The organism is Streptomyces sp. NPDC006368, assembly GCF_040612535.1.
GTDB lineage: Bacteria > Actinomycetota > Actinomycetes > Streptomycetales > Streptomycetaceae > Streptomyces.
In genome coordinates this window covers 55018-111200 of the sequence record NZ_JBEXQK010000001.1, presented here as the reverse complement: position 1 = coordinate 111200, position 56183 = coordinate 55018, and the positions used below count along the sequence as shown (strand labels likewise).

Below are 56183 nucleotides of genomic sequence, written 5' to 3'. Positions count from 1 at the left end.
TCGTGCCGGGCCATCGACGCGGCGATGAACTCGATCGCGCAGCAGGCGAGGCCGAAGTTGAAGACCCACAGGCTGTAACGGCGGCCCCAGTTCAGGACCACCTTCATCGGCTCGGGCGCGAGCCGGGACAGCACGCCGAGCCTCTTCGGGTCGGGAAGATCCACGGGAGCCGCCGAAGACGCGGGAATCGCGGGGGACGCGGGGATCACGGAGGAACCGGGCGTCACGGGAGAACCGGGGGTCACAGGGGTCACGTCCATGTCAGGACGCCCTTCTTGTACGCGTAGAGCAGTCCTACGGCGAGGAAGCCGAGGAAGATGAACATCTCGACCAGCGTCGTGGCGCCGTACCCCGGCGCTGCGAAAACCGTCGCCCACGGGAACAGGAAGATGGAGTCGACGGCGAAGATGACGTACAGAAAAGAGTAGACGTAATAGCGGACCTGCGTGTGGGCCCAGCCCTCGCCCACGGGGTCGACGCCGCACTCGTAGGTGAGGAGCTTCTCCGGCGTCGGCACGACGGGCCGCAGCAGCCGTCCCGCGCCGAAGGCGATCGCGACGAACAGCACGCCGAGCAGCGCGAGCAGGCCGACGACCGAGTAGCTCTGGAAATAGTCGACGGCGAGTACGGTCGGTACGGTCGCTTCCGGCACGTCCGTGTCCCTCGCTCCCTGCTCTCGTGGAGATCCTTATGCGATCTGTACGCACGGGAGTCTAGGCCCTGGCCATGGGCGGGTAATCAGCCGTGCCGCTCTTGAGGTGGGGTTAGCCCTACTTCGCCCCACCCACGTGCCCCATGGCGGGCGCGGGCGCGGGCCCGGCAGGCTGTGTGGCATGACCCCACCCAGCCCCGCACCCCACCCCGTCGGCAGCTCCGAAGGCGGCATCCAAGGCGGCACCGAAGGCACGGCCGGCACGGTCGGCGCCCCGGGCAGCGGGGAACGACCCGCACGGATCGCGGTCGGGCGGCAGGCCTGGAAGGAGATCGCGTACCTCCTCTCCAATTTCCCGGTCGCGCTGATCGGCTTCCTCTACGCGGTGGTCACGGTGGCCGTCGGCGTGGGCCTGTCGGTGACCGTCGTCGGCCTGCCCCTGCTCGCGGTCGGGCTGGCCGGGGCTCGGCTGCTCGGCCGGTCGGAGCGGGCCCGGGCGAGAGCGCTGCTCGGGGTGCGGATCGACGAACCGAGCCCGCTGCCGCGCCGGCCCGGCGCCGGCTTCTTCCCCTGGCTGTGGACGGGCCTCAAGGACCCGGTCGCCTGGCGGACGATGCTGTACGGCTTCATCCGGCTGCCGTGGGGTGTGCTGACGTTCGTCGTGACCCTGGTGGGGCTGATCGTCCTGTGGCCGGTGCTCGCCTACCTCACCCGGGGCCTGACCAACGTGGACCGGGCGCTGGCACGTGGCCTGCTCTCGCCGTCCGACGAGCTGGAGCGGCGGATCGCCGAACTGGAGTCGGACCGGGGCGTGGTCATCGACACGGCCGCCGCCGACCTGCGCCGTATCGAACGGGACCTGCACGACGGCGCGCAGGCCCGGCTCGTCGCCCTCGCCATGGGCCTGGGTCTGGCCAAGGAGAAGCTCCTGGAGGACCCCGAGGCGGCCGCCGCCATGGTGGAGGAGGCGCACGGCGAGGTGAAGCTGGCCTTGCGGGAGCTGCGCGACCTGGCCCGGGGCATCCACCCCGCCGTGCTCACCGACCGGGGCCTGGACGCCGCCCTGTCCGCCATCGCCTCCCGCTGCACCGTGCCGGTCACCGTGACCGTCGACCTGCCGGAGCGGCCCGCCGAGGCGATCGAGGGCATCGCCTACTTCACCGTCTCCGAGCTGCTCCAGAACGTCTCCAAGCACGCCCGCGCCCGGAGCGCCACCGTCGACGTGTGGCGCGTCAAGGACCGGCTGCTGATCCAGGTGGCGGACGACGGCCACGGCGGGGCCCGGATGGACGGCGGCACCGGCATGGCGGGCCTGGCGGAACGGCTCGGCGCGGTCGACGGGCTGTTCGTCCTGGAGTCCCCCGTCGGCGGGCCGACGACGGTCACCGCCGAGCTGCCCTGGCGCGGCCGGGACGCCGCCCGCCCGGCCTCCGGGACCCCCGCCGGCCGCTCCCGGTAGGGAAAACCCCCGGTCGAGACGGATACGGCCCTCATGGTGCGCCGCCGTCCGCACCGGGAGCCTTGGAAGCACCACGCGACGAGCGCCACGAGCAGAAACGGACGGACCCCACCGATGGCCACGGCTTACGAACCGGACACCCGGCCCTCCCGGCCCGACCGGCCCCACCAACCCGACCACCAACCCGACGGGCCCACCCCGCGTCACCGTCTGCCCGCGGCGCTGCGCGCGCCGATCGAGGCCCGCACCTGGCGCGAGTTCGGCTACCTCCTGCTGAGCCTGCCGCTCAGCGTGTTCTTCTTCGTCGTCGCCATCACCGTGGCGTCGCTCGGCGCCGGGCTGCTCGTGACCTTCCTCGGCATCCCGGTCCTGGCCGCCGGGCTCGCCGTCTGCCGCGGTTTCGGCGCGGTGGAACGGGCACGCGCGCGTGCCCTGCTGCGCGCGGAGGTCGCCGACCCCGACCCCGTACGCGTGCGGCGCGGCGGGCTCATGGGGTGGGTGGGCGGTGTGCTCAAGAGCGGGGTGTCGTGGCGGCACTTCCTCTACGCGGTCGTGCACATGCCGTGGGCGGTCTTCGCCTTCTCCGTCGCGGTCACCTTCTGGGCGTACGGCTGGGCGCTGCTGACCTATCCGCTGTGGCAGTGGGTCTTCCCGGTGTACGGGGGTGTGGACGGGCTCCAGCTGTACGGCGACGGGACGCACAGCTTCTACCTGGACTCGCCGTTCGAGGTCACGGTGACGAGCCTGGCCGGCCTGGTCCTCGTACTGATCACGCCGTGGCTGATCCGTGCGCTGGCCACCGTCGACCGGCTGCTGGTGACCGGGCTGCTGGGACCGTCGCGGCTGGTCACCCGGGTCGTCGAACTGGAGTCGGACCGGGGCGTGGTCATCGACACGGCCGCCGCCGACCTGCGCCGTATCGAACGGGACCTCCACGACGGCGCGCAGGCCCGGCTCGTCGCCCTGGCGATGGATCTCGGCCTGGCCAGGGAGAAGCTGGCCGAGGACCCCCAGGCCGCGGCGCGGATGGTGGAGGAGGCGCACGGCGAGGTGAAGACCGCGCTGCAGGAGCTGCGCGACCTGGCCCGGGGCATCCACCCCGCCGTGCTCACCGACCGGGGCCTGGACGCCGCCCTGTCCGCCATCGCCACCCGCTGCACCGTGCCGGTCACCGTGACCGTCGACCTGCCGGAGCGGCCCGCCCCGGCGATCGAGGGCATCGCCTACTTCACCGTCTCCGAGCTGCTCCAGAACGTCTCCAAGCACTCCGGCGCTACCCGGGCCACCGTCGATGTGTGGCGGGTGGAGGACCGGCTGATGCTCCAGGTGGTCGACAACGGCCACGGCGGGGCCCGGCTGGAGGGCGGCGGCGGTCTGGCGGGGCTGGCCGACCGGCTCGACGCGGTGGACGGGGTCCTCGCCGTGCGCTCACCGGCCGGCGGGCCGACGACGGTCACCGCCGAGCTGCCCTGGCGCGGCTGACCGGCCCCGGGCCGGACGACCTCACCCGGAAGGCCCATCGGAAGACCCCGCCCCGAGACCCCCGGCCGGAAGGCTCTCCCCCAGTTGTCCACTGGTTGTCCACAGGCCCGCCCACGGCGCTCCGGTTGCTGGAATGCTGGTCCCGGACGCGTGACGAACGCGGGCAGGACGTGCAGGACATCGATGCGTGGGGGCTTCAGGTCGTGGAAGACAGAGTGCGTGTGGTCATCGCCGAGGACTCGGTGCTGCTCCGGGAGGGCCTGACCCGGCTGCTGACCGACCGGGGCCATGAGGTCGTCGCCGGCGTCGGGGACGGCGAGGCGCTGATCAGGACCATCGGCGACCTGGCGGCCCAGGACACTCTCCCGGACGTGGTGGTCGCGGACGTACGGATGCCGCCGACGCACACGGACGAGGGGGTGCGGGCGGCGGTGCGGCTGCGCAAGGAGCACCCCGGCATCGGGGTGCTCGTCCTGTCGCAGTACGTCGAGGAGCGGTACGCCACCGAGCTGCTGGCCGGCAACACCCGGGGCGTGGGGTACCTGCTGAAGGACCGGGTCGCCGAGGTCCGCGAGTTCGTGGACGCGGTGGTGCGGGTCGCGCGCGGCGGCACCGCCCTGGACCCGGAGGTGGTGGCGCAGCTGCTGGGGCGGAGCCGTAAGCAGGACGTCCTGGCGGGGCTGACGCCCCGCGAGCGGGAGGTCCTCGGCCTGATGGCGGAAGGGCGGACGAACTCGGCGATCGCGCGGCAGCTCGTGGTGAGCGACGGCGCGGTGGAGAAGCATGTGAGCAACATCTTCCCGAAGCTCGGGCTGTCGCCGAGCGACGGGGATCACCGACGGGTACTGGCGGTCCTGACGTACCTGAACACCTGACGGGTGGTGGGGGCGTGATCCGGAGGCACGTCGGGAGCGTCATTCACACGGCACCAGGGGGGAGACGAGCATGATCAGTCCGGATGGAGGGACGTTCCACAAACGCGTCCGAATTCCGAGCGGTCCGAGGAGGGCGACCCTTACGGACGTAGGGTGGGCGTTGGGAGCAATGGCCGGCAGGCCGACTCCCGAGCGTTCCCCCGCTGACGGCGGGGAGGCCCCTTGTCTTGAGGGAGGTCCAGTTCAGTGACCAGCCAGGTCAGTAGCCCAGCCGAGCAGTCCGGCGAGGCCGAGACGGACGAGGCCGTCGTCGGGGAGCAGCGCACCGCTCCGGCGCGGCAGGGTGGCGAGAAGGAAGTGCGTCGTCTGGAGCGGGTGATCATCCGTTTCGCGGGTGACTCGGGCGACGGTATGCAGCTGACGGGTGACCGGTTCACCTCGGAGACGGCGACGTTCGGCAACGATCTGTCGACCCTGCCGAACTTCCCGGCCGAGATCCGGGCGCCCGCCGGGACCCTGCCGGGTGTCTCCTCCTTCCAGCTGCACTTCGCCGACCACGACATCCTCACCCCCGGTGACGCGCCGAACGTACTGGTGGCGATGAACCCCGCCGCGCTGAAGGCCAACATCGGTGACGTACCACGCGGCGGCGAGATCATCGTCAACACCGACGAGTTCGCCAAGCGGGCGATGGCGAAGGTCGGCTATGAGACGAGTCCGCTGGAGGACGGCTCCCTGGACGGCTACCGCGTCCACCCGGTGCCGCTGACGACGCTGACGATCGAGGCGCTCAAGGACTTCGGCCTGCCGCGCAAGGAGGCCGAGCGGTCGAAGAACATGTTCGCGCTGGGGCTGTTGTCGTGGATGTACCACCGGCCCACCGAGGGCACGGAGAAGTTCCTGCGGCGCAAGTTCGCCCGTAAGCCCGAGATCGCCGAGGCGAACGTGGCGGCCTTCCGGGCGGGGTGGAACTTCGGGGAGACCACCGAGGACTTCGCGGTCTCCTACGAGGTCGCCCCCGCGACGCAGGCCTTCCCACCCGGTACGTACCGCAACATCTCCGGGAACCTCGCGCTGTCGTACGGGCTGATCGCCGCCTCCCGCCAGGCCGACCTGCCGCTGTATCTGGGCTCGTATCCGATCACCCCGGCCTCGGACATCCTGCACGAGCTGTCGAAGCACAAGAATTTCGGCGTGCGGACCTTCCAGGCGGAGGACGAGATCGCGGGGATCGGCGCGGCGCTGGGGGCGGCGTTCGGTGGTTCGCTGGCGGTGACCACCACCTCCGGTCCCGGTGTGGCGCTGAAGTCGGAGACGATCGGGCTGGCGGTCTCACTGGAGCTGCCGCTGCTGATCGTGGACATCCAGCGCGGCGGGCCGTCGACCGGTCTGCCGACCAAGACCGAGCAGGCCGATCTGCTGCAGGCGATGTTCGGGCGCAACGGTGAGGCGCCGGTGCCGATCGTGGCGCCGCGTACGGCGGCGGACTGTTTCGACGCGGCCCTGGAGGCCGCCCGCATCGCCCTGACCTACCGCACCCCCGTCTTCCTCCTGTCCGACGGGTACCTGGCCAACGGCAGCGAGCCGTGGCGGATCCCCGACCTGGACGAGCTGCCGGACCTGCGCGTGCAGTTCGCCTCGGGGACCAACCACACGCTGGCCGACGGGACCGAGGTGTTCTGGCCCTACAAGCGCGACCCGCACACCCTGGCCCGGCCGTGGGCCGTGCCGGGCACGCCGGGTCTGGAGCACCGCATCGGCGGGATCGAGAAGCAGGACGGCTCGGGCAACATCTCCTACGACCCGGCCAACCACGACTTCATGGTCCGCACCCGCCAGGCCAAGGTCGACGGCATCCAGGTCCCGGACCTCGAGGTCGACGACCAGGACGGGGCCCGCACGCTCGTCCTGGGGTGGGGCTCGACGTACGGGCCGATCACCGCCGCCGTGCGCCGCATCCGCAAGGAGGGCGGCCGGATCGCCCAGGCCCACCTGCGCCATCTCAACCCCTTCCCGCGCAACCTCGGCGAGATCCTTGGCAGGTACGACAAGGTCGTGATCCCGGAGATGAACCTCGGCCAGCTCGCCACCCTCATCCGGGCCACGTACCTCGTCGACGTACGCAGCCACAACCAGGTCAACGGCATGCCGTTCAAGGCCGAGCAGCTGGCCACGGCTCTGAAGGAGGCCATCGATGAGTGAGGCGCTGAAACTGGTGCCCAAGGCCGAGGGCAAGCAGTCGATGAAGGACTTCAAGTCCGACCAGGAGGTGCGCTGGTGCCCGGGGTGCGGTGACTACGCGATCCTGGCCGCCGTGCAGGGCTTCATGCCCGAGCTCGGCCTGGCCAAGGAGAACATCGTCTTCGTCTCCGGCATCGGCTGCTCCTCCCGTTTCCCGTACTACATGAACACCTACGGGATGCACTCCATCCACGGCCGCGCCCCCGCCATCGCCACCGGACTGGCCTCCTCCCGCCCCGACCTGTCCGTCTGGGTCGTCACGGGCGACGGAGACGCGCTGTCGATCGGCGGCAACCACCTCATCCACGCCCTGCGCCGCAACGTCAACCTCAAGATCCTGCTCTTCAACAACCGGATCTACGGCCTGACGAAAGGCCAGTACTCCCCCACCAGCGAGGTCGGCAAGATCACCAAGTCGACACCGATGGGCTCGCTCGACGCGCCGTTCAACCCGGTGTCGCTGGCCATCGGCGCGGAGGCGTCCTTCGTCGCCCGGACCGTCGACTCCGACCGCAAGCACCTCACCGAGGTGCTACGGGCCGCCGCCGACCACCCCGGTACCGCCCTGGTGGAGATCTACCAGAACTGCAACATCTTCAACGACGGCGCCTTCGACGCCCTCAAGGACAAGCAGCAGGCGGAGGAGGCCGTGATCCGCCTGGAGCACGGCCGGCCGATCCGCTTCGGGCCCGACCGGTCCAAGGGCGTCATCAGAGACACCGTCACCGGTGACCTCCAGGTCGTCACGGTCACCCCGGACAACGAGGCGCGCGTCCTCGTCCACGACGCACGCAACCCCAGCCCCACCACCGCCTTCGCGCTCTCCCGCCTCGCCGACCCCGACACCCTGCACCACACCCCCATCGGCGTCTTCCGCAGCGTCGACCGTCCCGTCTACGACACCCTCATGGCCGATCAGCTCGACACCGCCGTCGAACGCAACGGCAAGGGCGACCTCGCCACGCTCCTCGCGGGCGGCGACACCTGGACGGTCGTCGGATAGGGCCGAGCCGGACGGCAAACCGGACGGCCATCCGAACGGCAAAGGGGCACCCTCTCCCCCGAGGGTGCCCCTTCCGCGCTTCTTCGCTTCCTTCTTCTTCCTTGCTCCTTCGTCCTAATCCCTCGCGTGGTTCCTCGCGTGGTTCCTCGCTTGGTCGTACGCCTCGCGGGCCGTCACGACCGCGTCGAGCCGCCGCTCCGTCCACCGCGCCAGCGCCCACACCTGCTCCGCCGCCTCCCTGCCGAGGGCGGTGAGCGAGTAGTCGACGCGCGGCGGGATCACGGGCTTGGCGTCGCGGTGGACGAAGCCGTCCCGCTCCAGGGTCTGGAGGGTCTGGGTGAGCATCTTCTCGCTCACGCCGCCGATGGTGCGGCGCAGCTCGCTGAAGCGGTACGAGCGTTCCAGGAGCGCGGCGAGGACCAGCACGCCCCACCGGCTGGTGACGTGCTCCAGCACCAGCCGGGACGGGCACATCGGTTCGTTGACGTTCGGCACCGCCGGAAGGGTCGTGCTCGCGGGCTCTCGACTTACGGGCATGCCAGTACCTTACTTCAAAGTAGGTACTTTCGAAAAGTAAGTGCTCAACGTAGCGTCGGTGCGACATCGCCCACGAAAGAGAGAAACCCCATGAGCATCGTCGTCACCGGAGCCACCGGCCGCCTGGGCCGCCTCGTCATCGACGCCCTGCTGGACCAGGGCGTCCCGGCGTCCGGCATCGCCGCCGTCGTACGCGACAAGGCCAAGGCCGCCGACCTGGCGGAGCGCGGCGTCGAGCTGCGGATCGCCGACTACAGCCGGCCCGAGACCCTCGCCGGCGCGTTCACGGCCGGTGACCGCGTCCTGCTGATCTCCGGCAGCGAGGTCGGACAGCGGGTACCCCAGCACGCCGCCGTGATCAGCGCGGCGAAGGCGGCGGGCGTCGCACAGCTGGCGTACACCGGAATCCTCGGCGGGCCGGAGGCCGACTTCGAGCTGGCCGCCGAGCACAGGGCCACCGAGGAGCTGATCCTCGGCTCCGGCCTGCCGTACACGCTCCTGCGCAACGGCTGGTACACCGAGAACTACACCGAGCACCTCGCCCCGGTCCTGGAGCACGGTGCCGTCGTCGCCAACGCCGGTGAGGGCCGCGTCGCCTCCGCCGCGCGCGCCGACTACGCCGCCGCGGCGGCGGCCGTGCTGACCGGTGAGGCCGAGCGCCACCTGGGCCGGGCGTACGAGCTGAGCGGCGATGTGGCGTGGTCCTTCGCCGAGTACGCGGCCGAGGTGGCCCGCCAGTCCGGCGAGCCCGTCACCTACGAGGACGTCCCGGCCGGGACGCACCTGGACATCCTCACCGGCGCGGGTGTGCCGGAGCCGTTCGCCGCGATCCTCGTCGACGTCGACAGGGCGATCGGGCGGGGCCGGCTGTCCGCCACGAGCGGTGACCTGGCCCGTCTGATCGGGCGCCCGACGACACCCCTCGCCGACTCGGTCGCGCGGGCGCTGCGACAGCGGTGACACACAACGTCATGACCGTCTCGGGGTACGGGCATGACAACCCGACCGCCCGGCGCTACCTTCGGCAGAGCACCGGGCAGGACGGGACAGGAGGCGGCCCATGGCGACGGCGAAGAGCGGTGGCGACCAGCGAGCGGGACTCCTGTACGGGATCGGGGCCTATGGCATCTGGGGCCTGGTCCCTCTCTTCTGGCCGCTGCTGAAGCCCGCGGGCGCGGGCGAGATCCTGGCCCACCGGATGGTGTGGTCCCTGGTCGCCGTCGGTCTCGCCCTGCTGGCACTGCGCCGCTGGGCCTGGATACGCCCGCTGCTGCGGCAGCCGCGCACGCTGGGCCTGCTCGCGGTCGCCGCGGCCGTGATCACCGTCAACTGGGGCCTGTACATCTGGTCGGTGAACACGGGTCATGTGGTGGAGGCGTCCCTCGGCTACTTCATCAACCCGCTGGTCACCATCGCCATGGGCGTCCTGCTGCTCAAGGAGCGGCTGCGGCCGGCCCAGTGGGCGGCGGTCGGAACCGGCACCGCGGCGGTGGTGGTCCTGACCGTCGGGTACGGGCGCCCGCCCTGGATCTCGCTCACGCTCGCCTTCTCGTTCGCCGTGTACGGCCTGGTCAAGAAGAAGGCCAACCTCGGGGGCCTGGAGTCGCTGGCGGCGGAGACCGCGATCCAGTTCCTGCCCGCGCTGGCCTTTCTGCTGTGGCTCGGCGCCCAGGGCGCGGCCACCTTCGGCACCGCGGGCGCGGGGCACGCCGCGCTGCTCGCGGCGACGGGATTGGTCACCGCCGCGCCGCTGGTGTGCTTCGGCGCCGCGGCGATACGGGTGCCGCTGTCGACACTCGGGCTGTTGCAGTACCTGGCGCCGGTGTCCCAGTTCCTGCTGGGTGTCGCGTACTTCCACGAGGCGATGCCCCCGGAGCGGTGGGCGGGCTTCTCGCTGGTGTGGCTGGCCCTGACGGTACTGACATGGGACGCCCTGCGGACGTCACGGCGTACGCGGGCGGAGGCACCGCGCCGGAGGGCGGCGCCGGACAGGACGGGGACGCCGGACACCCCCGAGACCACGGCGACACCCCGCCCCTGACGCCTACGGCCGCAGCTCCGCGGCCACCCGGTCCATCACGGCCTTCCAGTGCGCACGGCGACGCTCCCGCTCCTCCGCGCCCGCCAGCCGCTCCTGGTGGAAGCGGAGCACCGTCTTCCCGGGCCCGGCGGCGGTGACGGCCACCTGCAGGGTCGTCTCCCCGTAGGTGAGCCGGATCCGGTCGCCCGGCCGGTGGCTGCGCACTTCGCCCGTGACGCCGTCGGCGGTGGTGTACTGCGCGCCCTTCTCCACCGGCAGGCCGTGCGTGGCTCCGAGCCAGAGCGCGACACCCTCGGGGCTCGTGACGAAGTCCCAGACGGCGTCGGCAGGCAGGGGCAGGGTCTTCGACACGCCGATCTCCCAGCCGGCGTCCTTGGTCAGGCCCGTGGGTGTCATGGCGTCTTCTCCTTCGGGTGCGGTACGGGCGCGGTGGGCCCGTACCTTGTGGCGGTTGCCGCACCGTCCCATCGCGCACCAGCGGCGGCGGCCGGGGCGTGAGGTGTCGACGAAGAGCAGGAAGCAGTCGTGGGCGCCGCACTCCCGGACGCGATGCGCGTACGGGCCGGTGAACAGGTCGACGGCGTCGCGCGCGATCGTGGACAGCAGCGCGGGGACGCTCTCGGCGTCCGGTGCCCACGCGCGCGTGCCGGTCGCCGTCATGCGGACGGCGAGCGGTGGCCGGGCCGCGGCGGTGTTGAGCACCGCCAGGTCCGGCCCGGCGGGGGCACGGCCGTGCGCCCGGTCGGCGGTGAGGCGCTGGAGGGCGTCCCGGAGCTCGCGTACGGCCGCCAGGTCCCGCTCGTGGACGTCGAGCCGCAGGCCGGGATCGAGACGGCTCGCCGCCACCCAGTCCAGGAGCCCGGCCGGAGTGTCGAGCACCTCGTACCGGGCGAGCGGGCCGGGGCCGCCGGTCGTCAGCAGCTCCAGGCACAGCGCCCCCGGATCGAAGCGGTGGGAGCGCCCTTCCGGCGTGTCCGGGGTCGGACCCGTTGCCACCCCACTCATGTAACCAATATGAGTGGTTACATGACGACCCTCCACTGGAAACTCGTGATCGACGCGAACGACCCGCACACCCAGGCCGACTTCTGGGCGAGCGCCCTCGGTTACCTGGTCGAGGACAACAGCGCCCACATCGACCGGCTCATCGGCCTCGGCGTCGTGGCGGAGGACCGGGACACCGTGGAGGCACACGGTCGGCGCGCATGGCGGGATCTGGTCGCCGTCCGCCATCCGGACGATCCCTACGACGAGGCGACCGGCATCGGGCTCGGCCGGCGGCTGCTCTTCCAGCGCGTCCCGGAGGTGAAGTCCGTCAAGAACCGCCTCCATCTCGACCTGCACACCGACCCCGGCAGGCGGGACGCGGAGGTCGCCCGGCTGGAGGAGCTGGGCGCGGCCGTCCTGCGGCACGTCAGCGTGCCGGGGGGCGAGTGGACCGTGATGACGGATCCGGAGGGGAACGAGTACTGCGTGCAATGAGGGCCGCCCGACAGGGGCGTCAGTTGTCCGCTCAGCGAACGGCGGTGTCCGAGAAGCGCTCTTGACGATATGTCATGTCCTCGCCGAACATTCAGCACGCACACCGCACCAGCAGCTCCAGCGCCCCGCGCCACCCACGGCCGCGGGGCGTCTCGCACGTTCCGTCCCATCCCCGCACGGAATCCCCGGAGCCCCCACATGAACCTCTCCAGAGGAACCGCCGCGGCCACCGCGGCTCTCGCCCTCGCCGGGCTGCTCGCCACGGCGTCCCCGTCCCTGTCGGCGCCCGTGCCGACGGCCGCCGCGGCGCCGGACATACCCGTCGCCAACGTCAAGGCGCACCTCACCCAGCTCCAGTCCATAGCGAGCGCCAACGGCGGCAACCGCGCCCACGGCCGCGCCGGCTACAAGGCGTCCATCGACTATGTGAAGGCCAAGCTGGACGCCGCCGGATTCACCACCACGGTCCAGCAGTTCACGTACAACGGCACCACCGGCTACAACCTCATCGCCGACTGGCCCGGCGGCGACACCAACCAGGTCCTGATGGCCGGCGCGCACCTCGACTCCGTCTCCTCCGGCGCCGGCATCAACGACAACGGCTCCGGCTCCGCCGCCGTCCTGGAGACCGCGCTCGCCGTCTCCCGCGCCCAGTACAAGCCCGCCAAACACCTGCGGTTCGGCTGGTGGGGCGCGGAGGAGCTGGGCCTGGTCGGGTCCAAGCACTACGTCAACAACCTGCCGTCGACCGAGCGCGCCAAGCTCTCCGGCTACCTCAACTTCGACATGATCGGGTCGCCCAACCCCGGGTACTTCGTGTACGACGACGACCCGACGATCGAGAAGACCTTCAAGGACTACTTCGCGGGCCTCGGCGTGGCCACCGAGATCGAGACGGAAGGCGACGGCCGCTCCGACCACGCCTCGTTCAAGAACGCCGGCATCGCGGTCGGCGGCCTGTTCACCGGCGCCAGCCGTACGAAGACGAGCGCGCAGGCGCAGAAGTGGGGCGGAACGGCTGGCCAGGCCTTCGACCGCTGCTACCACTCGTCGTGCGACACGACGGCCAACATCAACGACACGGCGCTCGACCGGAACAGCGACGCGATCGCCCACGCCATCTGGTCGCTGTCCGCCGGGACGACCGAACCGCCGACCGGTGACGTGTACGAGAACACGGCGGACGTCGCCATTCCGGACAACGGCGCGGCCGTGACCTCGACGGTCACCGTCTCGGGCCGTACGGGCAACGCCCCCGTCGCGCTGCGCGTCGGCGTCGACATCGTGCACACCTGGCGCGGCGACGTGGTGGTCGACCTGGTGGCCCCGGACGGCACCGCCTACCGCCTGAAGAACTCCAGCTCCTCGGATTCGGCCGACAACGTCCAGACCACGTACACGGTCGACGCGTCGAGCGAGGCGGCGAACGGGGCCTGGAAGCTGCGGGCCCAGGACGTGGCCGCCCAGGACACGGGCTACATCAACGCGTTCCGTCTGACGTTCTGACGTTCTGACGTCCTGACGTTCTGACGTCCTGACGTCCTGACCGCGGCACGGCCAACGGCCGGTGGCCGTAGGCGGGGGTGTCCCCGCGTACGGCCACTGCCGCGTGCCGTTTCGCGTTGCCGTTTCGCGTCGCTACTTCGCGCCGTTCGCGACGGCGATGAGCCTCTCCGGGGTCACCGCGCCCGCGTACAGCTTGCCGTCGTCCGTCAGGAGGGCGTTGACCAGACGGGTCTTGAAGACGGTGCCGGACCCGAACTTCCCCGAGACCTTGTCGCCCAGGACGTCCAGGAACCGACCCGCCTCCGCGGGGACGCCCTCGCCGCCCGGCGCACCGAGCCGGGCGACGGTCGTCCAGCCCTCACCGATGACGTTCACGTCCTCGAAGCCCTTGGCGAGCTCCTCGGCACGGCCCTCGGCGCGGCCCTCGTGAGCGCTCTTCGAGGGCGCGGCCTCCTTGGGCGCCTCGGTCACCTTCGCGCCCTTGGGCAGGGCGAACGCCGACGCCGCCGGCGCGCCGAAGTCGACCTTCGTGAAGCCGGCGTCGACCGCGGCCTTGCCGCCGCCGCTCGGGGTGAGCGTGAACTTCAGCGGTACGCCCTTCTCCGCGTCCACCGCCACCTTGATCGAGCCGATCGTCGAGCCGCTCTGCTTGGGCTTGATGAGCAGCTGGTACGCGTCGCGCCCGGCGATCCGCGCCGTACCGTCGACCGTCACCGAGGTGGTGTCGTCGACGGCCTTCAGCGCCTCGTCCACGAGGTCCTCGGGGGTGGCCGGCAGCTCCGGCCCGGGGGTGTTCCGCGCGCCGGGCCCGGTCGAGTGGACCGCCTCCCCGGACGCGCCGTCGTACGCCCATACGTCGTCCCCGTTGCGTATCAGGCTGTACTCGGCGGCGTCGTCCACGAAGGTCAGCCGCTGTCTGTCCGGGCCGTCCGCCGCCACGCGCAGCGTGTGCGTCCCCGAGGCGAGCTCCATCAGCTTCCCGCCCTCGGCGCCGCCCGCTCCCCCAAGGCCGCCCAGGTCGCCGAGGCCGGCCAGGGACGGGAGCCCCAGGTCCGTCGTGACCTTCACCGTGCCGGACATCCGCTGCGCGTCCGACGCGGCGATCTTCTCCACCAGCTGCTGTGCCGTGATCTCCGGCAGTTCGGGGTCACCGGATGCCGCGAGCGCCGGGACGAGCCCGATCGTCGCCGCGGCCACTCCGGCCACCGCGACCGGGACGGCGTACCGCGCCGTCTTCCTGCGCCCGGCGCTGTCGTTCGGTGCCATGTGTGCCTACCTCCGTGGTGAGCGAGCCTTCTGTCTCAATCTGACCAAAAGGCACCCACCAAGGCGTCAGCCCCCGGGCTCGACTTCCGTACTGCTCAAGGATGACCCGGACCCCGACAGGCCCTTAGGTCGTGTCTTCGAAGTCCCGTCTGCCCGTCGACGTCTGGCACGCACGCTCACTGCGTTGTCAGTCGCCAATGCTCCGCAGTGGCTCCTCCCTCCGCCTTGCGATCGCACGCGCCAGAGGCCGCCAGGCCCGCCCTTCGGGCGGACGACGCTACTTTGAAGACACTCCCTCAGCCCGCGCGGTGCACCACGAGGTCGCACAGCTCCTCCAGCGCGGACTTCGCGTAGCACTCCGGCAGCGGCGCCAGCATCGCCCGCGCGTCCTGGGCGTACCGCACGGTGTCGCGCCGCGCCAGCTCCAGCGCGGGGTGGACGCGCAGCCGGCGCAGCGCCTCCGCGTGCCGCTCGTCGTCCGTCAGGTCGCTGTCCAGCAGCTCGACCAGCGCCAGGTCCTCCGCCGTCCCGGACGCCGCCGCCTGCGCGCGCAGGTGCAGCACCGGCAGGGTGGGGACGCCCTCCCGCAGGTCGGTGCCGGGCGTCTTGCCGGACTCGTGGGAGTCGGAGGCGATGTCCAGCAGGTCGTCGGCGAGCTGGAAGGCGACGCCCAGCCGTTCGCCGTACTGCGTCAGGATGTCGACGACCCGCTCGTCCGCGCCGGACATCATCGCGCCGAACCGGCCGGAGACGGCGATCAGCGAGCCGGTCTTGCCGGCGATGACGTCCAGGTAGTGCCCGACCGGGTCGGCCCCGTCGCGGGGGCCGGCCGTCTCCAGGATCTGGCCCGTGACCAGCCGCTCGAAGGCCTGCGCCTGGACGCGTACGGCCTCCGGGCCGAGGTCGGCCAGGATGTGTGACGCGCGGGCGAAGAGGAAGTCACCCGTCAGGACGGCCACCGAGTTGCCCCAGCGGGCGTTGGCACTGGCCACGCCGCGCCGCACGTCGGCCTCGTCCATGACGTCGTCGTGGTACAGCGTCGCCAGGTGGGTGAGCTCGATGACGACGGCCGACGGCACGATGCCCGGTGCGTGCGGGTCGCCGAACTGCGCGGCGAGCATCACCAGCAGCGGGCGGAACCGCTTGCCGCCGGCCCGGACGAGATGCTGGGCCGCCTCGGTGATGAAGGGCACGTCGCTCTTGCAGGCATCGAGGAGCCCTGCCTCGACAGCCGCCAATCCGGTCTGGACATCGGCTTCCAGAGCCTGGTCCCGCACGCTCAGCCCGAACGGCCCGACTGCGGTCACGAGGGGGTCTCCTGTCTGCTGACGATCACACGGATTGTCGATGTGTCGCTGGATTCACTCAAGTCAGCGTATCCGGTCGCCTTTCGATCACCGTGGGCGCCTTCCCGCCTCCCCCGGTATGTTCAGGATCAGCCAATACCGCCCGATAAGTGACGATTTTCCCTCACCCGAGAAGCCCAGTCCCCCAGCCGCCCGAGCCTCTCCGAAGCCCAGAGCCCTCCGATGCCCCGAGGCCCCCGCCATGCGCTTCCGTACCTCCTTCCCGTACGAGACCGCCCACGAGGACGTCCGCGTCCCGATGCCGGACAGCACCCGGCTGTACGCCCGGATCTGGCGGCCCCTGACCGACGAGCCCGTGCCCGCGCTCCTGGAGTACGAGCCGCACCGGCTGACCGACGCGACCGCGCCGCGCGACCGGCAGCGCCACCCCTGGTACGCGGGCCACGGCTACGCCTCGGTACGGGTCGACGTGCGCGGGCACGGCAACAGCGAGGGCGTGCCGGGCACCGCGCACCACGCCACCGGGCGCGCGGGCGCCACCGAGCTCGCGGACGGCGTCGAGGTCGTCAACTGGCTCGCCGCCCGCCCCTGGTGCACCGGGCGGGTCGGCATGATCGGCATCGGCTGGGGCGGCTCCACCGCCCTGCGCGTCGCCGCCCTCGCCCCCGGACCGCTCGGGGCGGTGGTCACCGTCTGCGCCCCGGACAGCCGGTACGACGAGGACGCCCCCCGCCCGGGCGGCGCGGTCCTCACCGCGGGCCTGCACTCCGCCCCCGCCGACCTGCTCGCCTTCGCGGCCCGGCCGCCGGACCCCGCACACGTCGGCGACCTCTGGCGCGAGATGTGGCTGGCGCGCCTGGAGGCCCTGGAACCGCCGCTCCCCACCTGGCCGGACCACCGGGCGCGCGACGAGCACGGACGCGGCGCCGGCTCCCAGGCGGCCATCGAGGCGCCCGTCCTCGCGGTCGGCGGCTGGCACGACCCGTACCGCGACGCCGTCCTGCGGCTGGTCGAGCACCTGCCGCGCGACCGGGTCCGCGGCATCATCGGCCCCTGGTCGCACCAGTACCCGGACCGGGGCCTGCCGCCCGGCCCGGCGATCGGCTTCCTCCAGGAGACGCTGCGCTGGTGGGATCACCACCTGAAGGGCCGGGACACCGGCGTCATGCGGGAGCCCCTCCTGCGCTCCTGGCTCCCCGCGTCGCACCCGCCCGCGACGACGTACCCGGAGCTGCCCGGCCGCTGGGTCGCCGACGACGCGTGGCCGTCCCCGAACGTCACGCCCGTCACGTACGCCCTCCAGGGCCCGCACGTCCTCGTCCGCTCGCCCCAGCACACCGGCCTCGACGCGGGCCGGTTCGTCCCCTCCGGCAACGACGCCGACCTGCCGCCCGACCAGCGCGCCGAGGACGCCCACTCGGCGTGCTTCGACTTCCCCGTCCCGCCCGGCGGCGGCCCGATCGAGATCCTCGGCCGGCCCCGGGTCCGCCTGGCCCTGCGCGGCCACGCCCCCACCGGCCAGGTGATCGCCCGCCTCTGCGACGTCGCCCCCGGCGGGGCCTCCACCCTGGTGACGCGCGGCGCCCTCGCACTCCGCGCCGAAGGCCCACCCGACGGCGAGGAGAACGGCGGCGAGGAGAACGGCGAGCACGTCTTCGACCTCCACCCGATCGCCCACACCTTCCCACCCGGCCACCGGGTACGGCTCGCGGTCTCGTCCGCGTACTGGCCCTGGATCTGGCCCGCCCCCGACGCCGCCGGCTTCACCCTCGACCCGGCGAGCTGCTCCCTCGAACTCCCCCTCCGCGCCCCCACCACCGACACCGTCACCTTCCAGGAGCCCGAGCAGTCCCTTCCCCTCGGCATCAACCACCCCGCCACCCTCGACGAGGCCCAGCGCCCCGCCCTCCTCCTGGTCCGCGATGTGGCCCGGGGCGTGTGGCGGCTGGAGGCGGACCCCCAGTACGGCGGCGTGCGGATCCACCCGGACGGACTCGAACACGGCGAGGACGCCGTGGAGACGTACACGATCACCGAGGACGACCCTCTCTCCGCCCGCGCCCGCACCGCCTGGACGATCCGGTTCCACCGCCCGGACCTCCCCTGGAACGCCTCCGTCGACACGCGCTCCGAGATCACGTGCGACCCGGACCACTTCATCGCCTCCAGCGAAGTGATCTGCAAGGAAGGGGCCGAGGTCGTCTTCCACCGCACCTGGGAGAAGCGCGTTCCCCGTACCTGACGGCCGGAGCGCCGTCGTAACGTGTCCCCCACACACGTGGAAAGCGAGGCAAGCACCGATGCCCGAGCAGAGCCCGCTCGACCTGGCCGAAGGCGATCCCTTCGGCCCGCACAACCTCCCGTACGGCGTCTTCAGCACCGCCGACGAGCCCGGCCGCCGCCGGCTCGGCGTACGCATCGGCGACCACGTCCTGGACGCGGGTGCGGCGGCCCGGGCGCTGGGTTCGCCGTACGCGGCGCTGCTCGCGCAGCCCAGCCTGAACCCGCTGCTCGCCGCGGGCCGCACCGCCTGGCGCGATGTCCGCCGCGCCCTCACCGCCTGGCTGACGGTCCCCGCGCACCGCCCGGACGTCGAGCCCCTGTTGCACCCCCTCGACGGCGTCACCCTCCACCTGCCGTACGAGGTGGCGGACTACGTCGACTTCTACGCGTCCGAGCACCACGCCACCAACGTCGGCCGCATCTTCCGCCCCGACGGCGAGCCGCTCACGCCCAACTGGAAGCACCTGCCGATCGGTTACCACGGCCGCTCGGGCACGGTCGTCGTCTCCGGCACCGAGATCGTCCGCCCCTCGGGGCAGCGCAAGGCGCCCGCCGACCCGGCCCCGGTCTTCGGCCCTTCGGTGAAGCTGGACATCGAGGCCGAGGTCGGCTTCCTCGTCGGGACGCCGTCCGCCATCGGCCACCCCGTCGACCTCGCCTCCTTCCGGGACCACGTCTTCGGCCTGACCCTCCTCAACGACTGGTCGGCGCGCGACATCCAGGCGTGGGAGTACGTCCCCCTCGGCCCCTTCCTCGGCAAGTCCTTCGCGACGTCCGTCTCGGCCTGGGTGACGCCACTGGAGGCGCTGGACGCGGCCCGTGTCGCGCCGCCCGCCCGGGACTTCCCGCTCCTGCCGTACCTGGACGACAGCGCCGAGGAGGAGCCGGGCGGCTTCGACCTGCGCATCACGGTACGGATCAACGGCGAGGTCGTCGCCGAGCCGCCGTTCTCCACGATGTACTGGACGGCGGCCCAGCAGCTGGCCCATATGACGGTCAACGGCGCCTCCCTGCGCACCGGTGACCTGTACGGCTCCGGCACGGTCAGCGGCCCGGAGGTCCACCAGCGCGGCTCGCTCCTGGAACTCACCTGGAACGGTCAGGAACCGCTCGAACTGACCGGTGGGAAGCGGACGTTCCTGGAGGACGGCGACGAGGTCACGCTCACCGCGTGGGCGCCGGGCCCCGACGGCATGAAGGTGGCGCTCGGCGAGGTCACGGGCCGGATCGCGTCCGCGATCTGACCCGGGAGCGCACGGAGCCCGAGGACCCGGGGCACGAACGCGGAGGGCCCGGAACGCGGAGGGCCCGGCACCCCGGCTCCAGGGTGCCGGGCCCGCGCGGCACCGGCTCAGCCGCGCGCGGAGAGGGTCACTCGGCCCGCCACAGGGCGGGGACGGCGGGCGGCTCCCAGCCGGTCCGGGCGGTGTGGCCCTGCAGGCACACGTAACCCGCGCCGGCGTACGTCACCCGTGTACCGGGGCGGTAGCCGACGCCCACGGTCCAGGAGCCGCCGGGTGCGGGGTCCGGGGGCGTCGGGCCGGGCCCGGGCGACTGCGGCACGTCCAGGACGAAGTCGAACGCCGCCTCCCTCGCGCCGCCCGCTTCGCGCACCGTCATCAGCAGCCGCGGGTCGAACAGCGCGTCGGTGGTGTTGCGGGGCTCGTTCGGGAAGTACAGCTGGGTGGTGAGCACGGGGCGGCCGGGTGCCTGCACCTTGACGTGGATGTGCCGGGTACGGCCCGGGTAGAGCCCCGGCACGATCGTGCTGAGCCGGAACGCTCCCCGCGCGTCCGTGAACTGGTGGCCCCGGAAGCGGAAGCCGACGTTGTCGTACGCGCCGTTGACGTCCGCCTGCCAGAAGTCCAGCAGGACGCCGCTGACGGGGCGGCAGGCGAGCCCGAAGACGTATCCGGTGACGGTGAGCCGCGTGCCCGGGGTGGTCGCCTCCACCAGCGAGGTGCGGCGCGGGGAGTTGGGCTTGAAGTACGGCCCCTCCATCTGCGGCGGGGTCGGGTCGTCGCCGTCGTCGCAGGCCGGGGTCAGGGCCGGGGAGGTGCCGGACGGGCCGAGGGTGCGGGCCAGGGCCGGTACGCCCATCAGTGCCGCGGGCGCGGCGATCGAGGCCGCCACCGCGGCGCGCAGCACCGCCTTGCGGCTGGGGTGTCCGGGGACTGCCGGGGTCGTGCGGTGGTCGCCGTCCATGCCTGCTCCTCCTGAAGGGGGATGCTCGTCGGGGATCGGCAACGAACCTATGCGGGGCGCCCGTCGTCGGCGATGGACGGGATCCGGTGGTCGTGGTGAATATCGCCGCCGCGCCGGAACTCCCCCGGGCTCAGGCCCGTCTCGCGCCGGAAGAAGCGGCAGAAGTACGCGGGGTCGGCGATGCCGGTCCGGTGCGCCACCTGACGTACGGTCAGGTCCGTGCGGGCCAGCAGCCGCTTGGCCTCATGGGTGCGGGCCTCCCGGATCAGCCCGCCCGGCGTGCGGCCCGTGGCCGCCTTCACGGCCTCCGCCAGGTAGCCGGCCGTCACCCCGATCCGCTCGGCGCAGACGCGCACCGACCACAGCTCGGGATCGGCGCCCGCGATCAGGCGGGTGAACTCCTCGGCCACCGCGTGCGCCCGCACCGGCGCGGAGGCGGGCGCGGGCGCGGGTGCCGCGTCCGGCTCCCCGGGACCGCTCAGGCGGGCCGTCCGTACGACGAGGACGTGCAGCAGCGCCCGCAGGACGGTCTCGAAGCCTCGGGCGCCCCGCCGGTACTCGTCGTCGAGGTCGGCGACCAGCCGGGTGGTCCGGGAGTGGGCGTGGTCGTCCAGCGTCCGCGGGGGCCGCCCGCTCAGCCCTCGCAGGAGCTCCCGGTCGCCCGGGTGGTCGAGCAGGAAGTCGTCCGTGAACAGGATGACGGATCCGTCCAGGCCCCTGGCGTCCTCCCAGTGGTGCACCTGGCCCGGCGCGAGGACGCACAGGTGCGGGGGGCGCAGCTCCCAGCGGGCGAGGTCGACGACGTGCGCGCCGGTTCCGGCGGTGACGTGGACGATCTCGTAGAAGGTGTGGCGGTGCGGAAAGGAGGCGCGGGACATCGCCCCGATCGTGTCGAAGGTGCCGATGGCGAAGGGCAGCACATTGGGCATCGGCACCTCGAGCCGGTGCATGGGGAGCGCGCCCTCTTCCTGAGGAGGCCCCTCCGTCCCGGGTGACACGGTGGTTCCGCGCATGCGCCCGCCCCTCGCCTACAGGTCCAGACCACTACTCGTCCGCCCACGATGGCACGCCCGCCGCCGTCGCGGAACGGCCCCCGGGTCCGTAGGCCGAAAGCGGTTCGGCGGGGCGCCCCACCGGGCACCCCGCCGAACACCCACCGCTACCGGCTGCCGACTGCCGATAGACGGTCACCGCTACCGGACGAAGACCCCCGCATGACCTGCCAGGTCGAGGAAGTACTGCGGGGCCACGCCCAGCACCAGCGTGACGGCGACCCCCACGCCGATCGCCGTCATCGTCAGCGGTGACGGCACGGCGACCGTCGGCCCCTCCGGCTTGGGTTCGCTGAAGAACATCAGCACGATGACCCGGATGTAGAAGAACGCGGCGATGGCGGACGAGATCACACCGACCACCACCAGGGCCCCGGCGCCGCCCTCCGCCGCCGCCTTGAAGACGGCGAACTTGCCGGAGAAGCCCGAGGTGAGCGGGATTCCGGCGAAGGCGAGCAGGAACACCGCGAAGACGGCCGCGACGAGCGGCGACCGCCGCCCGAGCCCGGCCCACTTGGACAGGTGGGTGGCCTCGCCGCCCGCGTCCCGCACCAGCGTGACGACGGCGAAGGCGCCGATCGTCACGAAGGAGTACGCCGCCAGGTAGAAGAGGACGGACGACACCCCCTCGGGGGTCGCCGCGATGACACCGGCCAGGATGAACCCGGCGTGCGCGATCGACGAGTACGCGAGGAGCCGCTTGATGTCGGTCTGGGTGATCGCGATGACCGCACCGGCGAGCATGGTGAGGATGGCGACACCCCACATGATGGGCCGCCAGTCCCAGCGCAGGCCCGGCAGGACCACGTAGAGCAGGCGCAGCATCGCGCCGAACGCCGCCACCTTGGTGGCTGCCGCCATGAAGCCGGTGACGGGTGTCGGGGCGCCCTGGTACACGTCCGGGGTCCACATGTGGAACGGCACCGCGCCCACCTTGAACAGCAGCCCCATCAGCACCATCGCGAAGCCGATGAGGAGCAGCACGTCGTTGCCCATGGTCTCGGCGAGCGCCGGGGTGATGTCCGGGACCGACCCGTCCACCACATCGGCGATGCGCGCGTACGAGACGGAGCCGGCGTACCCGTACAGCAGGGCGATGCCGAAGAGCAGGAACGCGGACGAGAAGGCGCCGAGCAGGAAGTACTTCACCGCGGCCTCCTGCGACAGCATCCGCTTGCGGCGGGCGACGGCGCACAGGAGGTACAGCGGCAGGGAGAAGACCTCCAGCGCGATGAACAGCGTCAGCAGGTCGTTGGCCGCCGGGAAGACGAGCATCCCGCCCACCGCGAACAGCATCAGCGGAAAGACCTCGGTGGTGGTGAACCCCGCCTTGACCGCGGCCTGTTCCTGCTCGCTGCCCGGTACGGCGGCGGCCTCGGCGGCGAACGAGTCGACCCGGTGCCCGTGGTGCGCCGGGTCGAGCCGGCGCTCGCCGAAGGTGAAGAGCGCGACGAGCGAGGCCAGCAGAATGGTGCCCTGCAGGAACAGCGCGGGCCCGTCGACCGCGATGGCGCCCATCGCGGCGATGCCCGCCTTGGTGGAGCCGTATCCGCCCGCCGCGAGGCCGACCACCGCCGCGAAGGCGGCGGCCAGCGCGACGACGGTCAGGAACATCTGGGCGTAGTACCGCGCGCGGCGCGGGACGAACGCCTCCAGCAGGATGCCCACCACCGCGGCGCCCACCACGATCAGCGTGGGTGCCAGCTGGGTGTACTCGATGGTCGGCGCCCCGATCTTGTCGGCCGGTTCGGCCGCCGCCATCCACAGGCTGTGGACAGCCGGTACAGGTGTCGCACTCACTTGGCCGCCTCCACCTCGGGCCGGGGGTCCTTCTGCTGTACGTCCGACATGGTGTGCCGTACGGCCGGATCGACGATCTCGGTGAGCGGCTTCGGGTAGACGCCGAGGAGCAGCAGCAACCCGATCAGCGGCGCCACCACCACCAGCTCCCGCGCCTTGAGGTCGGGCATCCTCCGCACCTCTTCCTTCACCGGCCCGGTCATCGTCCGCTGGTACAGCACGAGCGTGTAGAGCGCGGCGAGCACGATGCCGAAGGTGGCGACGATCCCGGCCACCGGGTAGCGGGCGAAGGTGCCCACCAGGACCAGGAACTCGGAGACGAACGGCGCGAGGCCCGGCAGTGACAGCGTGGCCAGACCGCCGATCAGGAACGTCCCGGCGAGCACCGGAGCGACCTTCTGCACCCCGCCGTAGTCGGCGATGAGCCGCGACCCGCGCCGCGAGATCAGGAAGCCGGCCACCAGCATCAGCGCGGCCGTCGAGATCCCGTGGTTGACCATGTAGAGGGTGGCGCCGGACTGCCCCTGGCTCGTCATCGCGAAGATGCCCATGATGATGAAGCCGAAGTGGGAGATCGACGCGTACGCGACCAGCCGTTTGATGTCCCGCTGGCCGACCGCGAGCAGCGCCCCGTACACGATGCTGATCAGCGCGAGCACGATGATCGCGGGCGTCGCCCACTTCGACGCCTCCGGGAACAGCTGGAGGCAGAAGCGGAGCATCGCGAAGGTGCCGACCTTGTCGACGACGGCCGTGATGAGCACGGCGACCGGCGCGGTCGCCTCACCCATGGCGTTGGGCAGCCAGGTGTGCAGCGGCCACAGCGGCGCCTTCACCGCGAAGGCGAAGAAGAAGCCCAGGAACAGCAACCGCTCCGTGTTGGTCGCCATCTCCAGCGAGCCGTTGGCCCGCGCCTCGGCGATCTGAGTGAGGGAGAAGTTCCCCGCGACGACGTACAGCCCGATGACCGCGGCCAGCATGATGAGCCCGCCGACCAGGTTGTACAGCAGGAACTTGACCGCCGCGTAGGAGCGCTGGGCCGCCGCGTGCTCGTCGGTGCCCGCGTGCGCCCGGTCCCCGAAACCGCCGATGAGGAAGTACATCGGGATGAGCATGGCTTCGAAGAGGATGTAGAAGAGGAAGACGTCGGTGGCCTCGAAGGAGAGGATCACCATCGCCTCGACCATCAGGATCAGGGCGAAGAACCCCTGCGTCGGCCGCCACCGCTGCGACTGGTCCGCGGCGGAGCCGCTGTCGGACACCGCCGGGGAGTCGGCGTCGTGCCAGCCCGCCAGGATGATGAAGGGGATGAGCAGCGCGGTGAGCGCGATGAGCGCCACCCCGATGCCGTCCACGCCCAGCTCGTACCTCACCCCGAAGTCCTTGATCCAGGCGTGGGATTCGGTGAGCTGGTAGCGGGCGCCGCCCGGCTCGAAGCGGACCGCGACGATCGCGGCCAGGACGAGCGTGGCGAGGGAGACGAGCAGCGCCAGCCACTTGGCGGCCGTCCGCCGTGCGGCGGGGACGGCGGCGGTCAGGATGGCACCGACCGCGGGCAGCGCCGCCGTCACGGTGAGGAGAGGGAACGACATCGTGGTCACACTCCCCTCATCAGCAGGGTCGCGGCGATCAGCACCGCCGTACCTCCGAACATCGAGACCGCGTACGAGCGGGCGAAGCCGTTCTGCAGCTTGCGCAGCCGGCCGGACAGTCCGCCGACCGAGGCGGCGGTGCCGTTGACCACCCCGTCGACCAGGGTGTGGTCGACGTAGACCAGGGAGCGGGTGAGGTGCTCGCCGCCGCGGACCAGGACCACGTGGTTGAAGTCGTCCTGGAGCAGGTCGCGCCGGGCGGCGCGGGTGAGCAGCGAGCCGCGCGGGGCGACGACCGGGACGGGCCGGCGGCCGTACTGCGCGTACGCGACGAAGACGCCGATCAGCAGGACGACGACCGTGGACGCCGTCACCGCGCCCGCGCTGATGGGCGGGTGCCCGTGCTCGAAGTCGGTCACCGGCTTCAGCCAGTTGACGAACGCGCCGTTCAGGGAGAACAGCGCGCCCGCGAAGACGGAACCGAAGGCGAGCACGATCATCGGGATCGTCATGGACTTCGGCGACTCGTGCGGGTGCGGCATCCGCCCGGCGTGGTCCTCGGCAGCGGGCTCGGCACTGGGCACCGCGTCGGCGTCGGGCGCCGGCTGCCAGCGCTTCTCGCCGAAGAACGTCATGAGCATCACGCGGGTCATGTAGTACGCGGTGATGCCCGCGCCCAGCAGGGCGACGCCGCCGAGGATCCAGCCCTCGGTGCCGCCCTTGGCGAAGGCAGCCTCGATGATCTTGTCCTTGGACCAGAAGCCGGACAGCCCCGGGAAACCGATGATGGCGAGGTAGCCGAGCCCGAAGGTGACGAAGGTGACCGGCATGTACGTCCGCAGGCCGCCGTACTTCCTCATGTCGACCTCGTCGTTCATGCCGTGCATGACCGACCCCGCTCCGAGGAACAGCCCGGCCTTGAAGAAGCCGTGCGTGACCAGGTGCATGATGGCGAAGGCGTATCCGACGGGGCCGAGACCGGCGGCCAGGATCATGTAGCCGATCTGCGACATCGTCGAACCGGCCAGCGCCTTCTTGATGTCGTCCTTGGCGCAACCGACGATCGCACCGAACAGGAGCGTGACCGCGCCGACGACCGTGACCGCCAGCTGCGCGTCGGGGGCGGCGTTGAAGATGGCGCCCGACCTGGTGATGAGGTAGACGCCCGCGGTCACCATCGTCGCCGCGTGGATCAGGGCCGAGACGGGGGTCGGGCCCTCCATCGCGTCACCGAGCCAGGACTGCAGGGGCACCTGCGCGGACTTGCCGCACGCGGCGAGCAGCAGCATCAGCCCGATCGCGGTCAGCATGCCCTCGGAGGTCTCACCGGTGGCCGCGAGCACGGGCCCGAAGGTGAAGGTGCCGAAGGTGGTGAACATCAGCATGATGGCGATGGACAGGCCCATGTCGCCGACCCGGTTGACCAGGAAGGCCTTCTTCGCGGCTGTGGCCGCGCTGGGCTTGTGCTGCCAGAAGCCGATCAGCAGGAACGAGGCGAGACCGACGCCCTCCCAGCCGAAGTACAGCAGCAGGTAGTTGTCGGCGAGGACGAGCAGCAGCATCGCCGCGAGGAAGAGGTTGAGGTAGCCGAAGAAGCGGCGCCTGCGCTCGTCGTGCTCCATGTACCCGATGGAGTAGACGTGGATGAGCGTGCCGACTCCGGTGATGAGCAGGACGAACGTCATCGACAGCTGGTCGAGCTGGAAGGCGATGTCCGCCCGGAAGCTCTCGACCGGCACCCAGCTGAACAGGTGCTGGTGCAGGGCCCGTTCCTCGGTGCCCTTGCCGAGCATGTCGAAGAAGAGCACCGCGCCGATGACGAAGGACGCGGCGGCGAGCAGCGTGCCGAGCCAGTGCCCGGCCCGGTCCAGCCGTCGGCCGCCGCACAGCAGGACGGCCGCTCCCAGCAGTGGCGCCGCGACGAGCAGCGCGATCAGGTTCTCTGTTTCCACGGTTCCAGCGACCCCTTACAGCTTCATCAGGCTGGCGTCGTCGACCGAGGCCGAGTGGCGGGCACGGAACAGCGACACGATGATCGCGAGTCCGACCACGACCTCCGCGGCGGCGACGACCATCGTGAAGAAGGCGATGATCTGGCCGTCGAGATTGCCGTGCATACGGGAGAAGGCGACGAACGCGAGGTTGCAGGCGTTGAGCATCAGCTCGACGCACATGAAGACGACGATCGCGTTCCGCCGGATCAGCACCCCGGCCGCGCCGATGGTGAACAACAGGGCGGCCAGGTACAGGTAGTTGACCGGATTCATTGCGCGTTCTCCTCCTCCCGCCGGGGCGTCCTCGGCTCCGCCGGGTGGCGGCCCAGACGCTCTTCGGCGCGCTGCTCCAGCGCCTTCAGATCCTCGATCGCCTCCGTTGACACGTCGCGGATCTGCCCGCGGGCCCGCAGCGTCTTGCTGACGGTGAGCTCGGACGGTGTGCCGTCCGGCAGCAGGCCGGCGATGTCCACGGCGTTGTGCCGGGCGTAGACACCGGGCGCGGGCAGCGGCGGCAGGTGCCTGCCCTCGCGTACGCGCTGCTGGGACAGCTCCCGCTGGGTGCGGGCCGGCTCGGTGCGCTCCCGGTGCGTCAGCACCATCGCGCCGACCGCGGCCGTGATCAGCAGCGCACCGGTGATCTCGAAGGCGAAGACGTACTTGCTGAAGATGAGCGCCGCGAGGCCCTGGACATTGCCACCGGCGTTCGCCGTGCCCAGGCCGTCGAAGGTCGTCAGCGAGGCGCTGCCGATGCCGGCGGCGAGGAGGATCCCGAAGCCGAGTCCGCAGGCTGCGGCCCACCAGCGCTGGCCCTTGATGGTCTCCTTGAGGGAGTCGGCGGCGGTGACGCCGACCAGCATGACCACGAAGAGGAACAGCATCATGATCGCGCCGGTGTAGACGACGATCTGGACGACGCCGAGGAAGTACGCGCCGTTGGCGAGGTAGAAGACCGCCAGGATGATCATGGTTCCGGCGAGGCACAGCGCGCTGTGCACGGCCTTCCTCATCAGGACGGTGCACAGCGCGCCGACGACGGCGATGGTGCCGAGCACCCAGAACTGGACGGCCTCGCCCATGGAGGTCGCGGTGGCCGCGAGCGTGGTGACGCCGGCGAGCGTGCTCATGCCCCGACCACCTTCCCCGAAGCGGGCTCGCCCTCACCGAAGTCCGACGCGGCCTCCTGCGGGACGGCGCCCTCGGGCCGCTCGCCCTTGCCGGCCGCCGGCTGCGGGACCGTGCCGGGCGCGGCCTCGGTGACCAGGCCCCGGTAGTAGTCCTGCTCGGTCATGCCCGGGAAGATGGCGTGGGGCGCCTCGACCATGCCCTCCTCCAGGCCCGCGAGGAGCTGCTCCTTCGTGTAGATCAGGTTCTCGCGGGAGCTGTCGGCCAGCTCGAACTCGTTCGTCATGGTCAGCGCCCGGGTCGGGCAGGCCTCGACGCACAAGCCGCACAGGATGCAGCGGGCGTAGTTGATCTGGTAGACGCGGCCGTACCGCTCGCCCGGCGAGTACCGCTCCTCGTCGGTGTTGTCCGCGCCCTCCACATAGATGGCGTCGGCCGGGCAGGCCCAGGCGCACAGCTCGCAGCCGACGCACTTCTCCAGGCCGTCCGGGTGCCGGTTGAGCTGGTGCCGTCCGTGGAAGCGCGGCGCCGTCGTCTTCCGCTGCTCCGGGTACTGCTCCGTCAGCCGCTTCTTGAACATGGCCTTGAAGGTCACGCCGAAGCCGGCGACCGGATTCTGGAAGTTGCTGTCAGACACCGTCAGCCTCCTTTCGCTCACTCACAGTGTCGGGCCCACCACTGACAATCAGCTCGCGCGAGTGGCGCGGACGCCGTCGGGGCACCGGGGGCAGCGTCTGCCCGGGCAGCGGCGGTACGGGGAAGCCGCCGGCCATCGGGTCGAACTCGGCGGGCGGTTCGGCCTCCTGCTCGGCCCGCTTGGCCTTCTTGTCGCGGAAGGCGTCGGCGACGAAGGAGAGCAGCAGGACCGCGATCACCGCGCCCGCGACGTACAGCACGATCTGCTGGAAGTCGTAGTTCTCGTTGCGCAGCGCGCGCACGGTCGCGACCAGCATCAGCCAGACGACCGAGACCGGGATGAGGACCTTCCAGCCGAGCTTCATCAGCTGGTCGTAGCGGACGCGGGGCAGCGTGCCGCGCAGCCAGATGAAGAAGAACAGCAGCAGCTGGACCTTGACGACGAACCAGAGCAGCGGCCACCAGCCGTGGTTCGCGCCCTCCCAGAAGGTGGAGATCGGATACGGGGCCCGCCAGCCGCCGAGGAAGAGGGTCACGGACACCGCCGAGACGGTCACCATGTTCACGTACTCGGCCAGCATGAACATCGCGAACTTGATGGAGCTGTACTCGGTGTTGAAGCCGCCGACCAGGTCGCCCTCGGACTCCGGCATGTCGAACGGGGCGCGGTTGGTCTCGCCGACCATGGTGACGACGTAGATGATGAACGACACCGGCAGCAGGATGATGTACCAGCGGTCCGCCTGCGCCTCCACGATCGCGGAGGTCGACATCGACCCGGAGTACAGGAAGACGGACGCGAAGGCGGCGCCCATCGCGATCTCGTAGCTGATCATCTGCGCGCAGGAGCGCAGACCGCCGAGCAGCGGGTACGTCGAGCCGGACGACCAGCCCGCCAGCACGATGCCGTAGATGCCGACGGAGGCGACGGCGAGGATGTAGAGCATCGCGATCGGGAGGTCGGTCAGCTGCATCGTGGTGCGCTGCCCGAAGATCGAGACCTCGTTCCCGGCCGGGCCGAACGGGATGACCGCGATGGCCATGAACGCGGGGATCGCGGCGATGATCGGAGCGAGGACGTACACGACCTTGTCCGCCCGCTTGACGACCACGTCCTCCTTCAGCATCAGCTTGATGCCGTCCGCGAGGGACTGGAGGAGGCCCCAGGGACCGTGCCGGTTGGGGCCGATGCGCAGCTGCATCCAGGCGACGACCTTGCGCTCCCACACGATGGAGAACAGCACGGTGACCATCAGGAAGGCGAAGCAGAAGACCGCCTTGATCGCGACGAGCCACCAGGGGTCCCGGCCGAACATGGAGAGGTCTTCCGCGGCCAGGGTGTACGAGGTGTACGGGATCATGCCTCCACCTCCGTGAGGCCTGCGGGGGCCGGGGTCGCGGGGGCGATACGGACCAGGTGGCCCGGTGTCGCGCCCGTCGCCGACAGGACACCGCCGGGGGTCGAGTTGAGCGGCAGCCACACCACGCGGTCGGCCATCGGCGTCACGCGCAGCGGGAGTTCGACGGAGCCGGAGGGGCCCGTCACCGACAGGACGTCACCGTCCTTGAGGCCGGTCTCCGCCGCGGTGGCCGCCGAGAGACGGGCGACCGAGGCGTGCCGGGTGCCGGCCAGGGCCTCGTCGCCCTCCTGGAGGACACCCAGGTCCAGCAGCATCCGGTGGCTCGCGAGGACCGCCTCGCCCTCACCCGCGCGGGGCAGCGGCCGGGCCGTCTCGGCCGGGTCGGCCGCCCGCGTACCGTCCCACGCGCCGAGCCGGTCCAGCTCACGCCGTACGGAGTGCACGTCCGGCAGCGCGAAGTGACCGTCTCCGCCGGCGCCTTTGGCGCGGGCGAGGGTGTCGGCCAGCATGTGCAGCACCCGCGCGTCCGCCGGGGCGAGCGTCCGGGTCATGTGCTGCGGCTTCAGCGCGGCCTCGAACATCCGGGCCCTGCCCTCCCAGTTGAGGAAGGTGCCGGACTTCTCCGCGACGGCCGCCACCGGGAAGACCACGTCCGCCCGCTCGGTGACCTCGCTCGGCCGCAGCTCCAGCGACACGACGAACGCCGCGTCGAGGGCCTCACGCGCGCGCGGCGGGTCCGGCAGGTCCACGACCTCCACGCCCGCGACGACCAGCGCGCCCAGCTCACCGGTGGCCGCGGCCTCCAGGATCTGACCGGTGTCGCGGCCGTAGCGGTGCGGCAGCTGACGTACGCCCCAGGCGGCGGCGACCTCCTCACGCGCGCGTGGATCGGTCGCGGGACGCCCGCCCGGCAGCAGCGACGGCAGCGCGCCCACCCAGGCCGCGCCGCGCTCACCGGCCCGGCGCGGGATCCACACCAGCTCCGCCCCGGTCGCCGTCGCCGCCCGGACGGCGGCGGTCAGCGCACCCGGCACACCGGCCAGCCGCTCACCGACCACGATCACGGCGCCGGGCTTCCGCAGCGCCTGGGCGGCGGCGGTCCCGTCGGCGTCCAGCCCCGCGCCGGAGGCGAGCGCGTCGAGCCACTCGGTCTCCGTCCCCGGAGCCGCCGGCAGCAGCGTCCCGCCCGCCTTCTCCAGGCCCCGGGTCGTGTGCGACGCCAGCGCGAACGTCCGCTGGCCCCGCTTGCGCCACGCCTTGCGCAGCCGCAGGAAGACGCCCGGCGCCTCCTCCTCCGCCTCCAGCCCGGCCAGCAGCACCGCCGGGGCCTTCTCCAGGGAGGTGTACGTGACTCCGGCGCCGTCCAGGTCCCGGCCGTGCCCGGCGACGCGGGCGGCCAGGAAGTCGGCCTCCTCGCTGCTGTGCACGCGCGCGCGGAAGTCGACGTCGTTCGTGTCGAGGGCGACGCGGGCGAACTTGGCGTACGCGTAGGAATCCTCGACGGTCAGCCGGCCGCCGGTGAGGACACCGGTGCGCCCTCTCACCAGGCCGCGCGCCGCGGCCTCCAGCGCCTCCGGCCAGGACGCGGGCTCCAGCCGGCCCGTCTCGGCGCTGCGCACCAGCGGGGTGGTGAGCCGGTCACGCTGCTGCGCGTACCGGAACGCGAACCGCCCCTTGTCGCACAGCCACTCCTCGTTGACCTCCGGGTCGTTCATCGCGAGCCGCCGCATGACCTTGCCGCGCCGGTGGTCGGTGCGCGTCGCGCAGCCGCCCGCGCAGTGCTCGCACACGCTCGGCGACGACACCAGGTCGAAGGGGCGGGAGCGGAACCGGTACGCGGCCGAGGTCAGCGCACCCACCGGGCAGATCTGGATGGTGTTGCCGGAGAAGTACGACTCGAAGGGGTCACCCTCGCCGGTACCGACCTGCTGGAGCGCGCCGCGCTCGATCAGCTCGATCATCGGGTCGCCCGCGACCTGGTTGGAGAACCGGGTGCAGCGCGCGCACAGCACGCACCGCTCGCGGTCGAGCAGCACCTGGGTGGAGATCGGCACGGGCTTCTCGTACGTCCGCTTCTGCCCGTCGAAGCGGCTGTCGGCCTGCCCGTGCGACATGGCCTGGTTCTGCAGGGGGCACTCGCCGCCCTTGTCGCAGACCGGGCAGTCCAGCGGGTGGTTGATGAGCAGCAGCTCCATCACGCCCACCTGCGCCTTCTCGGCGACGGGCGAGGTCAGCTGGGTCCGGACGACCATGCCGTCGGTGCAGGTGATGGTGCAGGACGCCATCGGCTTGCGCTGGCCCTCCACCTCGACGATGCACTGCCGGCAGGCGCCGGCCGGGTCGAGGAGCGGGTGGTCGCAGAACCGGGGGATCTCGATGCCGAGCTGCTCGGCGGCGCGGATGACGAGCGTCCCCTTGGGGACGGAGATCTCGATGCCGTCGATGGTCAGCGTGACCAGGTCTTCCGGCGGGACGGCGGCGCTGCCGCCCCCGGCGGGGGCCGACGCGGTGACGGTCATGCGTTCACCTCCTCGTGGTTGTCCGCCCAGGCGGTCGACTTGGCCGGGTCGAAGGGGCAGCCCTTGCCCGTGATGTGCTGCTCGTACTCCTCGCGGAAGTACTTCAGCGAGGAGAAGATCGGCGAGGCGGCGCCGTCGCCGAGGGCGCAGAACGACTTGCCGTTGATGTTGTCGGCGATGTCGCTGAGCTTGTCGAGGTCGCCCATCACGCCCTTGCCGGCCTCGATGTCGCGGAGCAGCTGCACCAGCCAGTACGTGCCCTCCCGGCACGGCGTGCACTTGCCGCACGACTCGTGGGCGTAGAACTCGGTCCAGCGGGTCACGGCCCGCACGACGCACGTCGTCTCGTCGAAGCACTGGAGCGCCTTGGTGCCGAGCATCGAGCCGGCGGCGCCGACGCCCTCGTAGTCCAGCGGTACGTCGAGGTGTTCGTCCGTGAACATCGGCGTCGACGAGCCACCGGGCGTCCAGAACTTCAGCCGGTGGCCCGGCCGCATGCCGCCGCCCATGTCGAGCAGCTGGCGCAGCGTGATCCCGAGCGGCGCCTCGTACTGGCCGGGCGAGACGACATGTCCGCTGAGCGAGTACAGGGTGAAGCCGGGGGACTTGTCGCTGCCCATCGACTTGAACCAGTCCTTGCCGCGGTTGAGGATCGCGGGAACCGAGGCGATCGACTCGACGTTGTTCACCACAGTGGGGCACGCGTAGAGACCGGCGACCGCGGGGAAGGGGGGACGCAGCCGGGGCTGGCCACGACGGCCTTCGAGCGAGTCGAGCAGCGCGGTCTCCTCACCGCAGATGTACGCGCCCGCACCCGCGTGCACGGTGAGTTCGAGGTCGAGTCCGCTGCCGAGGATGTTCGTGCCGAGGTAGCCCGCCGCGTACGCCTCCCGCACGGCCTCGTGCAGCCGGCGCAGCACCGGCACGACCTCGCCGCGCAGATAGATGAAGGCATGGTTCGACCTGATCGCGTAGCACGCGATCACGATGCCCTCGATGAGGGAATGCGGGTTGGCGAAGAGGAGCGGGATGTCCTTGCAGGTCCCGGGCTCCGATTCGTCGGCGTTGACAACAAGATAGTGCGGCTTTCCGTCTCCCTGGGGGATGAACTGCCACTTCATCCCGGTGGGGAAGCCCGCGCCGCCGCGACCGCGCAGGCCCGAGTCCTTGACGTACGCGATGAGGTCGTCGGGCGTCATCGCGAGGGCCTTCCTCAGCCCCTCGTAGCCCTCGTGCCGCTTGTACGTGTCGAGCGTCCAGGAGCCGGGCTGGTCCCAGAAGGCGGACAGGACCGGCGACAGCAGCTTTTCGGGGCTGGTCCTCTCGGGTGCCAACGTCATCACTCCCCCTCCTCGTTGACCGGGCCCGCCGGGTTGGCGGGGTCGGACGCGGAGGTCCGCTGCGGCGCGTCGTGCGAACTGAGGTGGCCGGAGCCGGGTGTGGGCTCGTCGCGCGGGGCCTCGCCGCGCGGGTGGACCACGCGCGCGCCGGGCGCCGCCTCGCCCTTGGCCAGCTTCAGGCCGATCAGCGAGGCGGGGCCGGCGCCGCCGGATGCCTCGACCGCGCCGGGCCGCTCGTCGGGGAAGCCGGCCAGGATCCGGGCGGTCTCCTTGTAGGTGCACAGGGGAGCGCCGCGGGTCGGTGCGACGGGGCGGCCGGCGCGCAGGTCGTCCACGAGCCGTTTGGCGGTCTCGGGCGTCTGGTTGTCGAAGAACTCCCAGTTGACCATCACGACGGGCGCGAAGTCGCAGGCGGCGTTGCACTCGATGTGTTCGAGGGTGACCTTGCCGTCCTCGGTGGTCTCGTTGTTGCCCACGCCGAGGTGCTGCTTGAGCTCGTCGAAGATGGCGTCGCCTCCCATCACCGCGCACAGGGTGTTGGTGCACACGCCGACCTGGTAGTCGCCGGAGGGCCTGCGCCGGTACATGGAGTAGAAGGTGGCGACGGCGGTGACCTCGGCGGTGGTCAGGCCCAGGGTGTCCGCGCAGTAGCGCATCCCGGTGCGGGAGACGTACCCCTCCTCCGACTGCACCAGGTGCAGCAGCGGCAGCAGCGCGGAGCGGCTGTCCGGGTAGCGGGCGATGATCTCCTCGGCGTCCGCGTCGAGCCGGGCCCGTACATCGGCCGGGTAGTCGGGGGCGGGGAGCTGCGGCATCCCCAAAGAAACATCTGTCACCGGTCGACGCCTCCCATCACGGGGTCGATGGACGCGACGGCGACGATGACGTCGGCGAGCTGGCCGCCCTCGCACATCGCCGCCATGGCCTGCAGGTTGGTGAACGACGGGTCGCGGAAGTGGACCCGGTAGGGGCGGGTGGAGCCGTCGGAGACGACGTGCACGCCGAGCTCGCCCTTGGGTGACTCGACCGCCGTGTAGGTCTGTCCGGCCGGCACGCGGAAGCCCTCGGTGACCAGCTTGAAGTGGTGGATCAGGGCCTCCATGGAGGTGCCCATGATCTTCTTGATGTGGTCGAGGGAGTTGCCGAGGCCGTCCGGGCCGAGCGCGAGCTGCGCGGGCCAGGCGATCTTCTTGTCGGCGACCATCACCGGGCCCGGCTCCAGCCGGTCCAGGCACTGTTCGATGATCCGCAGCGACTGGCGCATCTCCTCCAGCCGGATGAGGAAGCGGCCGTACGCGTCGCAGGTGTCGGCGGTCGGGACGTCGAACTCGTACGTCTCGTAGCCGCAGTACGGGTCGGTCTTGCGCAGGTCGTGCGGGAGTCCGGCCGAGCGGAGGATCGGGCCGGTGGCGCCGAGCGCCATGCAGCCGGCCAGGTCGAGATAGCCGATGTCCTGCATGCGCGCCTTGAAGATCGGGTTGCCGGTGGCGAGCTTGTCGTACTCCGGCAGGTTCTTCTTCATGGTCTTGACGAACTCGCGGAGCTGGTCGATGGCGCCGGGCGGCAGGTCCTGGGCGAGGCCGCCGGGGCGGATGAACGCGTGGTTCATGCGCAGGCCGGTGATCAGTTCGTAGAGGTCGAGGATGAGCTCACGGTCCCGGAAGCCGTAGATCATGATCGTGGTGGCGCCGAGCTCCATGCCGCCGGTGGCGATGCACACCAGGTGGGAGGAGAGCCGGTTGAGCTCCATCAGCAGGACGCGGATGACCGTCGCCCGGTCGGGGATCCGGTCCTCGATGCCGAGGAGCTTCTCCACGCCCAGGCAGTACGCCGCCTCGTTGAAGAACGGCGTCAGGTAATCCATGCGCGTGACGAACGTGGTGCCCTGCGTCCAGGTCCGGTATTCGAGGTTCTTCTCGATGCCGGTGTGGAGGTAGCCGATGCCGCAGCGGGCCTCGGTGACGGTCTCGCCGTCGATCTCCAGGATGAGCCGCAGCACGCCGTGCGTGGACGGGTGCTGGGGGCCCATGTTCACGACGATGCGCTCGTCGTCGGCCTTGGCCGCGGACTGGACGACCTCGTCCCAGTCGCCGCCGGTGACCGTGTAGACGGTGCCCTCGGTGGTCTCGCGGGCGTCGGCCCGAGGAGCATCGGAAAGGTGCGTCCCGGAGGGACCCGACGCGGGGTGGTGGCCGGGAGACGGGTGGGCGTGTGGGGTGGTCACGAGTACGACCTCCGCTGGTCCGGAGCCGGGATCTGGGCGCCCTTGTACTCGACGGGGATGCCGCCGAGGGGGTAGTCCTTGCGCTGCGGGAAGCCCTGCCAGTCGTCCGGCATCATGATCCGGGTGAGGGCGGGGTGGCCGTCGAAGATCAGGCCGAAGAAGTCGTACGTCTCGCGCTCGTGCCAGTCGTTGGTCGGGTAGACCGTGACGAGCGACGGGATGTGCGGATCGGCGTCGGGGGCGGAGACCTCCAGCCGGATGAGCCGGCCGTGGGTGAGCGAGCGCAGGTGGTAGACGGCGTGCAGCTCGCGGCCCTTGTCACCGGGGTGGTGGACGCCGCTCACGCCCGTGCACAGCTCGAAGCGCAGGGCCGGGTCGTCGCGCAGGGTGCGGGCGACGCGGACCAGGTGCTCGCGGTCGATGTGGAAGGTCAGCTCCCCGCGGTCCACGACCGTCTTCTCGATGGCGTTCCCGGGCAGGAGTCCCTGTTCCTCCAGGGCGCCTTCGAGCTCGTCGGCGACCTCGTCGAACCAGCCGCCGTAGGGGCGGGGGGTCGCGCCGGGCAGGCGTACGGAGCGGACGAGGCCGCCGTAGCCGGTGGTGTCGCCGCCGTTGTCGGCGCCGAACATGCCGCGCTGGACCCGGATCTCCTCGCCGTGGTCGCCGCGCTGCCCGGGCAGGTTCTGCGCGCTGAGGTCCTTGTCGGGATTCGGCTGGTCGCTCACAGTGCCGTCTCCTTCTCCCCCAGGGCCGGCGCCTGGGTGGTGCCCGTGTCTGAGCCCGCGCTCGGGGTACGGCCCGCCGGAGGCAGGGGGAGCAGCGGCTCGCCTTCCGTCGTCCTCCGCGGCCCGGCGGCCGCCCCGCCGCGGCAGCGGCGGGTGTACCGGTCGTCGCTCACCTCAGCAGCCCCTTCATCTCGATCGTCGGCAGCGCCTTGAGCGCCGCCTCCTCCGCCTCGCGGGCCGCTTCCCTCGCGTTGACGCCCAGCTTGGAGCCCTGGATCTTCTGGTGGAGCTTGAGAATCGCGTCCATCAGCATCTCCGGACGCGGTGGGCAGCCCGGCAAGTAGATGTCGACGGGCACGATGTGGTCGACGCCCTGCACAATCGCGTAGTTGTTGAACATTCCGCCCGATGACGCACAAACCCCCATGGAGATCACCCACTTCGGGTTCGGCATCTGGTCGTAGACCTGACGCAGGACGGGCGCCATCTTCTGGCTGACCCGGCCGGCCACGATCATCAGGTCGGCCTGGCGCGGTGAGCCGCGGAAGACCTCCATGCCGAAGCGGGCCAGGTCGTAGCGCCCGGCGCCCGTCGTCATCATCTCGATGGCGCAGCAGGCGAGGCCGAAGGTCGCGGGGAAGACGGACGCCTTGCGCACCCAGCCCGCTGCCTGTTCGACCGTCGTGAGCAGAAATCCGCTCGGCAGCTTCTCTTCGAGTCCCATGTCGGTGCCCCTCAGCCCCTTAAGTCCTCAGTCCCATTCCAGGCCGCCGCGCCGCCACACGTACGCGTAGGCGACGAAGACGGTGAGCACGAAGAGCAACATCTCCACGAGCCCGAAAAGCCCCAGGGCGTCGAAGCTGACGGCCCAGGGGTAGAGGAAGACGATCTCGATGTCGAAGACGATGAAGAGCATCGCCGTCAGGTAGTACTTGATGGGGAAGCGACCGCCGCCGGCCGGAGTGGGTGTCGGCTCGATACCGCACTCGTATGCCTCGAGCTTCGCCCTGTTGTACCGCTTTGGACCGATAAGTGTGGCCATGACCACGGAGAAGATCGCAAACCCTGCCCCGAGGGCGCCGAGCACGAGGATGGGCGCGTAGGCATTCACGCTCCTCGCTCCTTCCAGTCGTCCTTGACCGTTGGACCGCACGGGCGTTTCGTCTCGCCGCCTCGCGAAAGATCGTGCACATGTGAGGCAGTTCACAAGCCCGACTGCTTTGCATCCTATGCCTGTCGATCTGTGATCTGCGACACGGGGTGCGACAACGTCTTTGTGATCTCCACCACCTGGCCAAGGATCATGAATTCGGATGAACGCCGATCTTGATACGCGTCGCGTTCGGATGACTACTAGACGTGACGAACCGGCCTGTTACCGCTGGTCGGAGGGGTCGCGCCCTATCAAGGGATGGCACGTACAGGCAAATTCGCTCTGGACTCGCATGGGTGATAGAGGAGCTCACCTCACTCGCCCGAGGGGCCCGCGGGGACCGGAGTGGACGCGTGCGCGCATTCACGATCTTTCGGGCACCGGACCGGCGCCCCCTCCGTGACCTGCGTCACTCCCCTCACACGCTGAGAAAAGCGGGCTTGGCCACGGGCGTGAAGGGGTGGTAGGCGCACCGCAATTCGGACGTTTCGCGGAAAGCCCATGATCACGGGCATGATCACGAGAGTCCGCAATGTCCGTTACGGCGTCAATAAGGGCGCCACGGCAGCGGATTCACACATTCCAGACGCAACTGTGGCGCAAACCACGTTTCTTGAAGGGAACCGTCATGCCCTGATAGCGGTTGTACTCATGTCCCACACCGCTCACATACCCAGCCACCGGAAGCCCCGCCGCAGCTCCTCCAAGCTCGCGCTGCGCGCCGGAGTTGCCGGTGGCGTCCTCAGCACCATCGCGGTGGCCGGTGCCGCCGGTCCGGCCCAGGCCGAGCCGGTGACCGACACCATCGAGATGCCCACGCTCAACGGCGACCTCTCCACGAACCTGTCGAGCGCCGTCGCCGCCTCCGCCGAGGCGACGCAGCAGATCGCCCTCGACACCGAGCTGCAGGCCCTGGAGGACGCGTCGGCCGCCAAGGCCGCGAAGGAAGCCAAGCAGGCCAAGCAGGAGGCCGAGCGCAAGGCGGAGGCCGAGCGCAAGGCGGCGGAGAAGGCCCGCGCCGAGGCCCGGGAGCGCGCCAACCGCACCTCCGAGCGCACCACCCTCTCCGCCTCCGCCTCCGCAACCGTCTCCGACTCCGGCCGGGACTCCGACGAGGGCGGCTCCTACGACTCCGCGCCGGCCACCGGCTCCGCCGCGGCGATCGTCGCCTTCGCCCGCGCCCAGGTCGGCGACGCGTACGTCATGGGCGGCACCGGTCCGAACTCCTGGGACTGCTCCGGTCTCGTCCAGGCCGCCTACCGCCAGGCCGGCATCGACCTGCCGCGCGTCTCGGGCGCCCAGTCGAGCATGGGCACCTCCGTCTCGCTCGACAACCTCCAGCCCGGCGACATCCTCTACTGGGGCAGCCGGAGCAACTCGTACCACGTCGCCATCTACGTGGGCGGCGGCCAGTTCGTCGGCGCGCAGAACCCCGGCACCGGGGTCGTCGAGCGGTCGCTCGACTACGACGCGCCGTCCGGCGCGGTCCGCCTGCTCTGAGACACGGCCACCGGCCGAGGCGCATGCCGTCCGGTACGCGCCACAGGGCCGTCGCTCTCCCGCTCGGGGAGGGAGCGACGGCCCTTCGCCGTGCCGCCCCCGCCCGGCACGGCGTCACCGCGCGGCACGGCCCCGCTGCGGCACCCGTCGGCAGACCCTGAACGGCGAGCCGACCCCGCGATGGTCACGCCCGAACGAGGGCCGGGAACGTGACGACGGACGCCTCGGGGTCGCGTTCGTCGGCGACCGTACGGGCCGGGCCGCCCGCGAGGGAGCCGGGCAGCGCCACGCGGGCGGTCCGCCGCTTCGCCCGGTCCTGCTTGGGCGTACCGGGACCCCCGGCTGCCTCATACGGCCCCCGTCGACGTGCCGGACGGGCCCTCAGGCCTTCGGGGCCACCTTCGTCAGGCCGTTGATGATGCGGTCCATCGCGTCGCCGCCCGTCGGGTCGGTCAGGTTGGCGAGGAGCTTCAGCGTGAACTTCATCAGCATCGGGTGCGTCAGGCCGCGCTGCGTCGCGAGCTTCATGACCTTCGGGTTGCCGATGAGCTTCACGAAGGCGCGGCCGAGCGTGTAGTAGCCGCCGTAGGTGTCCTTGAGGATCTTCGGGTATGCCTGGAGGACGAGTTCCCGCTGGGCCGGGGTCCGGCGGGCGTGTGCCTGGACGATGACGTCGGCGGCGATCTGCCCCGACTCCATGGCGTACGCGATGCCCTCGCCGTTGAACGGGTTGACCAGGCCGCCCGCGTCGCCGACCAGCAGCAGGCCGCGGGTGTAGTGCGGCTGGCGGTTGAAGGCCATCGGGAGCGCGGCGCCGCGGATCGGGCCGGTCATGTTCTCGTCGGTGTAGCCCCACTCCTCCGGCATCGAGGCGCACCAGGCCTTGAGGACCTCCCGCCAGTCCAGCTCCTTGAAGGAGTGGGAGGTGTTGAGGACGCCCAGGCCGACGTTCGAGGTGCCGTCGCCCATGCCGAAGATCCAGCCGTAGCCGGGCAGCAGCCGGTCCTCGCCCGGGCCGCGGCGGTCCCACAGCTCCAGCCAGGACTCCAGGTAGTCGTCCTCGTGGCGGGGTGAGGTGAAGTACGTGCGGACGGCGACCCCCATGGGGCGGTCCTCGCGCCGGTGGAGCCCCATGGCGAGGGACAGGCGCGTGGAGTTGCCGTCGGCGGCGACCACGAGCGGGGCGTGGAAGGTGACCGGCACCTTCTCCTCACCGAGCCTGGCGTGGACGCCGGTGATCCGGCCGGTACGGTCGTCGATGACCGGGGCGCCGACGTTGCAGCGCTCGTAGAGGCGCGCGCCGGCCTTCTGCGCCTGCCGGGCGAGCTGCTCGTCGAAGTCGTCGCGCTTGCGGACCAGTCCGTAGTCCGGGTAGCTGGCCAGCTCAGGCCAGTCCAGCTGGAGGCGCACCCCGCCGCCGATGATCCGCAGGCCCTTGTTGCGCAGCCAGCCCGCCTCTTCGGAGATGTCGATGCCCATCGCGACCAGCTGCTTGGTGGCGCGGGGGGTGAGCCCGTCGCCGCAGACCTTCTCGCGCGGGAAGGCGGTCTTCTCCAGGAGCAGGACGTCGAGGCCCGCCTTGGCGAGGTGGTACGCGGTCGCGGAGCCGGCCGGGCCCGCCCCGACGACGATCACATCCGCGGTGTGTTCGGAGAGGGGCTGCTGCTCGGTCACGGCGGGGTCTCCCGAATACTCGAAATTACGTACCGGACGGCACAGGTCAGGTGCAGTCTAGGGGGGCGCACCGATCAGCCGACCCGAAGGGCCACCCCGATGACCGAACCGCTTCCTGTCGTTCAGTCCGCCGTGCGCCTGCGTGTGCCGACCGACGAGGACGCGTACGCCTGGCACCAGGTCTTCAACGACGTCGAGGTGATGCGGTACGTCGGCGGCCGGCCCGCGGAGCTCTCGCTCTACCAGGAGATGACGGCCCGCCAGCGACGGCACGACGCCGAGCACGGCTTCTGCCTGTGGACCCTGCTCGACGAGAACGGCGAGGTCGTCGGCTTCACCGGCGCGCAGCCGTGGCTGCGGGAGTGGGGCCCGGTGGGTGAGACGGAGATCGGCTGGCGGCTCGCCCGGCCCGCGTGGGGCAGGGGGTACGCGACGTCCGCCGCGCGCACGACGCTGGAACGCCTGCGGGCGGCCGGCGTCCGGCGGGTGGTGGCGATGGTCGAGGAGGGCAACGACCGCTCGGCGTCGGTGGCCCGGCGCCTGGGGATGGAACGGTCGGAGACCTACGCGATCCCGGGCACGGACGCGGTGGCGCACTGCTTCCGGCTGGAGCTGGGCTAGGCGCCCGGTCCCGGACGCGGCGGGGCGGGGCGGGGTGGGCTTGGGGGCGGGGCGGCCCCCGGCCGGATTGGGCCGGGTTCCGCCGTGGAGACGAGCGCCGGGGACATGGGGGGCGGCCGGGTGTCGCCGGGTTCCGGCCGGGCTGCGATCTGGTGGCCGAGGCCGAGCGGCCCGCCCGCCGTGGGCCGCGCGGGCGCGGCCCCGGACGGGAGGTGGCGCGGGGTGGCCAGGTGCGCGGCTACGCCGGCTTCGAGGCGCGGTGGAGGGCCACGACGCCGCCCGTCAGGTTGCGCCAGGCCACCTTCGACCAGCCGGCCTTCTGGAGGAGCCCGGCCAGCGTGGGCTGGTCGGGCCAGGTCTGGATGGACTCGGCGAGGTACACGTACGCGTCCGGGTTGGACGAGACCGCGCGGGCGACCGGCGGCAGCGCGCGCATCAGGTACTCCTCGTACACCGTCCGGAACGGCGCCCACGTCGGGTGCGAGAACTCGCAGATGACGACCCGTCCGCCCGGCTTCGTCACCCGGTACAGCTCGCGCAGCGCCGCGTCGGTGTCCTGGACGTTGCGCAGCCCGAAGGAGATCGTGACCGCGTCGAACACCCCGTCCGCGAACGGCAGCTTCGTCGCGTCACCCGCCGTCAGCGGCAGCCAGGGATGGCGCCGCTTGCCCTCGCTCAGCATGCCGAGCGAGAAGTCGCACGGTACGACGTACGCACCGGCCCGCGTGAACGGCAGCGAGGAGGTGCCGGTGCCCGCCGCCAGGTCCAGGACCTTCTGGCCCGGCCGGGCGTCGACGGCCTTCGCGACCTCCTTGCGCCACCGCCGGTCCTGGCCGAGCGAGAGCACGTCGTTGGTGAGGTCGTAGTTCGCCGCGACGTCGTCGAACATCGAGGCGACTTCGTGCGGCTGCTTGTCCAGGCGTGCTCGGGTCACGGGTGTTCGGCCTCGCTTGTCTCGGATACGGGGCGGTGTGCTGCGTCCGCCATTGTCTCAGCCGCCTCCGTCAGCGGCGCCGATGGACCAGGCGGCCACTCAGCACCGTCGCCACGCAGGTCGAGGCGCCGAGCCGCACGAGTCCGGCCCGGTCCGGTACGTCGAACACAGCGAAGCGGGCGGGGCCGCCCGGCGTCAGCCGCGGCAGCAGGACGAGCGGCACCGGGGAGAACGACGGGGGGCCCGGAAGGACCGCCGGGCGCCGGCCGACGACGAGACCGGCCCGGCGCACCGCGTCCACGGCGGCCCGGCCGCGCAGTTCACCGGCGATGGCGACCGTCCCGTGCGCCAGCATCCGCTGCACCCCGCGCCGCGCGCTGGCACCCCGCCGTGACTCGTCGGCGCGGAAGATGGCCTGCGCGCGTGCCCCGGTGATCGGCTCGGTGCCGAGCGCGTCGGCCTCGCGCGGGTCCGGGTGGTAGGCGCCTTCGAGCAGCTCGGGCCCGTACGGGTTGAGCAGCCCGGGTGTGAGGATGCCGGGCCACCGCCGGGTCCGGGCCTGCGGAAAGGCGGCTGCCAGTTCCTCGTACGGGCCGACGGCGGCGACGTACGCGCCGTCGACGAGGACGGCGGTCTCGGGCGACGCCTCGGCGACGTGGATCGTCTGCACCGGCGCGTCAGTTGGCGCTGAGCAGCTTGAGCTCGGGGTGGGCCGTGCCGCCCTCGATGGCGGTGGAGGAGATGTGCGAGGCGACGCGGTCGTCGACGGGGTCGTTCGCCGGGTCGTCGTGGACGACGATGTGCTCGTACGTCGTCGTCCGCTGCGCCGGGACGCGCCCCGCCTTGCGGATCAGGTCGATGATCTCCAGCCGGTTCGAGCGGTGCCTGGCGCCCGCCGAGGAGACGACGTTCTCCTCCAGCATGATCGAGCCGAGGTCGTCCGCGCCGTAGTGCAGCGACAGCTGGCCGATCTCCTTGCCGGTGGTCAGCCAGGAGCCCTGGATGTGGGCGACGTTGTCGAGGAAGAGCCGCGCGATGGCGATCATGCGGAGGTACTCGAAGAGGGTGGCCTGCGTGCGGCCCTTCAGGTGGTTGTTCTCCGGCTGGTACGTGTACGGGATGAACGCGCGGAAGCCGCCCGTCCGGTCCTGCACGTCGCGGATCATGCGCAGGTGCTCGATGCGCTCGGCGTTCGTCTCGCCCGTGCCCATGAGCATCGTGGACGTGGACTCGACGCCCAGCCCGTGCGCGATCTCCATGATCTCCAGCCACCGCTCGCCGGACTCCTTGAGCGGCGCGATCGCCTTGCGCGGGCGCTCCGGCAGCAGTTCGGCACCGGCGCCCGCGAAGGAGTCGAGGCCGGCGGCGTGGATGCGGGTGATCGCCTCCTCGACGGAGACTCCGGAGATACGGGCCATGTGCTCCACCTCGGACGCGCCGAGGGAGTGGATGACCAGCTGCGGGAACTCCTTCTTGATGGCCGCGAAGTGCTTCTCGTAGTACTCCACGCCGTAGTCCGGGTGGTGCCCGCCCTGGAACATGATCTGGGTGCCACCGAGCTCGACGGTCTCGGCGCAGCGGCGCAGGATGTCGTCCAGGTCCCGGGTCCAGCCCTTGGCGGTGTCCTTCGGGGGCGCGTAGAAGGCGCAGAACTTGCACGCGGTGACGCACACGTTCGTGTAGTTGATGTTGCGCTCGATGATGTACGTCGCGATGTGCTCCGTACCGGCGTAACGCCGCCTCCGCACCGCGTCCGCCGCCGTGCCGAGCGCGTGGAGCGGGGCCGACCGGTAGAGGTCGAGCGCCTCCTCGGAGGTGATCCGCCCACCCTCGGCGGCGCGGTCGAGGACGGACTGAAGGTCGGCCTTCTCGGTCACCGGGTGTCCCTTTCGGCAGGGTTGTGGACGGACCGAACCAGCCTACGCCAGCCACTTTCGCCCCTTGTCGGCAAGGTCGGCCGGTGCGGCCGGTGTGGCTGGTGCGCCCGGTGCGGCGGTTCGGCCGGTACGCCGCCCCGGTCCCGGGGCCCGGTCAGCCCGCGCGTCGCAGCGTGGCCTTCGGGGTGCCCGCCCGCGCCTCGTCCGAGGCGTACGTCAGCTGCTCGCCCTTCAGCGTGAGCGTGACCGTGTGCGCGTCGCCGGTGCACCGGTTGCCGGACTTGCCGCTGGAGGCGCCCCGGGCGACGAGGACGTTCCCGGAGACGCCGCGCAGCACCAGGTCGTCCTCGCAGGCGAAGTTGCCGAGCGCGTCGAACTGGTTGACCGTCCCGATCCTGGCGCCCTTCCGCCCCTCCGTGACGACCACGGTGAACGAGCCCGCCGTCACGTTCCGGCCGAGCAGATTCACCGTGAAGGGGCCCTTCCAGGTCCCGATGAACTCCTTCGGCACGGAGGAGGAGGGCGCCGTGCCCTCCGACGCGTCCCCGGGGGGCCGCGACGCCGCCGCGCCACCGTCCTTCTGGGCGTTGTCACCCCCGGGGAGGAGGTCCAGGAGGACCGCGCCGCCGACCGTCACCGCCGCCAGGGCGCCCGCGACCGCGAGGGCGACCGTGCAGCTGAGCCGCCGGCCCCGGCCCGCCGTCGCCGGCTCCGACGTCGCGCTCACCGAGAGGGAGACCGGCGTACGGGGCGGCGGGACCGCGTCCGCCGTCGGGAGCCGGTCGACGGGCGGGCCGAAGACGCCCCCGGCCGGGGCGCCCGCCGCCGCCCGGGGGCCCGCTCCCGGCCCGGCTCCCGGCCCCGCTCCCGGGCTCACCGCCGGGCTGCTGAACGGCACCGGCCCGGAGCCCGACGGGTCGGCCGCCGCCGGTTCGAGGTCCAGCAGCCGCACCGCCTCCCGGCTCGCCTCCGCCACCAGGGCGCCGGGCAGCCAGCCGTTCGGCCACCAGCGCCGCAGCCCCCTCGGGCGCCAGCCGCCGGGCCACCTCTCCCGGCGTGGGACGGGCGGCCGGGTCCTTGGCCAGGCACGCGGTGACCAGGTCCCGCAGGTCACCGGTGAGGGCACCGCCCAGCTCGGGCTCCTCGTGGACGACCTTGTAGAGGAGGGCGGCCGAGGAGTCACCGGGGAAGGGCGCCTCGCCGGTCGCCGCGTACGCCAGGACCGCGCCCAGCGAGAAGACGTCCGCCGCGCCGGTCACGCTCTCGCCCAGGATCTGTTCGGGCGCCATGTAGCCGGGTGAGCCGACCGACACACCGGTCGACGTGAGCGAGGCGGTGCCCTCCGTCGCGCGGGCGATGCCGAAGTCGATCAGGCGCGGCCCTCCCCCGGCGCCTTCGGCCTGGGCGGAGCCCCCGAGCGCGAGAAGGACGTTCGACGGCTTGACGTCACGGTGGACGAGCCCGTGCCCGTGCACGGCGTCCAGTGCCTCGGCGAGTCCCGCGCCCAGCGCCCGTACCGTGTGCGCGGGCAGCGGGCCGTGCCGGGTGACGGCCAGGGCGAGCGAGGGCCCGCTGACGTACCCGGTCGCGACCCACGGGACGGGCGCCTCCGGGTCGGCGTCCAGCACCGGCACGGTCCACCGCGCCCCGACGCGCCGCACCGACTCCACCTCCCGCCGGAACCGCGCCCGGAACTCCTCGTCCAGCGCGAAGTGCGGGTGCACCACTTTCACTGCGACGGTGCGCCCGCCCTCGCTCCGGGCGAGGTACACGCGGCCCATACCGCCCGCACCGAGCCTGCCGAGCAGCCGGTACGGGCCGATGGCCCTCGGCTCGCCGGCTTCCAGCGGCTGCATGCGCCCGCCCCCGATCCCCGTAGTCGTCGCTCTCAGCAGCGTAGAGGGCGCGCGTGGGCGGGATCACGGGGATCGGCCGGGCAACCGGACGAACCGGACGGGCACTTCGGACATCTAGTACGCCGCCAGTACGTCACAGAAGACACACCTGCCCTGAACGAACCGAACCGGAGTGCCCCTCATGAAGCGCCGCCTGGTCACCGCCGTCGCCCTCGGCTCGCTCGCCGTGCTCACGGGCTGCTCCGACGAGGGCGCGCCGCTCTCCTTCGACGGCCCGACCGCCGCCGCGCCCGCGCCCTCGGAGACGAAAGGGGGAGCGGCGCGGGAACGGGGCGCGAAAACCGTGATGCCGACCGGCCCGAAGGCGGAGTTCACCACCCAGAACACGATCGAGGACGGCACCAGGATCGGTGTGACGACCCTGCACGGCAAGAAGTCGGGCTTCACGGGCAAGGTCTGGGTCTGGGCGCCCCAGCAGTATTTCGACCCGGCGTACGCGCGCAGCGGGTTCCCCGTGCTGATCGCGCTGCCCGGCGGCAACGGCTATCCGAACAATTACTGGATGGGCACCGACCTCAAGCTGCAGAGCAGCATCAGCACGTGGTCCCGGGAGGGCCGCAGCCTTCCCTTCCTCGTCGTGATGCCGGTCCTCAACCCGGACGCCGAGCACTACTACGACGGCAGCGATATCCCGGGGCAGCCGAAAATGGGCACCTGGATGACGGAGGACGTTCCCGATTTCGTCAGGGCGAATTTCCGTACGTTCGCCTCCCGGGACGGCTGGGCGTTCATGGGGTCGTCCTCCGGCGGCTTCGTCGGCCTGAAATCCGTGCTGAAGCACCCGGACAAGTTCAAGGCCGTCATCGCCTCCGGGCCGGACACGGAGCCGGACTCACCGCTGTGGGCGGGGCACGAGAAGGAGCGGCGGGCGAACGACCCCAAGGAGCTGGCCCGGGCGCTCGGCGCGAAGCCGGACTCCGGGGGCGGGGACGTCTATCTGGCGTTCCAGGCGGGCAGCGAGGAATCCGCGCTGGACGACGTCAGGTCCTTCATCGGCACGTACACCAAGGGCCCGGTGAAGACCCGCCTCCAGGTGATCGAGGGCGGCGGGCACAACGCCAGGACCTATGTGAAGGGCATGGGGGACGGCTCGATCCAGTGGATCAGCGCGCACATGCAGGCGCCCATCCCGTCACGCTAGTCACACCCGTCACACCGGTCACGCCAGGCACGCGGTCCGGGGCCGCGCCGAGTCACGCGGTCACACGGTCCGGGGCACGCCGTCAGCCGTCCCGCCTTTATGCCGTCCCGCCGTCACGCCGTCAGCAACTCGACCCGCACGTCCGCCGCGAACCCGGTCGTCGGCCCGGTCCGGCGGGCGAACTCCCGTACCCCGGCGAGCTGGTCGGGCCCGAAACGGAAGTCCAGGGTGGTGAAGTACCTCTCCAGCAGCCGCGCGTCGAAGGTCTCCCAGCGCGCGGCCTGCTCGGCCACCTTGGCGACCTCCTCCAGCGACAGGTCCCGCGAGGCCAGGAACGCCTCGTGCACCTGGCGGGTCATGCGCGGCTCCCGGGCCAGGTAGTCCTTGCGCACCGCCCACACCGCGAACACGAACGGCAGCCCCGTCCACTCCTTCCACATCAGCCCCAGGTCATGGACCTCCAGGCCGAGCCTCGGCGCGTCGTGCAGGGAGGCGCGCAGGGCGGCGTCCCCGATCAGCACCGCCGCGTCCGCCTCCTGCATCATCACGCCGAGGTCGGGCGGGCAGGTGTAGTAGTGGGGCGTCACGCCGTACCGCTCGGCGAGCAGCAGCTGCGCCAGGCGCACGGAGGTGCGGGAGGTGGAGCCGAGCGCGACGCGCGCCCCGTCCAGACTCTCCAGCGGGCGCTGCGAGACGATCACGCAGGACATGACCGGTCCGTCGCAGCCGACCGCGAGGTCGGGGAAGGCGACGAGGTCGCCGGCGTGGCGCAGGTACTCGACGAGGGTGATCGGACCGATGTCGAGATCGCCGCGCACCAGTTGCTCGCTGAGCTTCTCCGGGGTGTCCTTCGTGAGCTCCAGGTCGAGAAGCGTTCCGGTGCGCGCCAGGCCCCAGTACAGGGGCAGGCAGTTCAGGAACTGGATGTGCCCGACACGCGGCCGGGTCGCTCGCTGCTGCTGCCCGTGGTGACAGTCGGTTGAATTGTCCACATCGTGAGGCTAGACCCGCGCCGTGCGGCGCGTGTGACGGGGTGGGCGCCACCGGCGCCGAACTCGCGATCGAGATGTTCAAACCTCCGGGTGGGGTGATCTTTACCTCTACCGCTTCCCGGATGGCGCGTGCTAGGCTCGGCGCAAGTTGCAGTTTGGTTTCCCTTGCAGTACAGAGCCTGCGGAGCATGTGACCCGCAGGCTTTTGTAGTTTTCAGACTTGTTTGGCAGGTTCTGGAGCAGGGCAACCCTTTGGCCCATAGGAGGGCTCATGGCTACCGGAACCGTCAAGTGGTTCAACGCTGAAAAGGGCTTCGGCTTCATCGCCCAGGACGGCGGCGGCCCGGATGTCTTCGTCCACTACTCCGCGATCAACGCGTCCGGTTTCCGCTCCCTCGAGGAGAACCAGGTCGTGAACTTCGACGTCACCCAGGGCCCGAAGGGCCCGCAGGCGGAGAACGTCACCCCGGCCTGATTCGGCCCGGGTCGGCGATCGCGCACGACTTAGCAGTACCCAAGGAGTCTTTTCCGTACGTCCCCACGGGCGTACGGAAAAGGCTCCTGCCTTTTTGCCCGGCCGCTGCCGGGACCGGTCGCTCCCGCCTACGATCGAAGGCATGACCGAACGCAAACCGCCCGGCGTCGGCTTCGAGTCATGGGTCGACCGGCAGATCCGCGAGGCGACGGAGCGCGGTGACTTCCGGGAGCTGTCCGGCCTCGGCGAACCCCTCCCCGACGACACCGCCCCGTACGACGAGCTGTGGTGGGTCAAGGGCAAGATGCACCGCGAGGGCGTCGCCCCCGTCCTGCCGCCCGCGCTCGCCCTCCGCAAGGAGGCCGAGGACGCGCGGGAGGCGGCGCGGGGGGCGGCGAGCGAGGCGCAGGTGCGCCGGATCGCCGCCGGGATCAACGAGAAGATCGAGGAAGCCCTCCGCCGGCCGCCGGCGGGCCCGCCGCTGCGGCTCGCACCGTTCGACGAGGAGGAGCTGGTGCGGGAGTGGCGGTCCCGGCGGGGCTCCGGCCATGGCCACGGCACCGGCCACGACTGATACGCGCGTGCTCCCAGGTGCACAGCAGCGGCCCGGGGGCGACGCCGGTCCAGCCGCTCTCCTCACGCGGTTCGCGCAGGGCGGCCTCGCGCGGTTCGCGCAGGGCGGCCTCGCGGGGCGTCTCGCCCGGTTCCAGGCCGCCGCCGGCATGGGCTCGGTGGACGCCGACCTCTTCGTTGTCGTACCGGAAGGGGAAGACGGCGCCGTCGGGGCCGAGGACGGCGGCACGGGCCGCCTGTCGGGGTGTTCGCATGGCGTCACTTCTCCCTGAGCAGATGACGGGCCAGGCCCGCGGTGGCCAGTACGGCGACGAGGCCGGTCACGCCCGGCCAGCCGAGGTGCGGGTACGCGCGGGTCGCGGCCCAGGAGCCGAGGCCGCCGCCGAGGAACGCGCACACCATGTACGCCGTGTTGAGGCGGCTGCGCGCCTCGGGGCGCAGGGCCCAGATGCGGACCTGGTTGGCGACCATGCCGGACTGCATCGCGACGTCGAGCAGCAGGGTGCCCGCCACCAGGGCGGCCAGGCCCACCGCCCCGCCCCGGCCGCCGAGGGCGAGGACGGCGGCCGAGACGAGGACCGCGAGGAAGCAGACGAGGTTGACCGCGTCCGAGCCCCGGCGGTCGACCTGGCGGCCCGCGGCCGGGGTGGCGAGCATCGTGGCGATGTTGACGAGGGCGAGGAGCCCGACGGCCTGCGCGCCCAAGCCGTACGCCGGACCCGTGAGCAGCAGGGCGGCGCCGGTCCACACGGCGGTGAACGCGCCGAACACCGTCGCCTGGTAGAAGCAGGAGCGGCGCAGTTCGGGCTCGGTGCGCAGCAGGCGCAGTGAGGCGGCGAGCAGCGCCGGGTACGGCTGCCGCCCCGCCGGGGGCGCCGTCGTCGGCAGCGTACGGGCCAGGATCGCGGCGATGAGCAGCGAGGCGGCCCCGGCGAGCAGGTACGGGGCGCGCCAGCCCAGCCACTCGCCGAGCGCCCCGCCGACCGCGCGGGACAGGAGCATCCCGCCGATGGACCCGGCCAGCAGGGTGCCGGTGACGGCGCCGCGCCGGTCCTCGCTCACCAGGCCGGCGGCCATGGGCGCGATGAGCGGCGCGACGACGGTCACCACGCCGACCAGCGCGCTCGCCGCGATGAGCGGCGCCGGCCCGGGGGCGCCGCTCGCGGCGAACAGGCTCACGCCGGTGACCCCGAGGAGGGTGACGATCAGCGGGCGGTGCCGGAAGCGGTCGCCGAGCGGTACGAGGAGGAGGATCCCGGCCGCGTACCCGAACTGCGCCGCCGTCACGACGAGGGCGGCCGTGTCCGGCGGAACGCGCAGGCCGGTGGCGATCAGCGGGCTGATGGCCTGCGGGAAGTAGATGTTGCCGACGGCCACCCCGCACGCGACGGCCAGAAGCAGCACCATGGGGCGGCTCAGGACGGCCTGTCTCTCGGTCGGCACCGCACCACGATCGCCCTCGGCCACGCTCCCGCACAAACGGTTTTGCAGGGGACCTCAGGCGTACCGCACCCGGTAGCGCAGGTGCGTGACGTCCTTGCCCTCGGCGAGGGAGATGGGGCCCTCGAACTCGTACGGCGCGCCCTTGAGGTCGGTGAAGAACGGCGTTCCGCCGCCGAGGAGCACCGGTACCAGGTCCACGCCGACCTCGTCGAGGAGCCCGGCGTCCAGGCACTGCTGGGCGATCGTGCCGGCGTTGACCCCGACGTGCTTGCCTTCCCCGGCCAGCTCCCGGGCGAGCGCGACGGCCCGTTCCACGCCCTCCGTGACGAAGTGGAACGGCGCGTCCGGGCGGGGCCAGCCGTCCGGTACGGAGTGGGTGACGACCACGACGGGCACACCCATCGGATGGTTGCCGCCCCACCCCTGCGTCTGGTCGAACAGCTTGCGCCCGACGACCAGGGCGCCCGTCTTCTGGACGATCCGCCGCCAGTGGGTGGCGCTGACGTCGGTGAGCCGGAAGGTCAGCTCCGGGTGCGTGGTCTCGATGGTGACGTCGCCGTTCTCGTACCACTTGAACAGCTTGTCGAAGCCGGTCTCGTCGGGGCCGGAGATGTACCCGTCGAGGGACATGCTGGCGCCGGTGTACACCTTGGTGATCATGCTGGTCTCCTTCGTCGGTCGTGTGAAGGGTGGACCGGCGGCGGGGCCGAAAGTCATCGGTGCGGGGGCGGGTCATGGCGGCGGCCTCGCGGCTTGCGAAGCCGGGCCCCCGGCGTAGCGTGAGTCGTGTCTCGGGGAGCACACCCCAGGGAGCGCACACCATGGTCACCACCGCACCGGCCGCCGCCCTCGACATTCCCCGTACCCTCGTCACGCGGGCCCGCTCCGTGAACGACGCGGAGGTCCGGGCGACGGTGGCCGCGCTGGCCGGGCTGGCTCCCGGCGACTGGGCACGTGACACGGCTTGCGCGGGCTGGACGGTGCGGGACGTCGCCGCGCACGTGGTGGGCCAGTTCGAGGAGTTGCCGCGGCCCTGGCTGATGATCGGCCGCGTCCTGCTCGCCCGCCGGCGACATCCGCGGCTGACCCCTCTCGCGGGGCACAACCAGTGCCAGGTCGACGCCCGGCGCTCCGTACCGCCCGACGACCTGATCGCGCTGTTGCGCCGGTTCGGCCGGCAGGGCGTGCGCGGGGTGGACCGCGTTCCGGCCGGCGTACGGCGGCGGATCCGTCTCAGCCCGCTCTTCCCCGAGTCGAAGGAACTGGCCGAGGACTCCATGGACTATCTGGCCCGGGTCCTGATCGCGCGGGACACCTGGATGCACCGCGTGGACATCTGCGACGCCACCGGTCAGGAGTTCGCCTTCGGCAGCCATGACGGGGAGATCGTCGGCCAGGTGCTGCTGGACCTCGCCCTGCGGTGGAGCGGTCCTCCGGTGCTGCTGGACCTGGGCGGCCCGGTCGGTGGCCGCTGGGCCCTGGGCCGTGGCGCGCCCGCGGTGACCGTCCACGCGGACGCCGTCACGCTGATGCGCCACCTCTCGGGCCGGCCGCCGCGCGGCCCCCTCGACTGCGAGGGCGCGGTGGACGCCGCCGAGGCGGTCCGTGCGGCCCGTGTCGCGTTCTGAGCCGGCGGCACCACGGCCGACCCGCGTACGGCGGTCCGCACGGGCGCGGGCGACCGCCTGTCGACGAACTCCTGACCCACGAGTAACCTCGCCCGGGAGAAACCGAGGACGGACCGGGCAGGGGGACAGGACCATGGCCGACCGCAGTCACCCCCTCGTGCGAAGCGTCACGACGGACGGCCGGATCGTCGCGCTCGGCGCCCCGCTCGCCCTGACGCGCCGTCATTGGGCGGCTGCGCGACGGGCCCTGGTCAACGCGGTCGCGCCCGGCTGCGCCGATACGTGGCCGACGGCCGCCCGACCGCTGCTCACCCGGGAGGCGGGCCGCCGCACGAACTCCCAGGCGCGGAGCGGTCCTCCGGTCGATGTCGCAAGGACCACGGCCCGGCTCACGGACCCCGTCCCGGCCCCGGTGAACGGGCAGGCCGCACGCGGCCGCGGCCGGTCCCCGCTGGGCGCGTGACGCCCGTGAACCTGTTCGCCACCCTCGCGCTCGGCGCCCTGTCCTCCCCCTTCAAGCGCCCCGGCCGCCGCCCCGGCGCCACCGTCCCTGCCCCCGCCCCCACGCTCCGGATCGTGGAGCCGGACCTGCGCGTCGACCCGAACCGCCTGGCCGCGTACGCCCGGATCTGCGGTTTCCCCGGCACGGGGCCGCTGCCGCTCCCGTACCCGCACGTCCTGGCGTTCCCGGCGGCGATGCGGCTGATGGCCGCGCCGGGGTTCCCGCTGCCGCTGCCCGGGCTCGTCCACACCTGGATCGAGGTGACCGGGCACCACCCCCTGCTCCCCGGTGACCGCCCCGAACTGACGGTGTATGTCGCCGGCATGGCCCCGCACCGGCGCGGCACCGAGGCGACGGTCGTCACCGAGGCGCGGCTGGCGGGCGAGCTGGTCTGGGCTTCGCGCAGCGGGTACCTGGCCCGGCACCGTACGAACGCGGGCACGGAACCGGACCCGGACCCGGGCGCCGCGGAAACGGACCCGCGCGCCCCGGTAACGGACCCGGACCCGGAAGCGAACGCGGGCCCGGTCACCGCCCCCGGCCCGGTCACCGCCGCCGGCCCGGACGAGCGCCCGCACATCCCGCCACCGCCCGCCCGCGCCCAGTGGCTCCTGCCCGCCGACCTCGGCCGCCGCTACGGCGCCGCCTCCGGCGACCGCAACCCCATCCACCTGCACCCGCTCACCGCGCGGGTCTTCGGTTTCCCCCGGCCCATCGCCCACGGCATGTGGACGTTCGCCCGCTGCCTCGCCGAGTGGGAGCCCCTGGCGAGCGCCCGCGTCCGCGCCGACTTCCGGGCGCCCGTACCGCTCCCCGGCACCGTCACGTACGCCGCCGACCCCCCTGAAGGAACGTTTCAGCTGCGTACCGGCGAGACGGTCCACCTCACCGGGACGGTGACCAGCGCTGCCCGTCCATGAGGTTGCCGAGCCCCGTCCAGGCGAAGTTCATCAGGGTCGCCGCCGCCTCTTTCGCACTGACGCCCGGTGTCTCGTTCGCCCATCCGGCGAGCGACTCGGCCGCGCCGACGAGCGCCTGGGCGAGGCCCGCCACATCCCGCTGCCCGAACTCCGGTTCCTGCCGCGCCTCGCGTGACGCCGCACCGATCAGCTCGGTGACGAACGCCGTGATCTCGTCGCGCATCGCCGCCACCTCCCCGGCGAACGGCTCCCCGTGCGTCCGCGCCTGCCGGTGCAGCACCGACCAGCCGTCGGGGTTCTCGGCGGTGTGCGTGAAGAACGCCGTGAGCCCCGCCCACAGTTGCTCGTCGGCCGGCGGACCGGGCCGTACCGCGCCGCGGACGGCCGCGACCAGCGCGGCGGCCTCCCGCCGGATGCACGCGGTGAACAGGTCCTCCTTGGAGTTCAGGTACAGGTACACCAACGGCTTGGACACGCCCGCCAGTTCCGCGATCTCGTCCATGGACGCCGCGCGGTAGCCCCGCTGCCCGAAGGTCCGTACGGCCGCGTCCATCATCTGCTGCTCGCGCACGGCCCGCGGCATCCGCTTCGCCCTGGCTCCCGCACCCGTGCTCTTCACGGCCCCTACCTCCCACCTTTCGGTAGCGCACAGCCTAAGTGCCCCCGGTCCGGCAGCGGACCAGGGGCACTTGGGGGCGGCGGCGGTGCTACGCGGCGACCGGCACGGAGACCTTCCGCTCGGCCTCGCGCGCGTCGTACTCGTCGACCGGGGACGACGGGGCCGCGTTGTACGCGTCCAGGTCCAGGATCTTCTCGCGGGCGGCGACGACGACCGGGACGAGCGCCTGGCCGGCGACGTTCGTGGCCGTACGCACCATGTCCAGGATCGGGTCGATCGCCATCAGCAGGCCGACGCCCTCCAGGGGCAGGCCCAGCGTGGAGAGGGTCAGCGTCAGCATCACCGTCGCACCGGTCAGACCGGCGGTGGCGGCGGAGCCGATGACCGACACGAAGGCGATCAGCAGGTAGTCGCCGATGCCCAGCTGCACGTCGAAGATCTGCGCGATGAAGATCGCGGCGAGGGCCGGGTAGATCGCGGCGCAGCCGTCCATCTTGGTGGTGGCGCCGAACGGGACGGCGAAGGAGGTGTACTCCTTCGGCACGCCGAGACGCTCGGTGACCTTGACCGTGACCGGCATGGTGCCGACGGACGAGCGGGAGACGAACGCCAGCTGGATGGCGGGCCAGGCGACCTTGAAGAACTGAACGGGGTTCACCTTGGCGACGGTCGCCAGCAGCAGCGGGTAGACGCCGAACAGGACCAGCGCGCAGCCGATGTAGATGTCGGCGGTGAAGGTGGCGTACTTGCCGATCAGGTCCCAGCCGTAGTCGGCGATGGCGTAGCCGATGAGGCCGACGGTGCCGATCGGGGCGAGGCGGATGACCCACCACAGGGCCTTCTGCAACAGCTCCAGCACGGCCTCGCTGAGGGTGAGGATCGGCTGCGCCTTGTCGCCCAGCTTGAGGGCGGCGATGCCAGCGACGGCGGCCATGAAGACGATCTGGAGGACGTTCAGCTCGGTGAACGGCGTGATGACGTCCGTCGGGATGATGCCGGTGAGGAAGTCGAGCCAGGAGCCGGCCTTCTCGGGCGCCTTGCCGTCCTTCGGGGTCAGGCCGGTTCCGGCGCCCGGGTTGGTGAGCAGGCCGATCGCGAGGCCGATGGCGACGGCGATCAGCGACGTGATCATGAACCAGAGCAGGGTGTGGGCGGCCAGCCGGGCGGCGTTGTTGACCTTCCGCAGGTTGGTGATGGACACCAGGATGGCGAAGAAGACGAGCGGGGCGACCGCCAGCTTCAGCAACTGGACGAAGATGTGGCCGACCTGGTCGAGCGTGGTGTACAGCCACTGCACGTCGTGGGCGCGGGTGACCCAGCCGAGGAGGACGCCGAGGACCAGACCGGCGACGATCTGGGCCCAGAAGGGGACCTTGGGTATGCGGCGGGTGGGGTTCTCGGTGCTCGCGGACGCGGACACGGACACACTCCAGTAGGGCGTATCGGGGAATACGGGACGGGGGTGCGGCGCACGCGCGCTACAGGCGGCGCCGCTGCATGATGCCGGG

At 71.7% G+C, this 56183-nt stretch carries 49 protein-coding genes and 4 pseudogenes (1 of these 53 running past the window's edge); 19 read left to right on the top strand and 34 right to left on the bottom strand.

Translation table 11 applies throughout. The annotated features are described in order from the left end of the window. Both ABZZ38_RS00550 and ABZZ38_RS00545 read right to left on the bottom strand, forming a co-directional pair. On the bottom strand, window positions 1-260 hold the 5' portion of the coding sequence (locus tag ABZZ38_RS00550) for an NADH-quinone oxidoreductase subunit B family protein (RefSeq protein WP_356734313.1). 397 nt of this gene lie to the left of the window's left edge; 260 of the gene's 657 nt are visible here — the first part of the coding sequence; the start codon lies at window positions 258-260; the stop codon falls past the left edge of the window. Next, window positions 251-652 (bottom strand): NADH-quinone oxidoreductase subunit A, encoded by a 402-nt coding sequence (locus ABZZ38_RS00545; protein WP_356734312.1) that lies wholly within the window; start codon window positions 650-652, stop codon window positions 251-253. Before ABZZ38_RS00545 ends, ABZZ38_RS00550 begins: the two co-directional genes overlap by 10 nt. Before the next feature lie 181 nt (window positions 653-833). Between ABZZ38_RS00545 and ABZZ38_RS00540 the strand changes: the two genes are divergently transcribed. The 5 genes from ABZZ38_RS00540 to ABZZ38_RS00520 all read left to right on the top strand — a co-directional run bounded on the left by ABZZ38_RS00540 (window position 834) and on the right by ABZZ38_RS00520 (window position 7712). Continuing rightward, complete coding sequence (locus tag ABZZ38_RS00540; protein ID WP_356734311.1) at window positions 834-2111, top strand: sensor domain-containing protein; 1278 nt, start codon at window positions 834-836, stop codon at window positions 2109-2111. 114 nt (window positions 2112-2225) lie between these two features. Further along, a complete protein-coding gene (locus ABZZ38_RS00535) occupies window positions 2226-3593 on the top strand; it encodes a sensor domain-containing protein (protein ID WP_356734310.1) in 1368 nt (455 codons plus the stop codon). Window positions 3594-3808: 215 nt separating this feature from the next. Then, the gene (locus tag ABZZ38_RS00530) at window positions 3809-4468 is read left to right on the top strand and encodes a response regulator transcription factor (protein ID WP_356734309.1); all 660 of its coding nucleotides are present in this window, start codon (window positions 3809-3811) and stop codon (window positions 4466-4468) included. 246 nt (window positions 4469-4714) lie between these two features. Further along, on the top strand, window positions 4715-6670 hold the full coding sequence (locus ABZZ38_RS00525) for a 2-oxoacid:acceptor oxidoreductase subunit alpha (RefSeq protein ID WP_356734308.1): 1956 nt from the start codon (window positions 4715-4717) through the stop codon (window positions 6668-6670). Next, window positions 6663-7712 (top strand): 2-oxoacid:ferredoxin oxidoreductase subunit beta, encoded by a 1050-nt coding sequence (locus tag ABZZ38_RS00520; protein WP_356734307.1) that lies wholly within the window; start codon window positions 6663-6665, stop codon window positions 7710-7712. Before ABZZ38_RS00525 ends, ABZZ38_RS00520 begins: the two co-directional genes overlap by 8 nt. A 114-nt stretch (window positions 7713-7826) precedes the next feature. Here ABZZ38_RS00520 and ABZZ38_RS00515 read toward each other — a convergent pair whose 3' ends face one another. Next, on the bottom strand, window positions 7827-8249 hold the full coding sequence (locus tag ABZZ38_RS00515) for a helix-turn-helix domain-containing protein (RefSeq protein WP_356734305.1): 423 nt from the start codon (window positions 8247-8249) through the stop codon (window positions 7827-7829). A 90-nt stretch (window positions 8250-8339) separates the two neighbouring features. On the opposite strand from ABZZ38_RS00515, the gene ABZZ38_RS00510 reads away from it, so the two are divergent. Together ABZZ38_RS00510 and rarD are read left to right on the top strand one after the other, a co-directional pair. Continuing rightward, window positions 8340-9209, top strand: a complete 870-nt coding sequence (locus tag ABZZ38_RS00510; protein ID WP_356734304.1) for an NAD(P)H-binding protein — start codon at window positions 8340-8342, stop codon at window positions 9207-9209. A 100-nt stretch (window positions 9210-9309) separates the two neighbouring features. Further along, the gene (gene rarD / locus ABZZ38_RS00505; RefSeq protein ID WP_356734303.1) at window positions 9310-10290 is read left to right on the top strand and encodes an EamA family transporter RarD; all 981 of its coding nucleotides are present in this window, start codon (window positions 9310-9312) and stop codon (window positions 10288-10290) included. A 3-nt stretch (window positions 10291-10293) separates the two neighbouring features. On the opposite strand, the gene ABZZ38_RS00500 is transcribed toward rarD, so the two are convergent. Together ABZZ38_RS00500 and ABZZ38_RS00495 are read right to left on the bottom strand one after the other, a co-directional pair. Continuing rightward, window positions 10294-10686 carry an SRPBCC domain-containing protein gene (locus ABZZ38_RS00500; RefSeq protein ID WP_356734631.1) on the bottom strand — a complete coding sequence of 131 codons (393 nt, stop codon included), beginning with the start codon at window positions 10684-10686 and terminating at the stop codon, window positions 10294-10296. A 15-nt stretch (window positions 10687-10701) separates the two neighbouring features. Continuing rightward, window positions 10702-11295: pseudogene (locus ABZZ38_RS00495) on the bottom strand (ABATE domain-containing protein); the annotation flags it as partial. A gap of 21 nt (window positions 11296-11316) precedes the next feature. On the opposite strand from ABZZ38_RS00495, the gene ABZZ38_RS00490 reads away from it, so the two are divergent. Together ABZZ38_RS00490 and ABZZ38_RS00485 are read left to right on the top strand one after the other, a co-directional pair. Further along, window positions 11317-11772, top strand: a complete 456-nt coding sequence (locus tag ABZZ38_RS00490) for a VOC family protein (RefSeq protein WP_356734302.1) — start codon at window positions 11317-11319, stop codon at window positions 11770-11772. Window positions 11773-11970: 198 nt separating this feature from the next. Further along, window positions 11971-13278, top strand: coding sequence for a M28 family peptidase (locus tag ABZZ38_RS00485; protein WP_356734301.1), 1308 nt, complete (start codon window positions 11971-11973; stop codon window positions 13276-13278). A 132-nt stretch (window positions 13279-13410) separates the two neighbouring features. Here the strand turns inward: ABZZ38_RS00485 and ABZZ38_RS00480 are convergent, their stop codons facing one another. Together ABZZ38_RS00480 and ABZZ38_RS00475 are read right to left on the bottom strand one after the other, a co-directional pair. Beyond that, window positions 13411-14544 carry a DUF2092 domain-containing protein gene (locus ABZZ38_RS00480; protein ID WP_356734299.1) on the bottom strand — a complete coding sequence of 378 codons (1134 nt, stop codon included), beginning with the start codon at window positions 14542-14544 and terminating at the stop codon, window positions 13411-13413. A 296-nt stretch (window positions 14545-14840) separates the two neighbouring features. Continuing rightward, the gene (locus tag ABZZ38_RS00475) at window positions 14841-15851 is read right to left on the bottom strand and encodes a polyprenyl synthetase family protein (RefSeq protein WP_356734298.1); all 1011 of its coding nucleotides are present in this window, start codon (window positions 15849-15851) and stop codon (window positions 14841-14843) included. Between the two features lie 241 nt (window positions 15852-16092). On the opposite strand from ABZZ38_RS00475, the gene ABZZ38_RS00470 reads away from it, so the two are divergent. Both ABZZ38_RS00470 and fahA read left to right on the top strand, forming a co-directional pair. Then, window positions 16093-18093, top strand: coding sequence for a CocE/NonD family hydrolase (locus tag ABZZ38_RS00470; protein ID WP_356734297.1), 2001 nt, complete (start codon window positions 16093-16095; stop codon window positions 18091-18093). A gap of 58 nt (window positions 18094-18151) precedes the next feature. Next, the gene (fahA, locus tag ABZZ38_RS00465; protein WP_356734296.1) at window positions 18152-19378 is read left to right on the top strand and encodes a fumarylacetoacetase; all 1227 of its coding nucleotides are present in this window, start codon (window positions 18152-18154) and stop codon (window positions 19376-19378) included. A gap of 127 nt (window positions 19379-19505) precedes the next feature. Here the strand turns inward: fahA and ABZZ38_RS00460 are convergent, their stop codons facing one another. The 16 genes from ABZZ38_RS00460 to ABZZ38_RS00385 form a co-directional block, all read right to left on the bottom strand. Beyond that, window positions 19506-20339, bottom strand: a complete 834-nt coding sequence (locus tag ABZZ38_RS00460; protein ID WP_356734295.1) for a carbohydrate-binding protein — start codon at window positions 20337-20339, stop codon at window positions 19506-19508. 47 nt (window positions 20340-20386) lie between these two features. After that, on the bottom strand, window positions 20387-21352 hold the full coding sequence (locus ABZZ38_RS00455; RefSeq protein WP_356734294.1) for an AraC family transcriptional regulator: 966 nt from the start codon (window positions 21350-21352) through the stop codon (window positions 20387-20389). Window positions 21353-21532: 180 nt separating this feature from the next. Further along, complete coding sequence (nuoN, locus tag ABZZ38_RS00450; protein WP_356734629.1) at window positions 21533-23152, bottom strand: NADH-quinone oxidoreductase subunit NuoN; 1620 nt, start codon at window positions 23150-23152, stop codon at window positions 21533-21535. 35 nt (window positions 23153-23187) lie between these two features. After that, window positions 23188-24783: an NADH-quinone oxidoreductase subunit M gene (locus ABZZ38_RS00445; protein ID WP_356734293.1), complete on the bottom strand. Its 1596-nt coding sequence runs from the start codon at window positions 24781-24783 to the stop codon at window positions 23188-23190. 5 nt (window positions 24784-24788) lie between these two features. Then, entirely contained in the window at window positions 24789-26735 is a 1947-nt protein-coding gene (gene nuoL, locus ABZZ38_RS00440; protein WP_356734291.1) for an NADH-quinone oxidoreductase subunit L, read from the bottom strand. Between the two features lie 15 nt (window positions 26736-26750). Then, window positions 26751-27050, bottom strand: a complete 300-nt coding sequence (nuoK, locus tag ABZZ38_RS00435; RefSeq protein WP_019888630.1) for an NADH-quinone oxidoreductase subunit NuoK — start codon at window positions 27048-27050, stop codon at window positions 26751-26753. After that, window positions 27047-27904 (bottom strand): NADH-quinone oxidoreductase subunit J, encoded by an 858-nt coding sequence (locus ABZZ38_RS00430; RefSeq protein WP_356734290.1) that lies wholly within the window; start codon window positions 27902-27904, stop codon window positions 27047-27049. Before ABZZ38_RS00430 ends, nuoK begins: the two co-directional genes overlap by 4 nt. Continuing rightward, a complete protein-coding gene (nuoI, locus tag ABZZ38_RS00425) occupies window positions 27901-28560 on the bottom strand; it encodes an NADH-quinone oxidoreductase subunit NuoI (protein ID WP_356734289.1) in 660 nt (219 codons plus the stop codon). Before nuoI ends, ABZZ38_RS00430 begins: the two co-directional genes overlap by 4 nt. Next, a complete protein-coding gene (gene nuoH / locus ABZZ38_RS00420; protein ID WP_356734288.1) occupies window positions 28532-29899 on the bottom strand; it encodes an NADH-quinone oxidoreductase subunit NuoH in 1368 nt (455 codons plus the stop codon). Before nuoH ends, nuoI begins: the two co-directional genes overlap by 29 nt. Beyond that, the gene (locus ABZZ38_RS00415) at window positions 29896-32418 is read right to left on the bottom strand and encodes an NADH-quinone oxidoreductase subunit G (protein ID WP_356734287.1); all 2523 of its coding nucleotides are present in this window, start codon (window positions 32416-32418) and stop codon (window positions 29896-29898) included. The genes nuoH and ABZZ38_RS00415 overlap by 4 nt, the downstream gene beginning before the upstream one ends. After that, window positions 32415-33758 (bottom strand): NADH-quinone oxidoreductase subunit NuoF, encoded by a 1344-nt coding sequence (gene nuoF, locus ABZZ38_RS00410; protein ID WP_356734286.1) that lies wholly within the window; start codon window positions 33756-33758, stop codon window positions 32415-32417. The genes ABZZ38_RS00415 and nuoF overlap by 4 nt, the downstream gene beginning before the upstream one ends. Next, window positions 33758-34573 carry an NADH-quinone oxidoreductase subunit NuoE gene (gene nuoE / locus ABZZ38_RS00405; RefSeq protein ID WP_356734627.1) on the bottom strand — a complete coding sequence of 272 codons (816 nt, stop codon included), beginning with the start codon at window positions 34571-34573 and terminating at the stop codon, window positions 33758-33760. Before nuoE ends, nuoF begins: the two co-directional genes overlap by 1 nt. A 17-nt stretch (window positions 34574-34590) precedes the next feature. After that, window positions 34591-35982 (bottom strand): NADH-quinone oxidoreductase subunit D, encoded by a 1392-nt coding sequence (locus ABZZ38_RS00400; RefSeq protein ID WP_356734285.1) that lies wholly within the window; start codon window positions 35980-35982, stop codon window positions 34591-34593. Continuing rightward, window positions 35979-36707, bottom strand: a complete 729-nt coding sequence (locus ABZZ38_RS00395) for an NADH-quinone oxidoreductase subunit C (RefSeq protein WP_356734284.1) — start codon at window positions 36705-36707, stop codon at window positions 35979-35981. Before ABZZ38_RS00395 ends, ABZZ38_RS00400 begins: the two co-directional genes overlap by 4 nt. A gap of 169 nt (window positions 36708-36876) precedes the next feature. Next, window positions 36877-37431: an NADH-quinone oxidoreductase subunit B gene (locus tag ABZZ38_RS00390; protein ID WP_064070020.1), complete on the bottom strand. Its 555-nt coding sequence runs from the start codon at window positions 37429-37431 to the stop codon at window positions 36877-36879. Window positions 37432-37458: 27 nt separating this feature from the next. Further along, window positions 37459-37818: an NADH-quinone oxidoreductase subunit A gene (locus ABZZ38_RS00385; RefSeq protein WP_003956195.1), complete on the bottom strand. Its 360-nt coding sequence runs from the start codon at window positions 37816-37818 to the stop codon at window positions 37459-37461. 693 nt (window positions 37819-38511) lie between these two features. Between ABZZ38_RS00385 and ABZZ38_RS00380 the strand changes: the two genes are divergently transcribed. Next, on the top strand, window positions 38512-39360 hold the full coding sequence (locus ABZZ38_RS00380; RefSeq protein WP_356734282.1) for a C40 family peptidase: 849 nt from the start codon (window positions 38512-38514) through the stop codon (window positions 39358-39360). A gap of 381 nt (window positions 39361-39741) precedes the next feature. On the opposite strand, the gene ABZZ38_RS00375 is transcribed toward ABZZ38_RS00380, so the two are convergent. Then, a complete protein-coding gene (locus ABZZ38_RS00375) occupies window positions 39742-41034 on the bottom strand; it encodes a geranylgeranyl reductase family protein (protein WP_356734281.1) in 1293 nt (430 codons plus the stop codon). Between the two features lie 99 nt (window positions 41035-41133). Between ABZZ38_RS00375 and ABZZ38_RS00370 the strand changes: the two genes are divergently transcribed. Then, window positions 41134-41655, top strand: coding sequence for a GNAT family N-acetyltransferase (locus ABZZ38_RS00370; protein ID WP_356734280.1), 522 nt, complete (start codon window positions 41134-41136; stop codon window positions 41653-41655). A gap of 238 nt (window positions 41656-41893) precedes the next feature. Here the strand turns inward: ABZZ38_RS00370 and ABZZ38_RS00365 are convergent, their stop codons facing one another. From ABZZ38_RS00365 to ABZZ38_RS00350, 4 genes and pseudogenes are all read right to left on the bottom strand, one after another. Next, a complete protein-coding gene (locus ABZZ38_RS00365; protein ID WP_356734279.1) occupies window positions 41894-42589 on the bottom strand; it encodes a demethylmenaquinone methyltransferase in 696 nt (231 codons plus the stop codon). A 70-nt stretch (window positions 42590-42659) separates the two neighbouring features. Next, window positions 42660-43259, bottom strand: coding sequence for a hypothetical protein (locus ABZZ38_RS00360; protein ID WP_356734278.1), 600 nt, complete (start codon window positions 43257-43259; stop codon window positions 42660-42662). A 7-nt stretch (window positions 43260-43266) separates the two neighbouring features. Next, window positions 43267-44466: a cyclic dehypoxanthinyl futalosine synthase gene (gene mqnC, locus ABZZ38_RS00355; protein WP_356734277.1), complete on the bottom strand. Its 1200-nt coding sequence runs from the start codon at window positions 44464-44466 to the stop codon at window positions 43267-43269. 154 nt (window positions 44467-44620) lie between these two features. Then, window positions 44621-46322: pseudogene (locus tag ABZZ38_RS00350) on the bottom strand (serine/threonine-protein kinase). Between the two features lie 181 nt (window positions 46323-46503). On the opposite strand from ABZZ38_RS00350, the gene ABZZ38_RS00345 reads away from it, so the two are divergent. Further along, window positions 46504-47523: an alpha/beta hydrolase-fold protein gene (locus ABZZ38_RS00345; RefSeq protein ID WP_356734276.1), complete on the top strand. Its 1020-nt coding sequence runs from the start codon at window positions 46504-46506 to the stop codon at window positions 47521-47523. Window positions 47524-47636: 113 nt separating this feature from the next. On the opposite strand, the gene ABZZ38_RS00340 is transcribed toward ABZZ38_RS00345, so the two are convergent. Beyond that, window positions 47637-48515 (bottom strand): menaquinone biosynthesis protein, encoded by an 879-nt coding sequence (locus ABZZ38_RS00340; RefSeq protein ID WP_356734275.1) that lies wholly within the window; start codon window positions 48513-48515, stop codon window positions 47637-47639. Window positions 48516-48786: 271 nt separating this feature from the next. Between ABZZ38_RS00340 and ABZZ38_RS00335 the strand changes: the two genes are divergently transcribed. Further along, on the top strand, window positions 48787-48990 hold the full coding sequence (locus ABZZ38_RS00335) for a cold-shock protein (protein ID WP_003967102.1): 204 nt from the start codon (window positions 48787-48789) through the stop codon (window positions 48988-48990). A 142-nt stretch (window positions 48991-49132) separates the two neighbouring features. Beyond that, the gene (locus ABZZ38_RS00330; protein ID WP_356734274.1) at window positions 49133-49564 is read left to right on the top strand and encodes a DUF1992 domain-containing protein; all 432 of its coding nucleotides are present in this window, start codon (window positions 49133-49135) and stop codon (window positions 49562-49564) included. A 7-nt stretch (window positions 49565-49571) separates the two neighbouring features. Here ABZZ38_RS00330 and ABZZ38_RS00325 read toward each other — a convergent pair. The 3 genes and pseudogenes from ABZZ38_RS00325 to ABZZ38_RS00315 form a co-directional block, all read right to left on the bottom strand. Beyond that, a pseudogene (locus tag ABZZ38_RS00325) lies at window positions 49572-49817 on the bottom strand (NUDIX domain-containing protein); the annotation flags it as partial. 4 nt (window positions 49818-49821) lie between these two features. Further along, entirely contained in the window at window positions 49822-50970 is a 1149-nt protein-coding gene (locus tag ABZZ38_RS00320; protein ID WP_356734625.1) for an MFS transporter, read from the bottom strand. A gap of 90 nt (window positions 50971-51060) precedes the next feature. Further along, window positions 51061-51666, bottom strand: a complete 606-nt coding sequence (locus ABZZ38_RS00315; RefSeq protein WP_356734273.1) for a dihydrofolate reductase family protein — start codon at window positions 51664-51666, stop codon at window positions 51061-51063. 161 nt (window positions 51667-51827) lie between these two features. On the opposite strand from ABZZ38_RS00315, the gene ABZZ38_RS00310 reads away from it, so the two are divergent. The 3 genes and pseudogenes from ABZZ38_RS00310 to ABZZ38_RS00300 all read left to right on the top strand — a co-directional run bounded on the left by ABZZ38_RS00310 (window position 51828) and on the right by ABZZ38_RS00300 (window position 54056). Beyond that, window positions 51828-52634 (top strand): maleylpyruvate isomerase family mycothiol-dependent enzyme, encoded by an 807-nt coding sequence (locus tag ABZZ38_RS00310; protein WP_356734272.1) that lies wholly within the window; start codon window positions 51828-51830, stop codon window positions 52632-52634. Between the two features lie 250 nt (window positions 52635-52884). Continuing rightward, window positions 52885-53097, top strand: a pseudogene (locus ABZZ38_RS00305) (short chain dehydrogenase); the annotation flags it as partial. A gap of 5 nt (window positions 53098-53102) precedes the next feature. Then, on the top strand, window positions 53103-54056 hold the full coding sequence (locus tag ABZZ38_RS00300; protein ID WP_356734623.1) for a MaoC/PaaZ C-terminal domain-containing protein: 954 nt from the start codon (window positions 53103-53105) through the stop codon (window positions 54054-54056). Here ABZZ38_RS00300 and ABZZ38_RS00295 read toward each other — a convergent pair. Continuing rightward, window positions 54022-54639, bottom strand: a complete 618-nt coding sequence (locus ABZZ38_RS00295; RefSeq protein WP_356734621.1) for a TetR/AcrR family transcriptional regulator — start codon at window positions 54637-54639, stop codon at window positions 54022-54024. The two genes, ABZZ38_RS00300 and ABZZ38_RS00295, sit on opposite strands and share 35 nt — an antisense overlap. A gap of 124 nt (window positions 54640-54763) precedes the next feature. Next, window positions 54764-56101, bottom strand: a complete 1338-nt coding sequence (locus tag ABZZ38_RS00290) for a dicarboxylate/amino acid:cation symporter (protein ID WP_356734271.1) — start codon at window positions 56099-56101, stop codon at window positions 54764-54766. Window positions 56102-56183 lie beyond the last annotated feature (82 nt).

Coding starts and splice junctions, on each gene's coding strand:
- ABZZ38_RS00540 (WP_356734311.1), top strand. CDS start 834: ATGACCCCACCCAGCCCCGCACCCCACCCCGTCGGCAGCTCCGAAGGC.
- ABZZ38_RS00535 (WP_356734310.1), top strand. CDS start 2,226: ATGGCCACGGCTTACGAACCGGACACCCGGCCCTCCCGGCCCGACCGG.
- ABZZ38_RS00520 (WP_356734307.1), top strand. CDS start 6,663: ATGAGTGAGGCGCTGAAACTGGTGCCCAAGGCCGAGGGCAAGCAGTCG.
- ABZZ38_RS00515 (WP_356734305.1), bottom strand. CDS start 8,249: ATGCCCGTAAGTCGAGAGCCCGCGAGCACGACCCTTCCGGCGGTGCCG.
- ABZZ38_RS00510 (WP_356734304.1), top strand. CDS start 8,340: ATGAGCATCGTCGTCACCGGAGCCACCGGCCGCCTGGGCCGCCTCGTC.
- rarD (WP_356734303.1), top strand. CDS start 9,310: ATGGCGACGGCGAAGAGCGGTGGCGACCAGCGAGCGGGACTCCTGTAC.
- ABZZ38_RS00500 (WP_356734631.1), bottom strand. CDS start 10,686: ATGACACCCACGGGCCTGACCAAGGACGCCGGCTGGGAGATCGGCGTG.
- ABZZ38_RS00490 (WP_356734302.1), top strand. CDS start 11,317: ATGACGACCCTCCACTGGAAACTCGTGATCGACGCGAACGACCCGCAC.
- ABZZ38_RS00485 (WP_356734301.1), top strand. CDS start 11,971: ATGAACCTCTCCAGAGGAACCGCCGCGGCCACCGCGGCTCTCGCCCTC.
- ABZZ38_RS00480 (WP_356734299.1), bottom strand. CDS start 14,544: ATGGCACCGAACGACAGCGCCGGGCGCAGGAAGACGGCGCGGTACGCC.
- ABZZ38_RS00470 (WP_356734297.1), top strand. CDS start 16,093: ATGCGCTTCCGTACCTCCTTCCCGTACGAGACCGCCCACGAGGACGTC.
- fahA (WP_356734296.1), top strand. CDS start 18,152: ATGCCCGAGCAGAGCCCGCTCGACCTGGCCGAAGGCGATCCCTTCGGC.
- ABZZ38_RS00460 (WP_356734295.1), bottom strand. CDS start 20,339: ATGGACGGCGACCACCGCACGACCCCGGCAGTCCCCGGACACCCCAGC.
- ABZZ38_RS00455 (WP_356734294.1), bottom strand. CDS start 21,352: ATGCGCGGAACCACCGTGTCACCCGGGACGGAGGGGCCTCCTCAGGAA.
- nuoN (WP_356734629.1), bottom strand. CDS start 23,152: ATGGCGGCGGCCGAACCGGCCGACAAGATCGGGGCGCCGACCATCGAG.
- ABZZ38_RS00445 (WP_356734293.1), bottom strand. CDS start 24,783: ATGTCGTTCCCTCTCCTCACCGTGACGGCGGCGCTGCCCGCGGTCGGT.
- nuoK (WP_019888630.1), bottom strand. CDS start 27,050: ATGAATCCGGTCAACTACCTGTACCTGGCCGCCCTGTTGTTCACCATC.
- ABZZ38_RS00430 (WP_356734290.1), bottom strand. CDS start 27,904: ATGAGCACGCTCGCCGGCGTCACCACGCTCGCGGCCACCGCGACCTCC.
- nuoH (WP_356734288.1), bottom strand. CDS start 29,899: ATGATCCCGTACACCTCGTACACCCTGGCCGCGGAAGACCTCTCCATG.
- ABZZ38_RS00415 (WP_356734287.1), bottom strand. CDS start 32,418: ATGACCGTCACCGCGTCGGCCCCCGCCGGGGGCGGCAGCGCCGCCGTC.
- nuoF (WP_356734286.1), bottom strand. CDS start 33,758: ATGACGTTGGCACCCGAGAGGACCAGCCCCGAAAAGCTGCTGTCGCCG.
- nuoE (WP_356734627.1), bottom strand. CDS start 34,573: ATGCCGCAGCTCCCCGCCCCCGACTACCCGGCCGATGTACGGGCCCGG.
- ABZZ38_RS00390 (WP_064070020.1), bottom strand. CDS start 37,431: ATGGGACTCGAAGAGAAGCTGCCGAGCGGATTTCTGCTCACGACGGTC.
- ABZZ38_RS00380 (WP_356734282.1), top strand. CDS start 38,512: ATGTCCCACACCGCTCACATACCCAGCCACCGGAAGCCCCGCCGCAGC.
- ABZZ38_RS00370 (WP_356734280.1), top strand. CDS start 41,134: ATGACCGAACCGCTTCCTGTCGTTCAGTCCGCCGTGCGCCTGCGTGTG.
- ABZZ38_RS00345 (WP_356734276.1), top strand. CDS start 46,504: ATGAAGCGCCGCCTGGTCACCGCCGTCGCCCTCGGCTCGCTCGCCGTG.
- ABZZ38_RS00335 (WP_003967102.1), top strand. CDS start 48,787: ATGGCTACCGGAACCGTCAAGTGGTTCAACGCTGAAAAGGGCTTCGGC.
- ABZZ38_RS00330 (WP_356734274.1), top strand. CDS start 49,133: ATGACCGAACGCAAACCGCCCGGCGTCGGCTTCGAGTCATGGGTCGAC.
- ABZZ38_RS00320 (WP_356734625.1), bottom strand. CDS start 50,970: ATGGTGCTGCTTCTGGCCGTCGCGTGCGGGGTGGCCGTCGGCAACATC.
- ABZZ38_RS00315 (WP_356734273.1), bottom strand. CDS start 51,666: ATGATCACCAAGGTGTACACCGGCGCCAGCATGTCCCTCGACGGGTAC.
- ABZZ38_RS00310 (WP_356734272.1), top strand. CDS start 51,828: ATGGTCACCACCGCACCGGCCGCCGCCCTCGACATTCCCCGTACCCTC.
- ABZZ38_RS00295 (WP_356734621.1), bottom strand. CDS start 54,639: ATGCCGCGGGCCGTGCGCGAGCAGCAGATGATGGACGCGGCCGTACGG.